We start from the raw sequence: 53,176 nt of genomic DNA, 5'->3' as shown, positions 1-53,176 counted from the left end.
TTCTGTCCTACTGAAACACAAACAGCTGGAGGTTTTTATCCATGCGTGTCGCTTGTTTCCACACAATTCTGTCCTACTGAAACATATGGCATCAACCCTCGCCGGGTGAAGAGAGAGTTCAAGGTTTCCACACAATTCTGTCCTACTGAAACCAGTGTACGACCGCAGGACCAGAATGAGAATGTTCAGGTTTCCACACAATTCTGTCCTACTGAAACCTTCTTCAGTCCAGTATCTATACCACTCACCACAGGCGGTTTCCACACAATTCTGTCCTACTGAAACTGGACCATTGCCATATGAAGCTCAGCCATCCCCTTAGTTTCCACACAATTCTGTCCTACTGAAACATCTCCTCACCATCAAGTATATCGCCAAGGAATACGGTTTCCACACAATTCTGTCCTACTGAAACATTTTCCAGCGGGTAGTTTTAGTGGTATTGTTACTGCGGTTTCCACACAATTCTGTCCTACTGAAACCAGAGACATCAACGAGCTCGAGGCACTACTAAGAAAGAGTTTCCACACAATTCTGTCCTACTGAAACCACTCCAAGAAGAACCTATTGTTGTGAACTTCGCTACGTTTCCACACAATTCTGTCCTACTGAAACAAAGCACAATTCTTAGAGCAACAGGACAACGAGTATCTACGTTTCCACACAATTCTGTCCTACTGAAACAGGACACTTTTTCACTCTGTTTTCCTAACAGAATGCTATGTAACCTCTGATATTTAAGTGTTTCTGGAAAGCTCTGCTGTGGAGCCCCTGGAAGCCCTTGAATCTGCCGCTTTTCCAGCCTTTTCTGGGGAGAGTGCCTTTTCTCTGGGGCCGAAATTCTCAATGTACTTTGCAGTGCATGAGGGTTCCAGAGCCCGAAGCGGCCCGTATTTTGGAGTGTCTGCCCGAATGCGGCAAGACTGTCAAAAACGTTCAATTATATCGGGGATCGGTACTTTTCGGCCGTCGAGCTGGCTTGATTGACATTCCGTCCGGAAATTGGTTACACTATGTGGCATATAATGTAACTTCTCGTTATGTTTTGTAAGTAATGCTTTCTGAATTCCACGGGGTTGTCTGCCCTTTTCCGGGGATGTAGTCTCTGTAAAACCCTCAAAGAGCCAAAAACGGGGCATAAAATATGATAGGGCATAATTTCGGGGCGATAGCCTCTTACTTCTTAAACACGTAGAAATACCTTTCTAAACTCTTATGCACGCGCTGGTAGTACTTGCCGACCAGCTTAAAGCCGACCTTCTCAGCCTCGGCTTCCCCATCGAAGCTCGTTGGAAAGGCTATCGCCAGCCTACCGCCGTCTTCAAGGACGTTGTAGATACTTCTCAGAGCCTTCCTGTAGAGCTCGTTGCGTTTTCTTCCGGCCAGAGTCGCCGAGGTTCCGTAGGGTGGGTCCGTGGCAACGGCTTCAAACTTCTTTCTTGGAAACATTTCCTCAAGCTTCGTGGCATCTCCGAGCCTGAGTTCGTAGTCCTTAACACCAAAGTGCTCGAGGTTGAGCCTTGTCCCTTCAACCATCTCGGGTTTTATGTCAATACCATAAACCTTCAGGCCGATTAAGCCGGCCTCCATCAGAATCCCGCCGGCACCCATGAAGGGGTCGAGGATTTCCTCCCTTGCCTTCGTCAGGTTTACCAGCGCCCTTGAAATCCTTGGGTGGAGTGAAACCGGCCGGAAGAACGGCCTGTGGTGGGCCTTTCTCCTTTCGAAGTCTTTGGGGTCAAAAAAGCGGTATCTTATCCCGGCATAGATTTTTTCGCCGCAGTAGACCTTCACAAGGGTGTCCGGTTTCGAAAGGTTCACACGGAAACCTTTGCCGTGTATCACAGCCCCCAGCTTCCTCGGGAGGTCTATGACATTGTATTTGCAGTTAGCCATGGTCTCTGTGTCCACCTTGAAGGTTCCGCTTATCGGCCACTCAATTTCTTTGGCTTTTTCCAGGAGTTTCTCTAGGGAGTTGGCCTCGATTAAGAGTTCTCCATACTCATGGGACAGGCCAAGGCGGTTTAGGTAAGGGAAAGCTTTCTTATCGGCGTCGAGCTTGAGGAACAGATAATCCTGACCCGCTATTTCACCGCCCGAGATCTCGAGCATAGCTTTAACTTCATCTCTGGCCATCTCTGGAAGGTTTCCGAGTATCTCCAGGTAGAGCATATTGGTCGCTTTATCCTTTCTTTTAAAAATTTGCCGCCGGACTTTACCAGGATATGGGCTTCATAATAGCGAGCAGAAGCAAGAGTACATCCCCAACGTGGAGGAAACTGTCGGTTATGTGGAGTGACAGTTCAGTCATACTAGGTACCGCGGGCACGTTATCTTCTATGTGTGTCTAAGAGCAAACCGAAAACTCAATGGAGATAAAAACTGCTGCCCTTGGCTGTAGAGCTACCAGTCCTTTCCATTTTATGGCATCCATGTGCTCCTCATCAACTTTAAGGCACTTTCCAAATGAGCTGAAGAGATTCTCGACGATTGTTATATCTTCTTCACTCAGCCCGTCCGATGTGTATGCCGTGAATGACTCTTTGATTAAAATGGCTATATTGGGCATTGCCCTCACGAACTTGGCTTTCGGTGCCAGTCGTTTGAGGCTTTTAAGGGGGATTCCTGCGGCCAGTGAAACCACGAGCTTGCCCATCATGACTTTCTCAATTTTCTCGAGGATCTCTGGCACTTTGTTTGGCTTGACCGCGATAAAAACTACCTCCTCCCCTTCCGCGGCCTCGACGTTATTCCTGATGACCCTGACGCCGTGTTCCTCTAACCACATGGCCTTTTCGATGCTCCTCCGTGTTGCGATTACCGAGTGGCCAGCTTCGGCCAGAGCCTTTGCTACCACCCCACCAATTGTTCCGGCACCTATAACCGTCACCTGCAAGCTGATTACCCCAATAAGCTCTCCAATAATTCATTAACGTTTTCAATATCTCTTCCAACCAAGACAAAGTCAAAATCCCTTTTGTATTCCTTTCTGTATTTTTCCACGAGCAGTTCGTCGTTCACGGTGTCCCCTATGTAAACTCCCCCTTCACCCCTGGTAAGGTGCCATATTGCCCTTGGATTGGGCTTCACGTAGAGCTCCCTCGTCACAGCCTTCTCGAAGTGGAAGCCTATGAGATTCTCCGCCAGCTCAAGCTCCAAGGCGCTTCTCCCAGTTATAACACCGAGCTTGAACCGCTTTTTGGCCATCTCGAGCAGTTCCGCCCTTACTATTGGCTTCTCTCTCTTCCAGAGGCCATCGAAGTCGAAGAGCCTTCCTGGGTAGTGCTCGCCGAGGTAGAAGGTGTTGAAGACTCTTTCTATGCTCCCGTTGAAGGGCCCCACTCCAAACCGTTCGAGGACCCAGTCTATGCCCTCCCCCTCGGGGAACTCTCCGAGGAGTTCCTCCACGTTCCCGGCCATGGCGAAGAGTATGAGGGCCTCGCTAACCTTGAAGTCGTCGCCAAACGCTCCCTTCCGTCTAAGCTTCCTTATCCACTCTAGCTTGATCCTCTTCTTAACCCCGAAGAGTCCGAGGAAGTACTCGACGGTGAGCTTGGTTGCCATGTCGTAGCTCTCTCTTACGTCGATTAAAACCCCATCAATGTCAAATATCAGCCACTTCATTTTATTCCCTCCACGAACTCCTTCAACGCTGCAATCAGCTCGTCGTTCTCCTCCCTTTTGCCGACGGTAACCCTTATGTGCCCCGTCAATCTTCCGCCGAGCTTTCTTACCACGATGCCCTTTTCGAGTAAAAATTCGTAAGCATTAAGCTTCATCAGGATGAAGTTGGCCTCGCTCGGATACGCGTAGTCCTTGAACTTCCGATAAATTCGCTCACGCTCCTTGATTATGTAATCGATGTTCCGTTTGACTAGATCGTAGTGGTCGAGCATGAACCCTGCTATCTTCATTGAGATGGAGTCTAGAGTAAAGGGCGGTTTGATTCGATGGAGGTGGTCTATTGTCTCTTCACTCCCGACTGCATAGCCAACTCTGACTCCTGCAAGCCCGAAGGCCTTTGAGAACGTCCTCAGGACTATTAAATTGTCGTACTCACTGATTAGATCCACGTTGCTGCCCTTTGCAAACTCTACGTACGCTTCATCCAAGACGACAGGAGCACCGGTTTCAAGAACGCTTATTATCTTTTCTCTATCTTGAGTGTTGCCCGTGGGGTTGTTTGGGGAGCAGATAAAGAGTGCCCTGGCGTTTTCCGCATACTCCTCGACGTTCTGAAGTCTGAAGTTCTCATCCATTGGGACATCGATTAAATTGATTCCTTCGAACTTTGCAAAGAAGCCGTACATCCCAAAGGTGGGGGAGCTTATGACTATGTGCTCCCCATCAAAGAGCTTCAAAATTAGGCTTATCAGTTCATCACTCCCGTTTCCAACGATTATGTTTTCTTTGTCAATCCCTAAAAACTCTGCTATCCTTTTCCTCAGCGGGTCAGCGGTGATGTGAGGGTATCTGTTGAAGGGAACCCGCTTTAGCTCTTCAAAAATCTCCTCCTTTATCTCCAGCGGTAAATCAAAGGGATTTTCGTTCTTATCGAGCCATATCCGGTAATTTCCCTCCAGGACCTTATACGGCCGGAAGGTCTTTACAAACTCCTTAATCCTCATTCCCTGCGCCTCCTCAGCTCGGTCATAATCTCGCCCAAACTTATGTCGTTGTATGCTAAGAGAACCAGGAGGTGGTAGAGCATATCAGCGGTCTCGTAGATTATCCTTTCCCTGTCCTCTGCGACGAGGACCTCGATGGCTTCCTCCCCGAATTTCTTGTAAATCTTCTCTTTCCCTTCAGCAAAGAGTTTTGAGGTGTAAGATCCATCGAGAAGCTTTTCCTTTCTCTGCTTTATCAGTTCTTCAAGCTCTCTTAGGATTGTGAGCGAGTAGTCTATCTCCTCTGCTATCCTCTCAGGTTCGCCAAGCTTCCGGTAAAAGCAGGAATAGTTCCCCGTGTGGCAGGCAGGTCCTTTGGGCTCGACGATTAAAAGCAACGCATCGTTGTCGCAGTCAACCCTTATCTCCTTCACGAGCTGGACGTTGCCACTGACTTCCCCCTTCATCCTAATTCTGTCCTGTGAGCGCGAGTAGTAGTAAGCATAACCCGTTTCAAGCGTTTTCTTCAATGCTTCCCTGTTCATGTAGGCCAGCGTTAGAACATCTCCTTCCGTGCTCTGAACAACAACGGGGACAATTCCGTTGCTCTTCTCCCAGTTGACCTTCCTAATCAGCTCCTCCATGCTACCACCTCAGTAGTCCAGCCTCACGGGTATGCCCCTCCCAGCCAAATACTCCTTCAGCTCCCTGACCCTGTATTTCCCGTAGTGGAAGATTGAAGCTGCTAAAGCAGCCTCTGTTCCAATCTTGAAAGCTTCGTAGAAATGCTCCGGACTTCCAGCACCGCCGGAGGCAATAACAGGAATATCAACGGCTTCAACAATCGCTTTAGTCAGCGGAATATCAAAGCCCTTCTGGGTCCCATCGGTGTCCATGCTCGTGAGCAGTATCTCACCGGCACCAAGCCTCTCAACTTCTTTGGCCCACTCTACCGCGTTAATCCCCCTCGCCTTCCTTCCCCCGTGGGTATAGACCTCCCAATATTTTCCATTCCACTTTGCATCAATTGCTATCACCAAATTCGCAGAGCCGACGACCTTTGCTGCTTCCCTCACGAGCTCAGGGTTGTTCACTGCGGCAGTATTGAGAAAAACCTTATCGGCCCCGCTCTTGATTATCTCTCTTATCTCTTCAACGCTCCTAATTCCTCCGCCAACTGTAAATGGGACATAAATTTCTTCAGCTATCCGTTTAACGAGGTCGAGCAGGATTTTCCTCTTCTCAAACGATGCCGTGATGTCGAGGAAGACGATCTCGTCTATTCCTTCTTCCTCATAGCGCTTCGCTAATTCTATTGGGTCGCCAGCATCTCTAATGTTCTGAAACTTTATTCCCTTGACGACTCTCCCTTCTTTTATGTCAAGAGCGGCTATAATCCTCTTTGCTAACATACCAGAACCTCCAGAAGCTCTTTCAGACTGATTTTACTCTCGTAAAGGGCTTTTCCCACTATTACCCCCGAGAATCCAATCTCCCTGAGCTTTAGCACATCATCCGCTCTCGAAACTCCCCCAGCGTAGATGAACTCCTCATCCTTCCAAAACCGCTCTATACTTTCTATTCCCATCAAAGTGCCATCCCTTTCGATTGCCGTGTAAATAAACCTTTTAACGTACTTTCTGAGCATTTCATAGGCTTCCCCAACACTTATTGAGCTCTCCTCAAGCCATCCCTTCACTGCTATTCTTCCACCTTTTGCATCCAAGCTGACAGTAATTCCTTCAAAATCTTCTGTTATCTTTTCTAAAAACTCCAAGTCAAAGGCCTTCGTGCCAATTACGACATTTTCGATGCCGATTTCATAAGCCTTTGCTATGCTCTCATAGGAGCGGAAGCCCCCTCCGACCTGGACTTTAAGCCCTGTTTCCTCTATTATTTGCTTAACAACATCGAGATTTTGAGGCTTTCCGATAAAAGCTCCATCTAAGTCCACTATGTGGATTTTGTCAACGTATTCGGCGAAACCCTTGGCTATCTCCACCGGGTCACCATAAACTTTCACTTTATCTTTCCTTCCTTTGTAGAGGCGAACCGCTTTTCCATCCATTAAGTCAATGGCTGGGTAAATTCTCATCTCACAACCTCCCGAAGTTTGCTAATAACCTCAATCCGGCTTTACCTGACTTCTCCGGGTGGAATTGAACGCCAAAGATATTGTCTTTGCACACTGCTGATGTGAAGATCACTTCGTTTCCCTTCGATTGATAATCCGTAACTCCTGCAATTATGCTCTCATCCGCTGGATTTACGTAATAGGAGTGGACAAAGTAGAAGTAAGCCCCGTCCCTTATTCCCTCAAAAAGTGGACAGTCTTTTTTCCGCCACACCTGGTTCCAGCCAATGTGCGGTGTTCTAACTCCCCTGAATCTCACAACGTTGCCCTTGAATACACCTAAGCCTTTGCCTTCGCTCTCCTCGCTCCACTCAAAGAGTAGTTGAAGCCCAAGGCATATGCCAAGGAACGGCTTCCCATCGTTTATGGCATCCAAGATGGCTCCCCTCAAAGGCTCAAGCTTCTCCATCACAGCTCCAAAGTTTCCAACCCCTGGCAAAACTATCTTCTCGGCTTTCTCTATTTCATGGGGGTCGCTTGTAATGACTCCATCCAAAGCTTTTCTCACGTTGGCCAGGTTACCAATCCCTAAATCGACTATGGCAATCATTAAAGCACCCCCTTTGTGCTCTCCAAACGCTCACCTTCGCTTAAAGCCTGCCTTAGAGCAACACCGAGTCCCTTAAATGTGGCTTCAACTATGTGGTGTGCATTCACTCCAGCTAATTGTTTCACGTGAATTGTTGCATTCAGCGTCCTCGCCAGCGCCCGGAGAAACTCTCTAACCAAAGTAACCTTAAAACCCTCTTCGCTCTCCTTGAAATCAATCTCAAGGTTGAGGTAGGGCCTCGATATGTCCACAGCGACCAGAACCAGTGCATCGTCCATCGGCATTATTGCACTTCCAAAGCGCGCTATCTTTTTGCCCCTAATTTTATCCCTGAGCTCTTCACCCAAAGTAATGCCCAAGTCCTCCCACAGGTGGTGCCTCAAATCATAGCTGGCTTTAACGTTGGCTTTCTCACGCATGTAAAAGAATAAAGCGGTGAGGAGGTGGTCGAACACTCTGTCCCCCGTCTCTATGCCTCCCTCAACGCCAATCTCTACAATTATGTCAGTTTCTTTCGTTTTGCGCCTCATTTTCTAACCTCCATGCTCCTTTTGTGCATTTCAAGTCCTTCAATTTCAGCCAATCTAATTCCGAGATAGCGCTCACTCAGGAATTCCTCCCTGCTCACGTAGGCCAAGCTAATCCTCTTCATGAAGTCCATTACGGTTAAAACTGAGCTAAACTTTGCCGCCCCTCCCGTGGGCAGAACGTGGTTAACGCCAAGAAAGTAGTCAGCTGCTGGCACCGGTGTGTATTCCCCGAGGTATATCGCTCCCGCGTTGTCTATGAGGCCAACCAGTCCCATTGGGTTCTCGGTGATTATCTCCAGGTGTTCTGGAGCTATCTCGTTGGCTTTTTCGGCACATTCTTCCAAGCTTTCACACAAGACAACCTCAATCCCATCCCTCCTGCAGTACTCCGCTAATTCATTGGAAGTCGTTAAAAGCCAAGCCTTGCTGTCTTTCCCGTGCTCTAATTGGGAAAGCAAATCGTACAGAACGTACTTTTTATCCGCTGTCTCATCCGCTATGACCGCTATCTCCGATGGCCCAGCTAAGCTGTCGATTCCCACAGCACCGAAAACCTGCCTCTTTGCTTCGTTCACGAACTTATTGCCCGGACCGAAGATTTTATCAACTTTCTTCATGCCAATGCCATATGCCATCGCTCCAATCGCTTGAATTCCACCGAGCTTGTAGACCTCTTTGATACCGAGGAGCCTTGCAACGTAGAGGACGTAGGGATTAACTTTGCCGTTTTTAGGCGGTGTTGTAACCGCTATCTCCTTAACGCCCGCTATCTTCGCTGGAACTCCAACCATCATGAGTGTCGAAGGCAGGGGTTTGCCTCCCGGAACGTAGATGCCGATTCTCCTAATCGGCTTGTAGATTATTCCATAAATTGATGCGTTTTTTATGTAGAGCTTGTCATTTTCGAGTTGCTTCTCGTGGTAAAAGCGGATTCTCTCTATTGTACGTTTGATAATCTCCTTATCCTTCTCTGGAATCTGCCCCTCTGCTTCTTCGAACTCCTCCTCACTTACCAGGAATTCGCCCTCGTAGCCGTCAAACTTCCTCGAGTATTCCTTTACAGCTTCAATGCCCCTTCTCCTTATATCCCTTAAAATTTCAGCCACATAGCTTTCCAGGTCCATCTTTGACAACCTCCTTAATTTTTAAAACAAGCTCGTTAATCTCCTTAAACTTCGTCTTCTGGGAGATTCTGTTCACCAAAAGTAAAGCCGAAACATCCATAATCTTCTCCACCTCAACTAAGCCGTTAGCCCTCAACGTGTTTCCAGTCTCGACTATGTCAACTATCGCGTCAGCAATCCCGATTTTTGGAGCGAGCTCGATGCTCCCGTGGAGCTTTATCACTTCAACGTCAACTTCATTCCTCTCGAAAAACTTCCTCGCAAGGTTTGGGTATTTGGTGGCTATCCTAAACCCGTCCATCTCTTCAACACTAACTGCATTTTCTTTAGGCATCGCTAAGCTTAAGCGACACTTCCCAAAGGGCAATTCAAGAGGAACAAGGACGTCACTTTCCCTTTCCTCAACGACATCACTTCCAGCTATGCCGACATCTATGCCATACTCTACGTAAACAGGCACATCAAAAGCCCTCGCAAGAAGAAGCTCATATTTACCATTTTGTACCATCAATTCCCTATTCTCCGGTGGCTTAAGCTCAATCCCAGCTTTTCTTAGAATTTCAAGCGAACCCTTGAATAATCGCCCTTTTGGTAGAACAAATCTCATTATTCCACCTCCACTGGAATGCCGAGCTTAACAAGTTCCTTTGCGAGCCTGTATGCTTCTTTCAGCTCTCCTCCGATTCTCTTTCTGCTCTTCTCTATCTTCCCGTCAAAGAGCTTTGAGAGTGCATCTAAGTCAAAGGCGAATCCAAAAGCACTGACTCCTTTAAATGTATACTCTCCGCCGCCTCCGAGCGGTTTTCCAATCTTTGGAGAATAGACCTCAAAGATTATGTCACTGTAGTAGGGCAGAGGCCGTATTGTTCCAAAGTCAATGAAGACTCTCTCATCGTCAACAGCCTCGATAATCTTGTTAAGCTTTTTGTATTTACAGCTCTTTCCTCTGAAATTAAAGAGTTGCCAGAGCTCTTCTTTCTTTTCCCCACTTATAGGTAATCTCTCGATGATTTCGAAGTTTCTTCTCGTCAAGGCTCTGAAGATCTCTGCCCTAAATTCTTCAATTCCTTCAATTGCTCCCTCCCAGACTTTTAAGCTGCCAACGTCAATGTAAAAGTCTTCAATGCCAAGCGCCTCAAGGGATGTTATAACAGCTAAAAGAACCTCGACCTGCATTTTGATGTCTTTTCCGCCAATAAACTCAACTCCAGCCTGCCATTTTCCTTTAATCCCCCCGTTTAGTACTTCGCTGATGTAATAGAGCTTAAGCTTCCTTGGCTCTTTGAGATTTGCCAGTATCTGGGATGTTAAATCTGGCTTTATTATATAAAATCCATTGTTGTAAGCGAACTTGGTTCCCTTCCTTAGCTGCTCGCTGAATTCTTCTATAGCTGGCAAAAGTATCTCTCTATAACCCCAGAGCTCAAATGTTCTCCTTAAATATTTTGTAACATAGGCTAACCTCTCTGATTCGGAAAGCAAATCCTTCTTCATAATAACCCCTCCGAGAACTTTTGAATGAGAACATCCCCTGCTAAATAGATCATAACCTGGTTAAATGTTCCAGAACAGTCAATGATGATGGCAGTAGCTCACCAGAAAAGCGGATATGTTACAGTAGCTCAACTTGGTGGATATAGTTTTTGAGTTTTTGAGCACTTTTCTGTCTTTCATGTTAATCCCCCCAGTCTGAGATTGGGGAGTGTTTGTTGCAGTATTTAAGCGTATCCAATGATTTTCTGTCAAGATGTCAGCAATGCGTGAGAATCTTGTCTTAATATATAAAACTGCGCGAAGAACTTGGCAGATATATATCCAAAAATGGCCGCCTATGAGTCTTCCGAAAATGTTAATAGACTTAAAAGCGAGATATATACGGTGATTTGCGTGGAGATAACAGATAAGGAAGTTTTTGAGATTTCCATAAACTCTGAGATTAGAGCCAAGGAGGCCTATGAGAAGCTTGCTTCTCTCGTCAAGAGCGACATAATAGGGGACGAACTCCTCTTCTTGGCCAAGGAAGAAGACAAACACAGGGAAATAATAGAGAAGATGGCCGAAAAGCTCACGGGCGAAAACGTTGAGCCCAAGAAGATAGAGATAGACATAATGGGGGAGTTCAAGGTCGTAGCCGAGAAGATGGCTGAAGCTATAAGCAAACCCGACGTAAACATCGACGAGATTTATGATATTTCCATGCAGGCTGAACTCGTCAGCGAGAAGCTCTACAAGGAACTGGCTGGCTATGCAGCCACCGAAAAGACCAAACTTCTCCTTGAGATGCTCGCCGACATGGAGAGAAACCACTACAATATGCTGAGGAAGCAGTACGACTACATAATGCGCTATCCTGAGATCTATAAGGGGGAGTTCTACGATCAGCTCATGAAGGACGTCAACTTCAACTTCTGAGCCCCGTTCACGTCACTCCATATAGCATAAGCCCAGGACACTGTAGATACTATACTTTACCTAAATTCCCAGCTTTTTGATCTTATTAAAAAATGCCCTATCTCAACAGGGACTGCAAAGCAAAAGTAGACAAGACTGGATTTTATTAAAAAGAATTATCCTTTTTATGTAACACTATGTACCAAATATGTGGGCGTATTTTTGGCAATGTCCTGTATTTGGGCACAAATTGTGTATAACTGTGATACCGGGAAAAAGTTTTATATATGTAGAAAGACTGATTATTTTAGGTGAACCTAATGAAGAGAACTTTGTTGGGTTTGATTTTTGTTTTTGTTGCTTTTCTGAGCGGATGCATATGCGGTAAGAGTACTTCAACAACATCTTCCTGAGTTTCTACGGCGACAACTCTAAGCGAGTGGAAAGCAGACGGCGTCATCGGGGAAAACGAATACTCCCATAAGCTCTCACTTGCTGATGGCAAGTTTGTTGTACACTGGAGGAACGATGGGGGTACCTCTACGTGGCCATCAAGGGGCATACGACGGGTTGGGTGGCAATAGGGTTTGAGCCCAGCGTTGCAATGAAAGATGCTGACATGATCTTCGGCTGGGTGCAGGATGGTCAGATCGTGGTCATGGACACGTACTCGACGGGAACCTATGGGCCTCACCCTTCTGATGAAGAGCCGGGCGGAACGAACGATATTCTGGCCTTCGCTGGAAAAGAGGAGAATGGCTACACCGTTATAGAGTTCAAGAGAAATCTTGATACGGGCGATCAGTATGACAAGGCCTTCAAGCCAGGCAGAAGATAAACTTTGTTTCTGCGATGGCGGACAGCGACAGCTTTGCCCAAAAGCACAACATAGCCAGGGGAAATGGTGAACTCACGCTGGATTAAAGCTGATAATGACTATACCCCCAAGATGGTGATTCCAATGGAGCCATTCCAGATACATGCCATAATCCAGATTTCAACACTGCTGAGCGCTCTCATTGGAATACTCTACGCAAAAAAACCTCAACCTAAAGATGCACCATACCTTCATCTACACTGCCGTTATCCTGCTAACCATCGGCATCGGCTACATGCTCTACACAACCAGAGTCCTCTCTTCACACGGAGCGCTCGGACTCTTCGTTTACATCTACCTCCTCCTTACGGCCTTAAGCGGCAGGGCTTTTTGGCAAGAAAAATTACAAGGAATCGGCACAAGCGTTTGGCCATGATTGCGGTGCTTTTATTAACCCTCCAAATCCTACTGGCAGTTTACAGCTTCCTTCTCTGACCTTTATATTTCAGCACCACGAACTCCTTGTAGTCCATCACCTTTTCGAAGCCCTTCCTGAGGTAGTAAGAGTAAGCTTCTAGGTTGGGGAGGGTTATCACATAGGCGTCTTTTCCAAGCTCTCCCAGGCGGTTTATTGCAAATTCCAGCAGCCTCGAACCGTAGCCTTTTCCTTTGTATACAGGGTCGACCATGAAGAACTCTATGAGGCCCGTTTTTTCATTTTTCAGCTCTTCTGGTACCCACCAGACGTCCTTGTCCTCCAGGTTGTAGACGAGGGCAACCGTTCCAATTACCTTCCCATCTTTCATTCCGACGTAGAGCTCGTCGAACTCTTCTCCCAGCCGAAACTCGAGGAATGGCTCGTAGACTTTTTTGAAGCCTTCGAAATCGTCAATACTCGGCTTGTTCTCAAGCCATTCAAGGGCTGGATAAGCCCCATTGGTGTCTCGGTACACTCTGAAAACAAAGCTAAGCAGTTCATTTTTAAGTGATAGTGGATTTCCCATCTTAACGATTTCCATTTTTTATCCCCAAAAAGAATTATATCTTTAAAGCCCCAAATAAAATTTTGGTGATAATATGAACGAGCTTGAAGCACTTGCTTTGGCACTAGAGGTTGAGAAGGCAGAGCTAAAATTTTATATAGAAATGGCAAAGAGAGCCAGAGATGAAAGGGCAAAGAAGATGTTTCTATTTTTAGCGGGTGAGGAAGCGGAGCATTGGGACGTCTTTGAGAGGAAGTTCGTTGAGAATGTTGTGGAGAAATGTGAACTTCCGACAATTGACAAGGGAATCCTAGAAAAGCTGAGCCCAAAACATGATGGTGATTTAAGTGAAGTTGATGCCGTAAAAATCGGCATGGAGCAGGAAAAGCTAACGTGGGAGTTCTACGAAAAAGCTGCCAAGGAGGCAAAAGATGAAGCTGTGAAGAAGATTTTTCTCGAGCTGGCTAAAGTGGAAAAGGCCCACTATGAACTTTTAAAGGCCCAGTATGACTCCATCATGAAGACCGGCATCTGGATGGACTATCAGGATTTCAGTCTTGAGGTTGATTAGTAAGCAGAGGTTTACAAGCTTGACTTTTTCCATTTGGGGTAAAGGATTATAAACCTCCGGACGTTAATATACCGTGGTGATACCATGCTGGCGAAATACCCGTTTGAGCTTCCAAAGGATAGGAAGCTCTCAACGAGGGAAATCGCTCAGGCTTTGCGCTGGGCGATCGAGGCTGAGCTCGACGCCATAAGCTTCTATGAACAGCTGGCCGAGCATATAGATGATGAGAGGATAAAGCACATCTTCTACGATGTTGCCAACGAGGAAAAGGAGCACTTCGGGGAATTCCTGGCGGCGCTTTTCGAGGTTGATGGTGAGCTTGCCAAGTACATGAAGGAAGGTTTTGAGGAGGTTGAGGAGGAAACTGGCATAAAAGTAGAGCTTTGAACCTTTTCTCTCTTTGAGGAACAGCACCATGAGAAAAAATGGTAGAGGGGCTTACGGTCCGATGTTCATCATCTGGCTGTACATTGCCCAGTCAAGCAAGAGCTCGTACTCTGCCTTGAGCGTGTAGTAGTGTCCCTTCTCCATGTCACTAAGATAGCGCATGAGCCTCCTCTTGTCTTCTGTTTCCATTATGTTCTCGAGTTCGGCGTAGAAGTTGGCTGCTATCTCCTCAGCCTTCATGGCCCAACGGATAAGGTCTATTATATCCTCAACGCTGTGAAGCTTTCTCGCGACTGGCTGGAGCTCTGGTCCTATGTGCTCCTCCGGGAAGATGACATCTTTTCCAGGGAACATGTTGGCGTAAATCCTTCTCAGGAGTTTCTCATGCTTCCCTTCCTCTTCCGCGAGCCATTCAATTTTCTCCTTCAAAGCCTGTATCTCCATCCTTTCGGCAAGACTTGTGTAGAATTCCCTTGCACCTATCTCGGCCTTTATGGCCATTCCAAGGAGTTCTTCAAGGGAGAAATCCCTAATCCTTTCAAGGGGGAGCCCTTCATCAAGTTCAGGTGGAATCATGAATCATCCCCTCCACAAGCAACAGTCCAAGTTCATTGTAGACTCTTATTTTATTAAAACCTTCCTCTTTCAAAACCGTAACGATGCCCCTGAGAACCTTCCTCTGCACGTTTATCGCCAGCATTCGGCAAAAACGGCATTCTGGGGTGGAGCGAGCCATGAGGAGGAAAACATCAATCCTGTCTCCTTCAACCGTCAGGCCATAAACCAGTCCCACTTCCACGATGTTAACTCCGGTTTCTGGGTCCTGAACTTTTTTCAGAATCTCAACCACTTTCTAAACCTCTTGGGGCAGGTCCTTACGCGGCCCTGATTTTGGTCTTTTCCCGGACTTTAGGAGATCAAAGAGCCACATAGCTCAGACCTTCTCCGAGCTCAAATCTTTGATCGTATAGCCTTTATTGTTCTCAAAAACACCGACGGGGTTGTTCCTGAGGTCGTAAACGTAGACGTTGTCAAACTTGACGAGGGCAAAGCGTTCGATGATGTCACCGATTATCTTGGAGTAGGCTATAGCACTTGCTCCCGTCATGTTGTACTCGGCGTGGCTCTCGAAGTTGAGCCAGATTTTAAGGGTATCATCCTCGACCTCTAGGCCAGTTATTACTCCCGAGTCAAGGATGTCCCCTCCAGTAACTGGGTCAGTTATCTTTCTGAGCTCATTGAGGACACCCTTATAGTGTTCTGGCCATTTGCGGTTGGACATGTAGACCTTCATTTTTCTCACCGATAGTCATTCCTCATGTCGTGTTAAAAGCCTTCCTGACCAGTTCTGCCCATAGTAGAATACTCTGCCGATATTGAGGGAGTGCTACCGTATCATCCAGCTGATACTTTGTCCACAAAAAGAGCACTATCAACAAGACACCAAGATGAGGGTTTTCTCTGAAGCCATCCCTACGATTAAAAAGAAGAGGGGGTTGGAGCCTGAGCTTTCACTCAAGCGCGACCTCGTTTTCCCAGAGGCCATGGATATTGCAGTAGCTTAAAGCGTAGAGCTTGCCCTTCTTCTGGGTCCTGAGGAAGAATATAGCCTTCGGCTCGGTGAGCGGGTCGCTGTGGTTGGTGAAGGCAACCCTGCCGACGAGAATCGGGAAGTTGCCATCCTCGGGGTGGAAGTAAAGCTCGATCCAGGCGATGTGGTGCTCGGGAGTGTTCGGGTGCGGAATTTCTTTGCCGACACTGACCTCAACCTTGACGAGGTCGCCGTCCTTCTCGTACTCTATAACGGGCACGTGCTTTTCTCCCTTCCAGTCTCCAGAAGCTATGGTTTTGCTCAACATATCCACCACCTCACTCTATCTTTTCAAACATGTCTTTTCCAGCTCCGCAGAGCGGGCAGACCCAGTCTTCGGGAAGGTCTTCAAACTTGGTTCCTGGAGCTATTCCATTGTCTGGGTCGCCTTCGTCCTCATCATAGATGTATCCACAAACTATACATTTCCACTTTGCCATTCCCATTACCTCACTCTAATGTTATTAGCCAAGCCTTATAAGGTTTGCGTTTCAAACTTGTCCATTAAGAAAAACAAAGAAATCACTCGAAGATCACAAACTTATCCCCAGGAACACCGCACACCGGGCACTTCTCGGGGATTTCATCGACGACGGTGTAGCCGCAAACGGGACAGATGTAGACTTTGTTTATCTCGAAGTCCTCTCCTTTCTCGGCCCTCTCTTTTGCCTTTGCGTAGAAATCAGCATGTATCTTTTCTGCCTCGAGGGCGTAGTGAGTTGTTCTGATGGCATCCCTTTCGCCCTGGAACTCGGCCGCGTTCTTAAAGACAGGGTACATCTCCTCAACCTCGTAGGTCTCCCCATTTATACCCTCCTGCAGGTTCTCGGAGGTCTTGCCCAGTTTTCCGAGGGCTATGAAGTGGTTCTTGGCATGGACAAACTCGGCATAGGCTATTGCCCTGAAGAGCTTGGCTATGTTAGGATAACCCTCCTTCTCCGCCTGCTCTGCGAAGATAAGGTACTTCATGTGGGCCATGCTTTCGCCGGCGAAGGCCTCCTCCAGGAACTTTCGAGTCATTTTCCTTTTCACAACCATGCTATCACCAGCAGAGGTTCTGCATTAATAGTTGTGTGATGGGATATATAACGATTTTCTAAACCTTGAGGTTGTATGCTTTATCACGTCAGTCAATAAGCAGTCCTTTTCTGATTGCTTTCTTGACCTCCATGGCTCTCCTCATGTCTTCGAGCACAACCGCCTCCGCGGGCTTTTCATCTTTGTAGAAAACTTTCGTTTTTTCATCAAGCCGTCTGCTTCTCCCCTGTTCTTCCAATCAATGCAACGTTTAAGTCGGCGAACTTAAAGAGCGCCGAGCAGAATGAGAGGTCGTAGTGGTCATCCTGCTCTCTGAGCAGGTTTGCGAGGATATTTGCATGCTTTACAGCGGTTTTGGCAGTCCTGCATATCGTCCCGCTGTACTCGGCGCAGTTACCTATTGCGTAGATGTCCTTCGCAGAAGTTCTTAACCCTGCATCTATAAATATTCCACGCCCGGCGTGGATTCCGCTCCTCAAAGCTAGTTCCTTGTTGGGAACTATCCCGAAGGCGCAGACCTTAAGCCTCCCGGAAGGTACCCCTTATCGGTCTCCACACCGTTCTTATCTGCCTTCAGGAGGTTGGCCTCGAGGTGAAACCCAACTCCAACCTTCTCCAGCTTTTCCTGGAGCTTTTCGCTCAGCTCTTCGTCCAGTCTGAGAAGATTCTTGCTCCTGTGGATGAGCTTGACAGAATAGCCTGCCTTATCACCTTCCCGGCTAGCTCAAGCCCTATGAAGCCGCCTCCAAGGACCGTGATCTCTCCCTCTTCTTCAAACCTTTCCTTTAGCATCTTGGCGTCGTCAAAGGTTCTTAGGGTCAGATGTGCTCCCTCCCGGGTATGAAGGCTTTCTTGCCCTTGCGCCAGTCGCAAGAACGAGGACATCATAGGAAATATTCCCCTTGCTCGTCACGAGAACATTCCTCGCTATGTCTATGATCTTGGCTTCAACGCCTAATCTGAGGTCTATCCCCTTCCGCTCGTACCATTCGGTTGAATACGGAAAATGGCATTTTCATCCACGAATCCTGCTATGTAGTGCTCAGCATTGGCTTTGAGTAGTAGGGGAGCTCTTCTTTGTCCACTATTGTTACTCCAAAGTCCCCAGAGAGTCTCTTGGCAAGCTCAACTTCTCAGGCCCATCGCCGACTATTACAACCCTCACGCTGCCACCTCACGACCGCGTGTGGGGCGCTAGGTAAAGTTCGAGCTGGGTGTTAAGGTGTTCGATGGGAACGTTGATGTATTCTGGCTTACTCTCCGTGACGTCCTCGAGATATTCGACGTGGGACTTTATGGACGCGTAGTGGGATCTCTCCTGCGCCGCTAAGAATCCGAATATGATCCTGTGCTCCGGAAGGCGTTTTTCCAGGTGGGTGTATATCCTTTCTGCGGTTTTTTCGCTGAGCAGGGCAACTCTCATCGCCTCTACGAGGTTGGCGACAGTGTCGACTCTGATCGAGGTTTCGGCAAAGGGTATCCCTTCGGGAACGGTGTAATCAGTATCCCCAAAGAGCGTTTCGTGCAGTCTTAGGAGGGTCTCCTTGTGGGAGTCTTCGGCTTTAGCAAGGGTCTGGAAGAATTCTCTGAGCAGCCCTCCTGTTCTGGAGGCGAGGTGTTCATAAAAAGCTTTGGCGTCATCTTCTGAGGCTATAGCGTAGCCAATTATCTCCCTCAGCGGGAACTTAACAAGTTTGTCAAGAATCTCATCCATTAACATCACCTGTGTGTAACATTTGTGTTTGAAGTATTTAAACCTACGCAATGGGACTAAATAATAAAAAGGTCAGGAAATCCACCTGACAAGCTTTCTGACGCCTTTTCTAAGCCTTTCCTCCTCCTCTGGAGTTGGCCATCCGCGCGATTCAACCGTGTCCACGTGGTCGAACTTGCTCCTCGTTATAAGGGTCTCTATCTTCTTTCCAGCAACGCCCGCCCAGCCGAAGGCGCCGACTATTAAAACGGGCTTCTCATAGTTGGCCTTGTCGAGTATCTCGTAGAGAGCGTAGCGTATGCGTGGGTGTATCTCGGCCTCATATGTGGATGCTCCTATTATGAGCGCCTCGCTGTCTGGGACATTGCCGAGTATATCGCTAACTGCCGGCGCCTCTTTGTCCGTAAACTTGTAGACTACCGGGTTGAGGCCGTGCTTCCTGAGCTCGTCCAAAACAATCTCCATCCTTCTCTCGACGAAGCCGTACATCGAGTCGTAGATGATGAGAACCTTGCCTTTCTTTACCTTCCCAGCACCGACAGCCTCGTAGTGCTCAAATATCCTCATGGGATTCTTGCGCCATATCAGTCCGTGTCCTGGGAGTATCATCCTGGCCTCCTGCACTATGCCGAGCTCCTTGAGCTTCTTTATGTTCTGGACTATGTACTTGTGGTAGTGGCCTATGACGGTGACTATGTACTTGGTGACATGGGGGAGATATTCCTCGATAACCTTTTCGTCGCTGTCGTCAATGACTGGGGGAATAGAGTAGCCTCCGCCGGCGTCGCAGCTGAAGATGAGCTTATCCTCAACGACATAGGTTATCATCGTGTCCGGCCAGTGGAGCCACGGGACGGTTATGAAGCGGAAGGTTTTTCCGCCGATGTTCATATCCTCGCCGTCCTTGATTGCGTAGAAGTTCTCGACGACCTTTTCTCCGTAGAACCCCTCAAGGAAGCGCTTCGCAAAGCTCGTGCCTATGAGCTGGGCCCTGTATCCATTGGCCTCAAGGACTGCCGGAAGGGCCCCGCTGTGGTCCGGCTCGGTGTGATGGATGATGATGTGCGTTATCTCTTTGGGGTCAACGATGCCCTTGAGGGCCTCCATGAATTCCTCTGTATACTCTTTCTTGGTTATGTCAAAGAGAACAACGGTATCTTTGAGCTTCATGAGGTAGGCGTTGTAGGTTATGCCCTCCGGGATGTCCCAAGTGGCCTCGAAGTACTTGATCCTGTCGTCATCAATCCTTATGAGATAAAGCTCGGGGTCATCCAGTATTCTTTCAGTCCAGACCTTTGGCATTGCTATCACCACCCCTTAAGTTCTCTTTCCAGGGTTATTAATTCATCCCTTCAGGACTGCCAGTACCTCGTTTAAGTCCGGAAGCTCTCCGAGAGGATAGACCTTCACAAAAGCGATCCTGCCGTTTTCGTCTATTATCACGTTCGCCCTTTCCGAGATTCCATCCTTCTCCCTGAAGAGGCCGTACTTCCGGGCAACTTCCCCATGGGGCCAGAAGTCCGCAAGGATTCTGAGCTTTTTAAGGCCCATGTGCTCTGCCCATGCCTTTTTTGTGGGGACTGAATCAACGCTTATTCCCACAGGAACAACGTTGAGCTCCTCAAGCTTATCGTAATGTTCCTCTAGAGCCTTCATTTGCCTTTCGCAGATGCTAGTCCATGCTAGAGGATGGAAAGACAGAAGAACCTTCCTCCCCCTGAAGTCACTAAGCCTGAACTCCTCCCCGTTCTGGTCTTTCAAAACAAAATCCGGTGCAACATCACCAACTTTTACCATTTCAGAGCCTCCTTTTAATATCTAGAATCTTTCTTATCTCCTCAACCTTCGGCTCCCTCTTCCACAGCGGCGTTTTGTCCCTCTTGTAGGCAGGGACGAACTCTTCAAACGTGGGCTTTTCGTTGATGTAAAACACGCCGAGCGGGAGTGGATCGGTTTCAATCGCGCGTTTAAAGGCCGCTTCCCTGTCGTATGGGTCATGGTCGTCCATCCAGTAGGTGTGCTCCCTGTACCAGGTGTAGGTGTTCACCTTGTTGAAGCTGATACAGGGATGGAAGATATCGACTATAGCCAAACCTTTATGTTCTATCGCCTTCTTTATTATCTCGACGCTCTCACTGAAATACCCCATGAAGGTTCTTGCAACAAAGGAAGCATCGAGGGCTATGGCAAGGGCAATGATGTTGAACGGCTCTTCAAAGACGCCCCACGGCTGAGTGGGCGTCTTCATTCCCTTCATCGTTGTGGGAGAAGCCTGGCCCTTCGTGAGGCCGTATATCTGGTTGTCGTGAATGAGAACAGTTATGTCTGGGTTCCTCCTTATCGCGTGAAGGAGATGGTTGCCGCCTTCGGCGTACATGTCGCCGTCTCCACCCTCTGCTATGACGGTCAGCTCTGGATTCGCCACCTTCACGCCAGTTGCTATTGGAATGGCCCTGCCGTGGAGCGTGTGGTAGCCGTTGACTTTTATGTAGTGGGGCATCTTTGCGGCCTGACCAATACCGCTGATTATTGCCACCTCGTTGGGGCTAAGGCCGAGCTCCGCCAGGGCCGTTGTGAGTATGTTCCTGATTCCGAAGTTGCCGCACCCGGGGCACCAGGCTATGTCCTGGCTCCCTGGCCTCTTCGGTTCGAAGCGGCTCTTGTCGACCTTTTCAACGTTGGGGTTCATTCTACCACCCCCCTGAGGCCATCGAGGACTTTTTCAACCGAGAAGGGCCTCCCATCGTACTTGAGAACCCTGTGATGAACCTCAACGCCAAGCTCCTTCTTTAGAAGCTCCGCGAACTGGCCCGTAACGTTGAGCTCGACGGCTATGATGGTCTTGCCTTCGAAAAACTTCTTTGTCTCCGGGTTGAGTGGGTAGAGCCAGCTGAAGTGGAGCAGCGCTACATCGTCCCTACCGGGCTTCTCTATGGCCTCCTCAACAATGTGGAGCGTTGAGCCCCAAGTGACGATGATGTACTTGGCATCCTCCCTTCCGATGAGTCTTGGCAGCGGTGCATTCTTCCTGATGGTTTCGAGTTTTCTGATTGCCCTCTTCTCCTGCATTCTGACTGTAAGTTCTGCATCCTCTGTTATGTCGCCCCATTCGTCGTGCTCGTTTCCGTTGGCTACAACCACATCCTCACCATAACCTGGGATCGCCCTCGGCGATATTCCGTCCTCGGTGAGCTCATACCTCCTATAGCCGGGCTTCGCTTCGACTATGTATTTTTCGACCTTGACCTTATCCAGCTCGAACTCAGGGAGGTTGTAGTAGGTATCCATGAGGTACTGGTCGGTGAGTATTATTACGGGTACCTGGTACCTGTCCGTCAGGTTGAATGCCTCGGCGCTTAGGTAGAAGGCCTCCTCTATGTTGCCCGGAGCGAGGATAATCCTCGGGAAGTCCCCGTGGCCGGCGTGGAGAACGAGATTTAGGTCGCCCTGTATGGTTCTCGTGGGCAAGCCGGTCGCAGGTCCAGGCCTCTGGGCGAGGTGTATGACTATTGGATTCTCAGCCATCCCGGCCAAGCTAAGAGCCTCCGTCATCATAGTAAAGCCGCCGCCGGAGGTAGTCACCATAGTCCTCGCTCCGGCGTACCAGGCTCCTAAGGCCATGTTGATTGCGGAAATCTCGTCCTCGGCCTGCTCCACCACTATCCCGAAGTCCTCCGCATGCTGTGCTGCGAAAACTGCCACCCCTGTTGAGGGGCTCATCGGATAGAAGCTGAGGAAGTTCATACCCCCGGCGAGGGCACCCAGAGCCACAGCCTCGGCCCCGCTGAGGAGTATCTCGTTCCTGGCATTTTCGTTCCTCTGGACCTCTACCTTTACGGCGCCCTCCTCGAGGAGCTTGAGGCCGAGCTCGTAGCCCTTCTTTACCGCCTCGATGTTCTTCTGAACAACGTTCTCGCCCTTGCTCCCGAAGCGTTCCTTCAGATATTCCTCAACCGCCGAGAATTCGCCGCGGAAGATGCCAACGACAATGCCCGCCGCTATGGTGTTGATGTAGAGCTGACTGCCAACATCGAGCGCCATCTTGGTGAGGGGAACCTCGATGAAGTGAATCTTCTCGAGAAACTCCTCCTCGACGTTTTCCTTCTCGCCGATGACGACTGTACTCTCCGATATCCTCTCCTTGACCCACGGGAGAACACCGCGCTTGAAGGGAATCAGAATGTTTATCTTCTTCACGAAAGCTCTTACTCTCTTGGATGAAACCCGTATCTCCGTGGTGTTTATGCCCCCACGAACGCGCGACATGTACTCCTTGTTTGCATAGACGTTGTAGCCTGAGAACTTCAGTGTTCTGGTCAGAATCTCCTCGACGGTCTGGATGCCCTGCCCTGCAGCTCCACCTAGAACCACAGAAAGGTCTTCTTGAAACTCCACCATAACACATCACTTCGGATTAAGTTCGACTTTCGACATCATAAGGTTTGTGGATTAGATTTATATAATTTTCTTTTGCAAGCCTAAACATCCTGCTCGCTGACGTTGATTTTCTGCAATAATGGAAAAGAAAAGGTGAGACAACTTCGTTAAAGATCCTCAATGACGCTTTTAACGACCTCAAGGGGCTCTTTGATTATGTCAAGCACGTCGTCGGCGGTGTTGATGGCCACGTAGGTTTCGCCGTCCTTCTCGTAGAAGAGCACTGGACACGGCGCGAAGGAGCCTATCTCGTATTCCTTCTTGGTCATCTCGTAGAAGACCTTTGGGTTGCAGACGTAGAGTATCCTGTATGGCTCCATCTCGACCCCGAGGTTGTTCTTGATAACATCGCTTGGCGTGAACTCAAGGATCACTTTGTAGCCCCTCTTTGCGAGTTCCTCCCTAAACTTCTTTTCGGCTTCCTCAACGCTCAGCCCAACCTTCCTTCTGTGTCTGAACATTTTTCCACCTCCTCAGAGTTTTGAGAGGCTCTCAAAGAGGACGCTCCAGAGCTTTAATGGTGTGAGTTCTGTGAGCATAATCATGCCGAGGAGCACGAGGATTATGCCCAAAGCCCGCTCCCACTTTGCTTTGCCAGACTTGCCGAGGCTTATCCTCCCCGAGAGAAACTTTCTGTTTAGCCAGTCCCCCATGTCCTTCGAGGAGGTAATCAGGTAAACCATCAGCCCCATGCCAAGGCCGTAGGTTCCCATCACGATTATCCCGCGTAGGGTGTCGCCGCTGAGGGCGGCTGTTATGACGGCGAAGCCGACGTAAGGGGCTATGCAGCCGAGCCACGTGGCCCCCAAGGCCGAGCCGAGGGCGAAGTCATACAGCTTTCCTCTCTTCGACGCCACCTTATCTGATGCCGAAAAGCTCAGGAACCTCTCAAGCTTGGCGCTTACACTCTCGCTCAGGAAGCCCAGGCCAATCACTATGAAGCCGAGGCTGCCTATGAGGTACAGGGCTCCCCTTATCTGGGCCGCGTAGGAACCAAAACTACCCGCCAGGGCGCCCAAAATGGCGAAAGATAATACCATGCCCGCTATTATCAGCTCCACTCTCCTCCTCGCGAAAGTGAGGGAGAAAGTGCCGACTATGATGGGCAGGACGCAGGGTGAGAAGACGCTCAGTATTCCGGCCGAAATATCGGCAGGAGAACCGCGAGGGTTAGGTTTGTGTTGTTTTCCTGGGCCTGGGGCGTTGCAGTTTCCGTGGTTTGAGTTTGTTCCCCTGCTTGGGGGTTTTCATCGTTCCCCACTGCAGTCTTTACGAAGAACTCCAAACCATCAGGATTGAGCGCACCGATCGCTACTCCCTTCAGAATTCTGATGCCGTTCTCGACCTTGAATATTACCATCGTTGGCGTCCCCGGAACGCCGACGCTTATCTCTTCCCCTGGAGTTTTTGGCCTGTAGTAGCCAGCGTTGTCTGGCTGGAGGATCACAACGTCATCGTAAACCCTATATCTGAGCGTTGTAAGGGAGCGCGCTTTGTAAACGTCGATGGAAACAAGGTTTAATCCCAAAAGGGTCTCCTTGGCTTTCTTAGTCGGGAAAACGCTCGTCTTCATATAGTTACATGCCGGGCAGCTCTCTGAGTGGTAGAAGATGAAAAGAAGGTTAGCTCGCCGTATCTGACTTCTCCGGCTCTTACACTTCCTGCAAAAAGAAGTATCAGGATGATTATTAGTGTCTTCTTCACACTATCATCTTAGGAAATAAAAATTTAAAATTAAAAGCCTTTTCTTGAAGCTTTTTTCATCAAAAAGTCATCGGGACGTAACTTTTTTTTGAGGTAGTCCGCTATTATCTTTCCCACGTATTCCACTCTAGTGTACTTTTCCAGCTTTACTGCAAAACCCCATCTTTGGCTATCCTTTTGCACGAAAGGGAAGCTTGCCCAGCTTCCTCAGCCTCTCAATCCACTGGAGAAATTTCCCATCTCCCTCTGCAATCTTCCTTTCGATGGGCCCGAAAAGTATCACCTCAACGTCTTCCACCCACTTGTATTTCAAAGCGTTGGTAGCCTACATGAAGTCTACCAAAGCTTTTTCGTCCTCACTGGGGATTATAACAAGTGCTTTTACTATCTCTACCCCTCCAGGGCCTTTATGAATTTTTCAAAACTCCTTGTTGAAATTTCCCTTTCCATAACTATGACGTTTATGTTGCCGCATTCATATTTGGCGCACAAACCGATGCATTCCTCAACGCTGACTTCGTAGCCCTTCTCTTGGAGGGGCTTGACAACTTCCTCCAAGTAATCACCAGCACAGAATTTGCAAACCTTGGCTTTCATCTTATCACTCAAAAGTGTTTCTGAGATACATCTTTTTGGTCTCACTATTTCTAATGTGAAAAGTCTCCAAGTTTTTCAGTTTTCAAAATGTAAATAAAATCGGGATGCCCTCATTTTTCGAATGGTATGTCAAATCTGTTATAGCCGACCTTCCCCCATTCAAAGACCTCTTCGCAGTGGGGTGGCTTGTTCTCCGCTGGATAGCCGACGCCAATGATGCAGAGAATGCGGTAGTTTTCTGGAATGTCCAAGAGCCCCCTCACGTATTCCTCGGCACTCTTCTCCTCGTTGTGCATCCTGTTCCTAATCTGCACCCAGAAGGATCTCAGACCCAGGGCAACGGCCGCGAGATGTATGTGCTCAGCCGCTATGGAAGCGTCCTCGATCCATACGTCGCTCCTTTCACCATCGGCCGTCACGACGATGGCTAAAGGTGCCATTGCCAACCCAGAGGCGCCTAACTTAGCCTTCGAGAGCTTTTGGAGCTTTTCCTTATCATCAACGACTATGAAGTGCCAGGGCCTTTTGTTGTATGAACTCGGCGAAAGGAAAGCAGCTTCAAGAAGCTTTTCTACCAGCTCCCTCGGGACTTTCTTGTCCTGAAAGCGCCTTATACTTCTCCTTTTTCTCAGCACCTCGAAGAACTCCATACCACCACCGACAAGAATTTCCTGGAATCCATTTAATATCCTTTTCCAAAGTTGGCATTTCCCAGAACTGTCCAGAACTTTTGGTTTTCAAAAGCCTTTTTTGAGCCTCTTAGAAGCTTCCAATGGTGGGGAGCATGGTGGATGTAAAGATGGACTTTTCGAGGCACTTCCCGATAATCGGTATGGATGGCCAAAGAAAGCTCGGCGAGAGCACGGTTGCAGTGGTGGGTGCCGGAGCATTGGGGAGCTGGGAGGTCTACTTCCTCCACAAACTGGGCGTTGGAAGAATAATAGTGGTAGACAGAGACTTTGTGGACGAGAGCGATCTTCCAAGGACGATATACACTAGTGATGATGTAGGAAAGCCGAAAGTGGAGGTCCTGAAGGAGCGCTTTGAGAACGTTATTAGCTACTTTGAGGACTTAAACCCGTCAACGGTGCACCTTCTGGACGAAGCTGACATCCTTATAGACGGAACGGACAACATTTACACGAGGCAGGTAATAAACGACTACGCGGTGAAGCGCAACAAACCGTGGATTTACGTTGGCATCTTGGCGACTTACGGCAACCTGATGCCCATAATTCCAGGAAAGACTGCCTGCTTCCGCTGTTTGATGCCGAAGCTGCCCTCAAGTCCCATGCCAACGTGCGCCGTCGCAGGGATTATGAGCTACGTTCCTCCCCTGGCTGCTTCGCTGGCCGTTACTCTAGCGGCTAAGATTCTCCTGGGTAAGGAAGTGAAGAGTGAGCTGATTTTCTTCGACACCAAGACACTTGACTTTGAGAAGGTGGAGATCCCGAGGAGGAAGGACTGTGAGGCCTGCGTTAGGCACAACTTCACGTTCCTGGAGAAGCAGATGAGGATAGAGCACATGTGTGACGGTTCGATTCAAATAACTCCCCCCGAGAGGATGAGCGTAGACCTTGATGAGCTCGCCAAGAGGCTCGATGCCCTCGGCATTGAGTACATCAAGACGTCGCAGTTCATCCAGTTCGAGGACGACTACGCCGAGATTCTGATATTCAAGGGCGGGCGGATGGTAGTTAGGGGAGCAGAGGATGAAAAAGAGGCTAAAAACTTCTTTGCGCGCTATTTGGGTGGTTGAGATGATACTAGTTCGTTATGGTGAGATAGCGATAAAGAGGGGCAAAAGGAGGGAGTTTGAGAGGAGGCTCGTAGAGAACATCCTCGCTACTTTAGAGAGGAAAGGGATTAAAGCAAAGGCAAGGCTGATTAGAGGACGAATCCTCATTGATGCCCCAGATGAAGCGGCTGAGATTATTGCAAAAGTCCCAGGCGTTGTTTCGGTTTCGCCTGCACGGGAGATGAACTACGAGGAAGTGCCAGACTATCTGAGAGAAGCCCTGAAAGGCCTGAATCCGAAAAGCTTTAAGGTGGAAACTCAGCGGCTGGATAAGGCGTTCCTTAAGACTTCTATTGAGGTTAACATGGAAATAGGGGCGTTTATTGTAAAAGAATTCGGCTGGAAAGTAAACCTGGAAAACCCCGAGCTCACGATAGGACTTGAAATTATAAAGGGGAAGGCCTACGTTTTCTTTGAGAAGATTAAAGGCGTCGGCGGGCTTCCAGTTGGCACGCAGGGGAAGGTTGTTGTTCTGCTCAGCGGTGGCATAGATTCACCCGTTGCCGCATTCCTTATGATGAAGAGGGGCGCAGAAATAATAGCTGTTCACTTCGACCAGGGGCAGAACGCGAGGAAAGTTGTGGAGAAGACCGTTGAAATACTCAATGATTATTCCCCAAGAGACATCGAGCTCATCATAGAGAATCACTTTGAAGTTCTGAAACCCTATGTTGTAACATTAAACAGAATTAACATGAGAGAATGGACATGCGTCCTGTGCAAGGTCGCCATGCTGAGGAGAGCCGCGGAGATAGCGAGGGAAGAAGGTGCACTGGGCATTGTTACGGGGGATTCCCTTGGCCAAGTGGCTTCGCAGACATTAGCTAATCTCTACTTTGAGACCATGAGCGTCCGCTTTCCCGTACACAGACCCCTGCTGGGCATGGATAAGGAAGAGATAGTTAAGATTGCGAGGGAAATTGGCACATACCAAGCCTTTCTAGAGTACCCATACTGTGATTGCCCGTTCAGACCCGAGAGAGTTGTGACTCAGGGGACGTATGAGGAATTCTTGAAAATCTTAGATATTTTAGAAAAAGAGGGAATAATTTAAAGTTTTTCAAAAATCTAAGGCGAAAACTTTTAGAGTAACAACGCGTAGCTATAGTAAGGTGATGCCCATGCTGAGCGAAAGAATGCTTAAAGCTCTAAATGAGCAGCTTAACAGGGAGCTTTATTCTGCATACCTGTACTTTGCAATGGGGGCCTATTTTGATGACCTCAACTTGGAGGGTTTTGCCAGCTGGATGAAAGCGCAAGCTGAGGAAGAGCTTGGACACGCACTCAGATTTTACAACTACATCTACGACAGGAACGGAAGGGTCGAGCTGAAAGCAATAGAGCAGCCACCAAAGGAGTGGGAATCCCCGCTGGCAGCATTTGAGGCAGCATACAAGCATGAGCAGTTCATAAGTAAGTGCATAAACGAGTTAGCAACTTTGGCTGAGGAGGAAAAGGACTACTCAACGAGGGCATTTTTGGAGTGGTTCATAAACGAGCAGGTTGAAGAAGAGGCAAGTGTCAAAAAGATCGTTGATAAGCTCAAGTTTACAAAGGACAATCCGCAGGTTCTTTTCATGCTCGACCAGGAGCTCGGTCAAAGAGCTCCGCAGCTTCCAAACCTCCTTCTTCAGGGGGGCTAAATTTTCTCTTTTTTGTCAATATTTAGATTGCATGGGTTGTGCGTGAACTAAATCACAGTATCAAATTTTGATGGATTGAAAAGTCGACCCAAATAAATGCTACCAGGATGTGGGGCCCAAGTTGATTACACAAATTTGTGAAGAAAGGTTTTAAAAGTGAACTTTTTTACCCAATACTGGGTATATAAAGGACGGTGATGGACATGCTGAAGGTGGAAGATTTACACGTCAAAGTTATGGATAAGGAGATACTTAAAGGGATTACGCTCAGCATTGGTGAAGGTGAACTTCACGTTATCATGGGGCCTAATGGAAGCGGAAAATCAACATTAGCTTTAACTATAGCCGGCCATCCGAGATACAAGGTTGTGAAAGGCAGAATACTCTTTGAAGGCGAGGATATAACTGGGATGAAGCCAGAAGAGAGAGCAAAGAGGGGAATATTCCTCAGCTTCCAGCATCCGATAGAGATCGAAGGAGTTAAAGTTATTCAGTTCCTCCAGAGAATGTTGAAGAACCTGAGAGGCATAGATGAAGTTGATGCATATGAGATGATTTTCAATGCTGTTGAGGAGCTTGGTCTCGACAGCTCAATACTCTCAAGAGAGCTTAACGTTGGTTTCTCCGGCGGAGAGAGGAAAAAGCTTGAGATGCTTCAGGCTTACCTTGTAAAGCCAAGACTTTTAATCCTCGACGAGCCTGACAGCGGCGTTGACGTTGACTCACTCAAGGTTATAGCAAGGATAATTGACAGACTCCATAGGGAGAGCACTTCAATACTTCTAATCACTCATTATGGCAGAATCTTGGAGTACCTTAACGCCCAGAGAGTTCATGTTCTCAAGGAGGGCAAGCTCGTGGCTTCTGGTGGCATTGAGCTCGTAAAAGTGATTGAGGAGAAGGGTTTTACGGCGGTGGAGGATAATGACGCAACAGTCAAGACTTGAGGAAATCCTCAAGGCAGGTTCGCTGGAGGAGATACTCGGCACAGCAGTGCCTTATCCAAAGGAGATAGAGCTTAAGGGAAAGCTTACAAAGGACATGGTAGAGGAACTCTCAAGGATAAAAGGCGAGCCAGAGTGGATGCTCAGACACAGGCTCAAGGCTTTAGAGCTCTTCCACAAGCTACCTATGCCCAAGTGGGTTGTTGGAGTAGAAGAGCTTGATCTTGAGAGTTTAGTCCTTTATTCCAAGCCAGAGATAGAGAGTGAGGTAAAGGACTGGGATGATTTGCCAGAGAACATAAGACGAACTTTCGAGCGTTTGAATATTCCAGAGATAGAGAAGAAGTTTCTCTCCGGTCTAACGGCAGTATTCGACAGCGAGAGTGTCTATTCGAAGCTCAAGGAGGAGTTCGAGAAGATGGGCATAATCATGATTCCAATGGAGGAGGCAGTCAAGAAGTATCCACACCTCGTGAAGAGGTACTTTGGCAAGATCTTCCCAGCTGGAGAGCACAAGTTTTCTGCTTTACATCACGCGTTATGGAGCGGGGGAGTTTTTGTTTACGTGCCTAAAGGAGTCAGGATTCCCTTCCCTGTTGAGGCTTTCTTCGTCATAGGCTCGGCTTTGGAAGGACAGTTCGAGCACACTCTCCTGGTTGCGGACGAGGGGAGCTACATACACTTCATCGAAGGCTGCTCGGCTCCGATGTACAAGGGTTTCTCCTTCCACGATGGCATGGTTGAAATTTATGCTCACAAAAATGCCACCGTCAAGTTCACCACAATACAGAACTGGAGCCGTAATGTGATAAACTTCAACAACAAGCGCGCCATCATAGAGGAGAACGCCTACGTCGAGTGGATAGAGGGAAGTATAGGGAGCAGAATCACATACACATACCCATCAAGCATTCTTAAGGGTAAAGGAGCGAGGACTGCCCAGTATGTTGTCTCCCTCAGCAACGGGCCCTTCATGAAGGATACCGGAGCAAAGACAATACATTTAGCTCCGAACACCAGCTCCAAAATAGTCTCAAAAAGCATAAGTGCTAACGGCGGAATAAACATCTATCGCGGTCTTGTGAGGATAATTAAAGGTGCTAAAAACTCAACAGCAACAGTTTCATGTGACTCTCTAATCCTTGATGAGAAGAGTAAGGCCTACACCTATCCACACAACCAGAATGACGAGCCAAGCGCGAGCATAATCCACGAGGCAACGACTGGAAAGCTCGGCGAGGACAAGCTCTTCTATATGAATGCAAGAGGAATCAAGGAAGAAGAAGCCAAGAGTCTCATAGTGCTTGGCTTCATAAGTGAAATCCTTGAAGGCCTGCCCTTCGAGTACGTTGAGGTACTCAAGAAGGTCATAGAGCTTGAATTTAGCGAGGTTGGAGGTGTTGGCTGATGCATTTTCCAAAAATAACTCTTGAGAAGCTTAAGGAACTGGAGTATCAGAAGTACGGAGACAGTCCAACGATAAAGAGCTACACCAAGTGGAAGCTCTTCGAGGAGAACTCACCACTTAAGCTTCCGACGGAGGCAAAGGCCGGAGAAGTGAAAATCAAGGCGCACGTCTTCCTCTCTGGGAGTGAGGCGAGCTTCAACCTTCCAGCCGGCGTTGAGCTAACCGAGGGAACCCTCGGCCTCTCAAGTCCAGAGGAGTCGAGAATCCTCGGCTTCCACTTCTACACTCTCAAAAAAGCTTACAAGCTCAAGATAGTGGAGGACTTAAAGGAGCCTCTTGTCATAATCTCGCATCTCTCGGAGAAGGCTTTCATTAGCCATCACGTCTCAATCGAGGCAGAGAACGTTAAGGCGCCGATAGTCATCTATGATTTGAGTGAAAAAGGGACTAAATCCCTAGTGGTCGAGCTCAAAGCTAGGAATGCTGACATTGAAATCCTAACGGTTGGAAAGCACACCTCTCTATCGCACTATCTCCTGAGGGCATCACTTGGTGAAAGGGCTAAGGTTAGAGCGTTTACCCTCATTAAGGGTGGAGTTATGAGTCACCACCGTGAAGACTACTCACTTGAGGGTAAAGAAAGCCAGCTCATCCTAAGGGGAATACCCATAGGGGTAGGCTCAGCCATTGACTACCTCACCAACGTCCTCCAGTACGGTGAAAAGAGCAAAAGCGAGACAAAAGTTCACGGGTTCTCTTACCAGAACGGCTGGGCCGTCCACAGGGGCGTTGCGAAGGTCTTCGAGAGTGCGAAGAACTCGGTGAGCGAGGTAATTTCACAAATAACCATCATGGACGAGGGCTCCCTCGGTGTGAGCGTGCCGATGCTTGAGGTCGACACCGGAGAAATCGAAGCCGCCGCTCATTCATCCGCGGTGAGGCAGTTTGATGAGGATGCCCTCTTTTACCTTCGCTCGCGCGGATTTGGGAGTGAGGAGGCATTGAACCTATTCATTCACGGCATCGGCGAGGCCCTGAGCGACCACCTGGAGCGCCTCAGGGGCAAGGCCAGGGGCAATATAGCGGAGCTCATCGAGGGGCTGCTTTGACTTTTTCTTCTCTTGTTCCGTATTCACACGGAACACGCTTATACCAGGTGACGGCTTGGGGTTTTGAGAGTGAAGACGCTTAAGTACTCCGGAATCGCCGGTCTGGTAACCTACTGGCTCTTCGTAACCTAGAGAATAAGCAGGAATCAGTGGTTTTCCTTCTTCCATAACCCACTCATCGACCTCGAAGCTCTAGTCAGGATGTATCGCCGAAGATGTACAATTGCGGACTCATCGTTATGGCTGTTTTTGTCTTCGTCTTCTCACTTTACTTAATCTTCTCGGCTGAGGACAAACTCCAGATGTTTGGGGAGCTTACATCACCATCTTGGCTCTCTTCGTTGCGCTTATTAGAATTTTCTACGGCGATACAAGGCTGCACTCCTTCATTTTAACATATTTCTTCGTGCAGTTCTTCTTGAGACGCTGATATATGGAGTTGGAACGAAGAAGCCACGATCCTCATAGCATTTGGGAATGAAACAATTTTCGTTTAATTTTTTCCACTTTGAAAAAGAAAATGTTAATAACCCCTAACATCTAACCTTAACTATAAGTCACTTGACGGATTCTTTTGAATTTTAGCGTTTCGTGGCTGGAAAAAGGTGTGAAAAATGAAAATTAGAAAGCTTGCAGGCTTTGCCCTGCTTTTAAGCATCATTATGCTCGGTGCGTTTATATCGGGCTGTATAGACCAGGGAGACGTTACCCGGACTGTAACTAACGGCAGCACTACTGTGACCCCAACAGCTTCCACAAACGAGTGGAAGGCTAAGGAGGAAAAGCTCACATCTCTGATTGCGACGTACGATGGAGAAATAGCCAATGAAAAGGAAAATCTCGCGAAGATCGGCTTCGAGCTCGAAAGCTCCGAGATTGGGAACTGGGAAGCTGGCTCGAGAGAACTTCTCGAAATGGCGGAAAGCGAAAGCGATCCTCGGACAAGGGTTTTAATTCTTCAGGACGTCGCAAAGCTCAAGTACTATGAGCTCCTCAACCTGAGGACTCTCGCTGGAATTGGAGCCCTTGAAAAAACCTACTGGGAAAATGCCACCACCGGCGAGCCTATAGAGGCATTCTATAGTCCCCGCGGTGAGTTCTTCTATATCGATGAGAAAGGAATAACCCCCATGAATACTGGGGAAATGGTGGAAACCATGTACAGCCTTCTCAGGGGCTACAAGCTTGAGAGCCTTGAGATATATCACCTCGGGACAGGAAGCACACTCCGAACCATTAGAGAGGGCGGAAGAACCGTCGGTGCTGGACAGGTGGCGGTTAGAATCGGGGCGAAAAATGGTAAGTGGCTTAAGGCGGTTGGAGAGTCCACACCCCCTGTGCTGAAGCTCGTCGATCCCGAAACTGGAGAAACCGTTGCGAGAGTCAGACCAGACGAAAACGGCTTCTATCTAATACCACCCGTTAACACGACCCTTCTCGGCATTCCTGACGATGACGGCTTTTGCTACAGACCCCTGCCCTTGGACACCAACACCATGAACACGATTCCCGAGGAGCCAGAAGATCCGCTGATATGTCCCTCTCCGGAAATATCCCCCTTCATCTTTGAGCCGACAGACACTGGTTCTGCTGACCCCGTTCCTCTGGAAGAGGCATACATAATGCCTGGGGAATACACCGTGACCATTCTGGTCACGAAGGCTGACCTCAAGCAGCTGACCGAACAGCTAGTCAACATCAATGTGAAAATAGGCGGAGAAAAACCTACATCAAGACTCCTCAGAGAACCTCTGATGCATTCCAGAAGGCTGTGACTGGGACATTGGTATTAAACATGAGTACCCAGTCGGAAACGACCTGCTCATGCACGTTCAGCCCGCTCCTCAGGAGCGTCTTCGGGAGAGCTTTCGGCGGAGAACCTTTCGGTGAGGTTCCTGAACCGGGCGTCATTAACATCACTGACTATGGAAACGGCCCCTATATCCCGGTTGAATGGGAAATGCTGGAGAACTACAGCTCGGTCGTTACCGTTTATGTCATAACGAACTCCAACGGAGAAACCCTGATAGCGATAGGTGACCCCGGAGTAAATCAGGGTATGAAAAAACCTTCAGCAAAGAGGCTCGCGCCGAGCTACCTTGACCGCGTTTTCGTCGAAATATTCACCGGCAGAAACCCCCAGACAGGGAAGGAGATAAAGATACCAGTCTTCAAAGTCCTCAACACAGATGGAACGGTGGGAATTAGGGCGACAGGCCTTCTAAGGAGTGTGAACGTTAGAGTCGCGGTCTTTCCAACCGATGGGATTGACAATGACTGCAATGGCTCGTGTGGAAAGGAGTGAAACCCTTAGATATCCTCTCTTTTTTCCTTTAGTTTCTCCCTTACTTCGTCCCTTATCGGCTTCAGGACCTTCGCGTACTTTTCGAGAATCCTGAAGAGCCTTCCAACCCTCTCCTCATACTTCTCGTCCTTTAGCTCTTCGCCCTCGAATATGTCGTCCACGTTGTAGAACAGAACCTGCGCAACTGGGAGCATGCGGTAGTTAAGCGACGCGGTTCTCAGCTCCATCAGCAGCCTAACGCCGCCGGTAACGCTTGAGACGGTACATATTGCAACTGGTAAAGCCTCGTACTCGTCGTAAATTGTGTCCAGGAGTATCTTGAGCTCGCCGGGATAGCTCCCGTTGTACTCGGGTGCGACTATGATGAGCGCATCCGCTTCGAGAATCTTCTCCCTGTATTTTTCCATCTCCAGTGTGATTTTCCAGCGGTGGGTATAGGCGAGGAGGTAATCGCGGACGTCTATCAGCTCGGCGTCCCAGCTGAATTCTTGAGCCTTCTTCATGAGGTATCTCGCAACTTTCTCGCTTTTCCTGCCTTCCCTTGCCGTTCCGAGAACTACCTTAACCTTCATCTTATCACCAAAGGAAGTTCGCTTTTGAGATATTTAAATTTGTCCTTCAAAATGTAATACTTTTGATTTTGGAACTTTTCACTTTGTTAGGCAAACCTATATAAGTTAGGTTTCCCAACATAGTTCTGAGGTGTTTGAAAGATGGTGAAAGTTGGAGAAATCGTCCCAGACTTTGAAGCAGATGCCTACCTTCCGGAGAAGGATGCAATAGAGAAGGTTAAGCTTTCGGACTATGGGGGCAAGTGGGTTGTCTTGGCCTTCTATCCAGCGGACTTTACCTTCGTCTGCCCGACGGAGCTCGAGGAGCTTGCCGGGTACTACGAGGAGTTCAAGAAGGAGGGCGCTGAGATTTTGAGCGTTTCAACAGATACAGCCTACGTTCACAAAGCATGGCACGACACTTCCCCCGCGATCAGGAAGATAAAGTACCCGATGCCCGCCGACCCGGCAGGAAAGATATGCCGCCTCTTCGGCACTTACATCGAGGACGAGGGCGTCTCCTGGAGGGCGACCTTCATCATAGACCCTGACGGAAAAGTAGTGCATATGGAGATGCACGATTTGAGCATAGGCAGGAGTGCGAAGGAGATACTTAGGAGGCTCAAAGCCTCTAAGTATGTGAGGGAGCACCCCGGACAGGTGTGTCCGGCGAGCTGGGAGCCCGGTAAAGGAACACTCGAAGTCAGCTTGGATTTGGTTGGAAAGATATGACCTCTTTTTTATCCATTTTTGCTCAGCAACGTATAAAAAGGATGAATCTGAGTTCAAGATTATGTGAAGAAAATGGATGCACGGAACTTCAAACGGATTGCTCTGGTAGGGGCGAGTCCGAATCCGGCCAAGTACGGCAATATAATTCTAAGGGATTTAAAGAGAAAGGGCTTTGAAGTTTTACCTATCAACCCAAATTATGATGAGATTGAAGGGTTAAAGTGCTACAGGAACGTTAAAGGGCTCCCGAAAGATGTTGATGTCATAGTCTTTGTGGTTCCCCCCAAGGTTGGTATTCAAGTGGCAAAAGAAGCTGTTGAAACTGGCTTCAAAAAGCTGTGGTTCCAGCCAGGTGCTGAGAGCGAGGAAATTAGGGAATTCTTGGAGAGTCAAGGTGCTGAATATAGCTTTCACAGATGCATAATGATGGAAACGTAGGTGGTGCTGATGGAGTTTTATTACGTCCGAAGATTTGAGAGAGATCTAGATGGGCTCTGGGAAGAGCTTAAAAGGAAAATCGAGGAGGAGGGCTTTCTCATAGTGGGAGAGAGGATTCCGGTAAGCATAGTGGAGAGGGAAGATGGCATCATTGCGGACTACCACGTGCTCTTCATATGCGATAGAGAAGTTGTGGCGGAGCTCGTTAAGCTCGACCCTAATATTGGAGCACTGATGCCGTGTACAGCGTTTGGCTACGTCAGAGAGGATGGGGTTTATATCGGCATTGGACTTCCGAGTGTCGCTTGGAGGATAGCGGGCGAGGAAGTGGTAGAGCTCATGAAGCCCATGGAAGAGAAGCTCAAGGGGATAATTGATTCCCTCTGATTTTTCAATTTTTGAAATTTTTGCTGTACTCTCTTTTCACTTTGGAAAACCAGCAGAATAGTGCTATGCACTCCTCTCTTTTTGTGCACTCTCAGACACCTTTTCTCAGTAACATTTATAAGAACATTTGTACAATTGCTCAAATGTAGAGGTGATGAAAAATGACGGAAGTGTGTAAGGTTTACGAAGAGCATTTGGATAAAATCCTCGAAGCTAAGAAAAAGCTGCCTGGTAATGAAACAATACTTGAGGTTTCCGATTTCTTTGACGCTTTAGGAAACCCTACAAGGCTTAAGATACTTTTCGCACTGCTGGAGGACGAGCTCTGCACGTGTGATTTATCGAACATTACCGGCCTGTCAGTTTCTGCAATCTCTCACCAGCTTAGGATTTTGAAGGATAGAAAAATTGTCGCATACAGGAAGGATGGAAAGAACGTCTTCTACAGCTTAGATGACGAGCATATAAGGGAGATTTTGAAGATTGCGCTTGAGCACATGGAGGAGTGAGCATGCCAAAGAAGCTCAAATTAGAGGGTCTCAACTGTGCTAGATGTGCGTATGAGATAGAGGAAGCACTGAAGAAGGAAGGCTTCGAGTTCGCTTTGGTTAATTTCACAACGAACGAGTTAGTTATTGAGGGAGACGTGGAGAGGGCCAAAGAGATAGTGAAAAGGGTCGAGCCGGGGATTAGGATAGTTGAGAAGAAAGAACACCACGACCATGACCATGGACACCACCATGATCACGACGAAGATTCAGGGAAGATGCCCTACTTCATAATACCCTCGCTCGTGCTCTTCATAGCAGGAATCCTCTTGAGATACTACTACAACTATGACAATGCCTTTGTGTTCGGAATATTCGTCGCGAGCTACCTTCTTGTGGGCTGGAAAGTGCTAAGGAATGCTTTTGTCAACTCCTTCCACGGCAACGTCTTCGACGAGAACTTTCTAATAGCAATAGCCACGCTGGGAGCGTTTGCAATTAAGGAATATCCCGAGGCTGTGGGAGTAATGCTGTTCTACATCGTTGGCGAGTTCTTCCAGGATTTAGCTGTTAACAGATCAAGGCGCTCAATTAAGGCTTTGCTAGCTTTAAAAGCCGAATATGCGAACTTGAAAGTTGGTGATAAGCTAATTAAAGTCAAGCCAGAGGAGCTCAAAGTTGGAGATGTGATAGTTATTAAACCTGGAGAAAGAGTTCCTGTGGATGGCTTTGTAATTGAGGGAACCTCAACGGTAGACACGTCCGCCCTGACAGGCGAGAGCGTTCCAAGAACTATAAGAGAAGGGGATGAGATTCTCTCTGGAATGGTCAACTTAAGCGGTCTTTTGACGGTCAAAGTTACAAAAGAGCTTAAGGAGTCAACCATTTCAAGGATTTTAGAGCTTGTGGAAAATGCAAGTGCAAGGAAAGCCAAAACAGAAAAGTTCATCACGAAGTTCGCTCACCACTACACTCCAGCGGTTGTGGGATTAGCTGCACTTGTTGCTTTAATTCCTCCATTAGCTTTTGGAGAGCCCTTTTCTAAATGGGTTTATAGGGCTTTAGTGCTCTTGGTAATCTCATGCCCTTGCGCTTTAGTGCTTTCAATACCTCTCGGCTACTTTGGCGGGATTGGAAAGGCAGCGCGGGAGGGCATACTCGTCAAGGGCTCGAACTTCCTCGATGCCCTCAGCAAAGCTACAATTGTAGCTTTTGACAAAACAGGGACGCTAACAAAGGGTGTCTTTAAGGTTACGAAAATAGAAACGAGAAACGGCTTTAACGAGGAAGAAATTTTGAGGTTCGCGGCTTTGGCAGAGGCACACTCAAACCACCCAATTGCAAGGGCAATAAAGGAAGCTTATGGAGAGAAAATTAACGAGGCTCAAATAAAGGAGCATGAGGAGATAGCTGGGCATGGCGTTCGGGCTAGAATAGATGGAACTGAAATCTTGGTTGGAAATGATAGATTACTGCACCGCTTTGATGTTGAGCACGATACATGCCACGTAAAAGGAACCGTTGCTCATGTGGTCGTTAATGGGAAATACGCTGGCTACATAGTTATATCCGATGAGATAAAGGAAGATGCCCCAAAAGCTGTGAGAGAGCTAAAGCGTTTGGGCGTTAAAAAAGTTATAATGGTGACCGGTGATGGAAGAGATGTTGCGGAGGAAATAGCAAAGCAGATTGGCCTGGATGACTTCCACGCCGAGCTCTTACCCGAGGATAAGGTGAAAATCATTGAAAAACTTGAAGGAGAGAAGAAAGACGAGGAGAAGATAGTTTTCGTAGGCGACGGAATAAATGATGCTCCAGTTATTGCGAGGGCAGATGTGGGCGTTGCGATGGGAGCTTTGGGGAGCGATGCCGCCATAGAGACCGCTGATATCATCATAATGGATGATAAACCATCAAAGCTTCCGAGGGGCATCAGGATAGCCAGAAAGACCCGGAGGATAGTGTGGCAGAACATAATCTTTGCCCTCGGCGTTAAGTTCGCCTTCATAAGCCTCGGAGTTCTTGGAGAGGCTACAATGTGGGAAGCAGTGTTTGCCGACGTTGGAGTTGCACTGATAGCGGTGTTTAATGCGATGAGGATTTTGAGGTGAGTATTTTTCGGTTCTTTTTCCATTTTAAGCGCGAGTAACCGGTTTTACCTCTTGATTCCGAATCATTTTGTTAAAATTTTAACCATCTTCGTTCAAAATGTTTTTATGCTATTGTGAGTACTAAATGCCGGTGATACTCCATGGTGAACTTTGGACTGTGGTGGATCAGATTTCCGTGATACTTGGTAACAGAGAATTTATCCATGTATTAAATAGCACAAACGTTTCCAGCAAGGGTGTCAGGGGAGTGTCCTATTTGAAAGGGAGATTAATGGAGTTTTAAACTCGACTGGAGGAAATTGGGGGATGAGTATGTATAAGTCGTTTAAAATCTCATTTTTAGTTTTGCTACTTATTTTTCCATTAGTTTCCGGTGAGACCTGTGAGCCCTATGAAACCTATTCAATAACCTCGATCCTACCCAGCAATGGGTATGTATTTATTATTGTGCACCATTCCGAATGGATATGCGAGAGGGTTGCGGGAGAGCAAACGCTCAGGCGCAATGTGCCTGATGGAGAATATAACCTCTACTATCTCTTTAATGGAAGTAACCTGCTCTTTTTGGGAAAAAGCAATCCTCTACTCGGTGAGCCATCAATAGTGACTGAGATCAACGGGACTTTTTACATTCTCCAGCGCAAGCAGGTGGTAGTTCCCTACAAAAACATCACCGTGACTATCAACGGGGAGACAAGGAACATTACACTCACTGCCAAAAAAACCGAAATGAGAGTTTATCGCTTCGATGGTTGTGCATTCCTCATATGGAACTGCACAATACTTGAGTTTCAGAATGGAAAAGAGCATGCAGAATGTAATGGAACCGAGATTCTGAGCTACTTCACCAACACCCCCCAGAAAAGACCCTCAGTTGTCAGGGGAGTCATTGAGAACGGTTTCATGGTCTTTAGACTTTCAAATTCAACTTATAAAATTCCAGTGACTGAATTTGACAGATATGTGTCAGGCTTCTTTGGGAGCAAAACGCTCAACGTACTCTCAACCTTTCATGCACTACCTGTTGGTGAGGGAATTCTCATCTATTATCCAGGAGATGTTAAAGTTAATGGGAGCGTCTTCATTTCAGAGTTACCGCTTATGTTCTTTTATGACGGGAAGAACCTAACTCACATAAAAATGTATGTAGGTAGCGTACAGGAACCCCCTCGATGTGGAAACTTTTCCCCGAGATTAACCATTCCTAAGTCTTTAATTGTCCTTATTGGAGTCTTCCTGATGGTTATACTAGTTTACCTGGGGATTAAAAGGCATGTTTAAACCAAATTAAGCGGAATTGAGAACCTATATGAGAAAAGAGCGTGGGATGAGGGGGTTGTTCTTTTTCTATTATTACCCCTCTGCCTTGGCGGTGGAGTCCCTCTGTGGTCCAGATCCAGTTTTTGCTTCAGTGTACCTTCCACCCATCCATCAAAATTATGATTATGCAATAATAATGCCCTCGTGGAGTGCTATGCAACAGGTTGCACGTCAAACTCGAGAACCCCTTCGTTCCCCAGGCTTCCAGCTCGATGTTTTTAAATTAGAAACAACCAGCAGGAAAGGGAAAAATACCTTCGCACATGATTTATAAAAATTTAAGCTCAAGTTTATCTTGACTCACAATTGTTATGATTAAGTTTTTAATCACTTCTTGCCCTTTGGTGAAATCTTAGTTTTGACCACGCAGTTGTGCTTGACAATTGGATCATATCCAACACACTGGAAACGTAAAAAAGTGACCTTATAAAATTTCCACCATTTGTACTATCTGTCAAGAAACCTCAACCTTTCGCGGCAACATGACCGGAAACTTTAAGGTATCCTAAAGGGAAGAGATCCTTATCGGGTGATTCTCCCATGCCGCCCATTCCTCCACCAATAAGAAGAATGCCCGTTCCAAGAGAACTCACCCCCGAAGTAGCTGAAACAGCCATAGAGACCGTAAAAAACGCCCTGCCATTTTTTACCGCCGGAATGCCGATAATTCATCACACACCTCATGGCGTTAACATTGATATTCCCGTGATGTATCTGAATGTCGCCATTGACAGGCTTCACTATGACCCAAAAACCGAGAGCCCGCTGCCCAAGGGGTTGCCGGGAGTGGAGTGTGGTGAAATTGACCCGGTAAGGGTGAAGGATAGGGCCAGGGAAATTCTTAAGGGACTCCGTGTTCTTGAGGCTGCAGAGTTCAGGAAACCTGAAAACTGCTGGGTTGTTTCAGTAGCGTGGAGAAGCTTTATAGTCCTTCACGTTCGCATTTCCGCCGATGGAAAGGAGCTCATTCCGGATTACAGGCTCATGGAGGAGGTTATGAGATACGGCGTTTGAAAGACTGAAAAGCTTTGCAATGAAGGAGTGGTTCCTCACGGTTCTAATAGTTCTCTACCTGGTTCTGGTTATCCATGACCGCCCTCTCCTTCTAAGGACACCCGAGCTCATCGACTGGAACAGCCTGGCATTGATAACATCTTTAACCCTCGTTTCAAAGGGTCTTGAGCTGTCTGGCATGTTTACCCGCTTCTCACTAAAACTCATAGACCTCTCACATGGCTCTGAAAAAAGATTTCTGTTCATTCTTCTCCCGGTCATTGCTCTCTCTTCCGCGGTTATAATGAACGATACGGTGATGCTCATCTTCATACCCCTTGTCGTCACCACAGCAAGACTAGTCGGAATAGATGCAACCCGTCCGATTGTCCTCTCGGCCATAGCGGCAAACGTGGGTTCCGCACTAACGCCGATAGGCAATCCCCAGAACGTCATAATCTGGAGCACATACGGGCTATCATTTTTAGAATTCACATTCGGAATGTTACCCTTCGTTCTGCTCTGGATTCTCCTGCTTTTAATGTTCACCACGACCCTCGATGACAGTAGTATATCCCTTGAAACGCCCCCTCCCGTTGTCATCAACGGAAGACTGCTCCTTGTTTCCCTCCTGCTTCTGATTGCTGACGTTTGTTTAGCTGAAATCGGGGAGCCTCTGCTGGCACTTTCTCTAACTTTGTCCCTTCTGCTTTTCTTTGGAAGGGAGGCTTTGCTATGCTTTGACTGGGTACTGGTTATGACCTTTGCCCTTATCTTCGTTGACTTTGGAGAGGTTGCACGTTTGCTTTCTGGTCATACCCTTCCGTCTGAAGGGGTGTCGTTGTTTCTCGCCTCAGCCGGTTTGAGCCAGCTCATCAGCAACGTTCCGGCAACAGTGATCTTCCTTGGCCAAAAACCCGAGTGGCTGCCCCTAGCTCTCGGCGTGAACCTCGGGGGAAACGGCCTTGTGATGGGCTCCCTTGCAAATCTTATAGCAATCAGGATCTCTGGAATCCGCATAAGTGACTTTCACAGGTTTTCGATGCCCTACTTTCTGATGGCCTTGATGGTTTCGATTCTGTTACTCCTGCTGTGATCTCTGGCCTGTTTCCTCATCGGGCAGACATGTGGCTATGCGGGAATTGTTCTGGCGGTGCTCGTGCTTAGGAAGAGAAAGAAAGAAGGAAAGTTAAAGCATCACCCCGTTCCAGCCCGATGCTTCTTCCGAAATTAGGAACAACCAGCAAGAGAAGGAAAGCACAAATATATGGAGGAAGAAAAGTATGAACATATAAATCATGAGCACGGAGAACACAGAGCATTCGAATGCAGAGCACCATAAAATGATGATGGAGGACTTTAAGAAGAGATTTATAGTCTATACCACACTTACGATTCCAATACTGCTCTTGTCTCCGCTGATTCAAAAGTTCCTTGGTTTTACATTCACGTTCACAGGCGATAGATACGTTCTCTTTGCGCTATCGCCAGTGGTTTACTTCTACGGTGGAAAGCCATTCCTAACGGGAATGAGAGATGAATTTAAGAAGAAAACCCAGGAATGATGACGCTAATTGCTCTGGCAATCACAGTTACCTTTTTCTATAGCGCTGCAGTAACCTTTGGGCTGCCCGGAAAGACCTTCTACTGGGAGCTTGCGACGCTTATTGAATTGTTTTGCCCCCTTTTAGCATTTCAAAGATTTTATCCCTTAAACTTAAAACGGTGGGGATGTCTAAATTGCTGAAGGGCTCGTCCAAAACTAAAATGTCTGGATTGTGAAGTAGTGCTCTCGTCAAAGCGAGTCTCTATCTAAGGCCCCTACTTGGATATCCAGCTTTTGTATCTCGATATTTTTCAAGTCCAAATTCTTTTAGAAGTTTATTAATCCGCTCTTCTTCAACATCATAAATTCTGGCGAAAAATAGCAGATTCTTGTAGACAGTTAAATCTGGATAAACTCGCTTTCCCTCCGGCAGATATCCGATATTTCTCTTAGCTTTTTCGGGGTCTACCCAAAGATCAATTCCGTCAATTACCACTCTACTCTTGTTACATTTGGCGAACAACCAACGTAGCAGTGGGGACAATTATAATTGCATCTGTACGTGACATCGATTGAAACAGAAACAGGACCTTTTAAGTCCTCTGCCCACATATGGTATTTGCGATATAATTCTCGGAGTTCGCTGAATAACTCCAAGAATTCTTTTAATTGTGTTGCTCTCATAGGCACCTTGCATGAGGGCTTTGAACGAATTTATCAAGGATTGAATAAAATGAAACATAGATGTCAATATTATCTCTTAGAATCCATTTTGCGACTCCAACAATAGTCACGATCCAAAGCCCGGCATAAACTACCACAACCAATGCAGCTGCAACATATTGGTCTGCTGCTAGTGCCAACTATGCACCTACATTCATTAGAGCACCAACCTTCAAAACATATGCTTGATTTATTGCCACAGTATCCCAAGTGATGCCCACATCACCACCAACGGGAAGCACGTAGTTCATGCACTTTCACCTCCTAATGTTTTCTCTTTTAACTGCAGAGACCAAATAACTACGAAAAGAACTGGCATAATCTGAGTGAATGTTAGCCCTGCTCCAACTATAACACTGCTAAGCTCGTGTCCGAGACCCTCTCCGATGGGAGGGATATACCCTTTCATTGATACTCCCTCCAGTTTAATACCACACATATTAAGTTGCTGTATAGTTATAATTCTTCCTAACTTGTAATCAATAATCTAAAGTTAACAAATTTCTAAAAAAGTAAGTCCTCAAAAAACTTCTTTTCACAAATTCTAGGCAGATAATAAAATAAAACTTTAGGTAGTATTCAAAACTTTAAAAATTTGGTTACTCCTAAAAGTACTATTTTAAAATCATAGCAACGAGCATTAACTCTATCTATGATAGTCCCCTTAAATTCACAACATCTCCAAGCATCTTTTTATGTTTTTCACACAACCCTTTCACCTTCTTTATTTCCTCTGTTGTATGGCAATTGTGGAGCATGCATTCCTCGTTCCCGCAAAAGATTTCTTCATGCTTAAAATAAGTATAGAACTGAAGGAGGAGCATTTTTAACACTTTGCCAACATCTACATCGATTTTGTCATCAAATCCAAATGGATGCATCATATAATATTGGAGAGGCTTTGCTGGGGCATAGAGTATCCCCTTGAGTTAAATTATTGCTGTGGGCCCCATTACAATCATTCTAAGGTAATATCGTCCATCCTCTCCAAATGTGGCTACAAGCCTGTTCGTTATCAAAACTGTCGGCTCAGAGGTATCAACGTCTCATGAGAAATATTGTAGCAGTTCTACACCGTCATAGATAACCTCTTTTATGAGACCCTTCTTTTCATTCTCGACTTCAATCGGAAATGGCTCGCAAAATTCTTTCTTATTTGGACTTCTCACTCTTATGTATGCCAGAATAGGGTTTTTAAATACATAGGGGCTAAACTCCACAGGGAATTTGAAGACCTTCCTGATCTCCTCAAAAAATGAAAAGAACTCTCAAGGGGCATCTTCAATGTGAATCTTCATTTGTATCACTCCAGTTCTTTGAGCTTTTCTAAAGCCACTTCAGCAGCTCTCTTTTCGATTAAGAGCATTGCTCCAAAGGTTGGTCCCATTCTTGGAAGTCCAAAGACTGTAGAAACTGCCTTATGCCTTTTTCTTCAAGCTTCTTAGCAACAAAGGCATCGTGTCTAGTAGCATCTATTACAAGCGTTGATTCAATGGCTATTGGATCAACACAGGTTATTTACCTTGGTAAAGCCTGAACTGGAGTCCAGTTAACCACAACACCTGCAACTTTAACACCTCCTGTGCTGGTGCTCTCACTGTTATCTTGTTCATTAAGAACCCTCCGATCCAAAAGCCTCCTCCAAGATAGCTGTTCCTTTCTATAACCAAAACTTTCCTGCCCGCTTTTGCAAGTTCTTTTGCTGCCATCAATCCACTTGGTCCCGCTTCCACCACTATTACGTCCGATTCTGTGTGGTTCCTAAGCATCTCATAGAACGTTTCAACTATAGCTGAGGTTACATCTTTTTCACTAACCCTAGCAAGTATCTTTGCCATACTATCATCAAGTTATGAATTTTAATAACTTAATTTTAAAGATTGTCCATGCAGATTGTATGGTTTAATGGGTGTTTTATTTCACACTTTGAAAAAATTTCTTGAAAAATTCTTCAATTTCGATAACAATAATCTCTATAATCTTTTACACATAATAGAACATGAGGCGAGTAAAATGACATTTGAAAGTTTTGGAAATTATCTCCTTCATGTGGGAGAAGGTGAATGGGGGTGGCATCATATGATGGGATTTGGATACTTTGGAATCTTTGGAGCAATATTCATGCTCCTGTTTTGGGTTGCAATAATAGTTGGAGTAGTATGGTTCATTAAGTGGATAATCGAGCAGAGTTCAAGTGGCACATCAAAAAAGAGCGCACTTGAGATACTTGACGAGAAGTATGCAAGGGGAGAAATAGATGACGAAGAGTACGAAAGAAGGAAGAGAAGGCTGTTGGAAAGCTGATATCTTTTTTATTTTTTATAGAGCACGGCATTATAGAGCCCTACGATGACGCCATCAACTTCACAGTAGGCATCTATGTACTGTGCCATCACTTTTGGAAATATCCTCGAGGCGAGCCCTTCTATTTCTTCCAGCGTGAACCCGAGGTGAGTATCTTTCAAAGTTTCTTTGAACTCCTCGTGTTCGTGTTTGAGGATGTCAACTATTATCACTTTACTGCTTTCTTTTAAAACACTCTTCATGCTCTTTAGTACTATTTCAGGCTTCAGGGAGCGGTGGAATGCCAGAGTGGAGAGCACGACGTCGAATTCTTTTGGAGCATTTATGCCGTAGTGCTCGTTGGCAATCTCAATGAATTCCCTAATTTTCTCGGCAACTCCCCAAATGGGTGCTATCCCTTTTTCATTAAGCCTCCTCAGCATGCTTGGCGTTATATCTAAAGCATACACGTCTACTTTAGCTTCTCTCTCCTCAAGCTTCTTCTTGATTCTCTATGTAAAAAACCCTGAGCCAGCTGCAACGTCTAAGAGCTTAATGCTTTTCCTTGTTTAGCTTTAGGATTTCTTCAACTATGTCGTCAACTATTGTCTCTATGCACTCCTCCTTAAAGTAGCTCCTCACGATATCGTCCCTTTGGGGTGCTTCTCCTTCAAAGTACTCTATCTGTTCCACGAGCTCATTAATAGCACTCTCATCGAAGCCGAGCTTTTTCAAGAATTCTTTAACTCGCTGATGCTTGGTATCATTGCCTTATCACCCTGAAGCCTTTTTCCAAGTTCTCAATTAAGTCCCCAACGTCTTCTATTCCAACTGAGGCCCTGATGAGGGAGTCTTTTATGCCAACTTTCTCCCTTTCCTCTTTTGAAAGAGAAGCATGAGTCATCAAAGCTGGGAGCTCGATTAGTGATTCCACTCATCCCAAGCTTTCAGCCAGTGCAAGAATGCTTGAAGAAGCAATAAAACGAGCTCAAAAAGAAGGTGTTGAAGTGGAGTTCATAAAAGCAGACGCCACGAAGTTTAAGCGTGAGGAGGAATTTGACGCTGCCATATGCCTCTGCGAAGGTGCTTTTTCGTTAATCGGTTCAAGTGACGACCCAATAGAGCACGACTTGGCGATACTCAAGAACATTTAGGAATCCCTAAAGCCCGGCGGGAAATTTATTTTGGCTGCCCTAATTGCCCTTTCAAGAGTTAAAGGAGCATCAAACGAGGACATAGCCAAAGAAACCTTCGACCCAAACGCCATGACGTTCTTTGAGGAAATTGAGGCACCCAATGGTACAAAAATCCCGATTAGAGAACGCGTTTATGTCCCTACGGAGCTTTACTTAATGTTCAAAATGGTGGGGTTTGAAGTAAAAGCCAGTTGGGGAGGCACTGCTGGAAGATGGGGAAAGAGAAAGGTGGATTTCGACGACATTGAGATAATGGTTATAGGTGAAAAGCCCAGAAGGGAGGGGTAAAATTCGAAGCTCACATTTTCTTTTTAATGAAAGAGCGCATCACGCCCGCGTATAGGGCGGGAGTCAAGGTTAAGTGGTTTTCCACCGTAATCACTCCGGTGGGAGCATGCCTGTTATCGAGGTCGAAAACGTTAGGAAATCCTACGGCGAAGTAAGAGGCGTTGAAAACCTGAGCTTCTCCGTTGAGGAAGGGGAAATCTACGGCTTTTTGGGTCCCAACGGGGCAGGAAAAACGACAACAGTTAAAATCTTGGTCAAGATAATCAAGGACTACGACGGCAAGGTTAGAGTCTTTGGAAAAGACTTAAGAGAGTGGAGCAAGGACTACTACCAGAAAATAGGCGTCTCCTTTGAGTTTCCAGCAATTTACTCGAAGCTCACGGCCCGTGAAAACCTTGAGTTCTTTGCCTCCTTCTACAAGAAGCACCTCGACCCCATGGATGTGCTCAAGATAGTGGGCCTTGACAAGGAAGCAGACCAGTTGGTTGGGAAGCTTTCCAAGGGCATGAAGAAGAAGCTCGACCTCGCGAGGCCTTCCTCCCTGATCCGGAGATACTCTTTCTCGATGAGCCTTTAGAGGGTCTCGACCCTGGAAGCGCAAGGAAGATTAAGGACATGCTCCTTGAGATGCGGGAGAACGGAAAGACGATTTTTCTAACGACACACAACATGTACGTGGCGGACGAGCTCTGCGACAGGGTAGCCTTCATAGTGGACGGTGCTGTGAGGCTCGTGGACAGCCCGAAGGAGCTCAAGGTCAAGATGGGTAAGAGGGTTGTTAAGGTTGAATATGCCGCCAGTGGCAACGTTGAGGTTAGAGAATTCCCGCTAGAAGGTTTGGGTCAGAACGAGGAGTTCCTCGAAATCCTCCGGAACCACGAGGTAAGAAGGATAAACACGGAGGAGCCTACGCTCGAGGAGATATTCCTAAAGGTGACGGGGAGGAGGCTCGTATGAGCTTTGCCCAGCTTATGAAGGTCGAGTTCAAGGTGGTCATGAGGAACTACACCTGCCCCATATACTTCCTCGCGGCCCTGGCTTACGGCGTTATGCTGAGGCCCTTCCCGGAGGGGTACGTCCCGACGATGGCACCGCTTTTCATATTTATCGAGCCAGGTCTGCTCGGCTTTATGTTCATTGGAACCTCGATATTCTCCGACAAGAAGGACGGCACTATTGGAGCGCTCTCCGTGACGCCGATGGAGTGGCGCGACTATTACCTCTCCAAAACGGTTATCATGGCTTTACTAGCTCTTATCGGGGCGCTGGTGATAGTGGTCGTCGGCGCTGGCTTCAACGTCCAAATCGCCTACGTGCTCATCGGAACTCTGCTGGTCTCGGTGGTCTACACCCTCCTCGGCATAGCGATAGCTGCAAAATACAGGGATCTGGACGACTACTTCGTGCCCCTGCTGGCCGTCATGGTGCTTTCCTTCCTGCCCTTTGCGGCATACCACGGGCTCATAAGCGGCCCATGGGGAAAGGTGCTCTACGTTATACCGAGCTATCCGGGGCTCTACTTCTTCCACGCGGGCTTCGAGGAGATAGCGAGGGAAACGCTGATGTGGTCGGGCATTGCCCTTGTAATCTGGGGCATCGTAGCATACTACCTCGCTAAAATCCGCTTTTACAAATACGCCGTGGAGGGATTGGGATGAGTTTTGTGAGGAAGTTCCTCGCCATTTACAGGATTGACTGGAAGATGCTGAAAAGGGACCCGATGCTCGTTTACAGCATCGCCATTACCCTAATCCTCCTTTTCGTCGTCCGCTACTTCAAGGACCGGCTGAGGGCTCTCTATCCGCCTGCGGCAATCTTTTCCATCATCTTCATTCCCCTCATCTTCGGCATGATTCCTGGCTTCATGATGGCCAACGAAAAGGAAGAGAAAACTATAGAGGCCCTTCAGGTGATTCCGATATCGAGCGAGGCCTTCTTAACGTACAGACTCCTCTGGGCATCTGCTGTAACGGGTATCCTCACGGGCCTGGCGCCGAAAATTCTTGACATAACGGTTCCGTGGAAAGGCCTCCTGGCGCTCATGGCACTTTTCATCATTGAAGTGTGGACCTATGCGCTGTTGATAACTGACTTCTCGGAGACTAGGATGCAGGCTTTGACAGTTTCAAAAGTCGCCGGCTGGCTGCTAATCCTTCCGCCGGCCATAAAGTTCATCGTGATCGCCAGGAACATATCAACTGATTGGAGCAAGTTCACGGCCTTTCTTCCGACCTACTGGATCCACAGGCTCTTCGAGGGAATTCCTTTCAACGACTACGGCGATTTCTGGCCGGGGCTGGCGGTTCACCTAGCGTGGCTTGTCCCACTTGTAGTGCTGTTCAAGAAGAGGGTGCTTTGAAAATCCTTGCTTTAGCTTTTATTTTGGGCTTTACAGCCCAACAGAAGAGAAATCAGAAAAGAAGGCCAAAAGTCCATTTTCACTCAAGCTTCTTGTAACAGAACCACCAGTCGTAGCACTCGATCTCGCCCTTGGCCTTGGCATCCTCGCGGGCCTTCTTCTCTTCGATGGTGGCAGCCGGCGGGATGATGACCTTGTCACCGATGAGCTCGTTGTTCGGCCACTTGTGTGGAAGTGCGACGCCTTTCTCGGTGCTTATCTTGAGGGCCTTTACGAGCCTGAGTATCTCATCCCAGTCCCTGCCGACCTCAGCCGGGTAGTAAACTATCGCCCTGATAACGCCCTTGTCGTCAACGATGAAAACTGCCCTTGCCGTTATCGAAGCACCGCTTGGGATCATGCCGAGCTTGTCGGCGAGCTCACCGCGGTCATCGGCTATGATGGGGAAGTCGATCTCGACGCCGAGGTTATCCTTAATCCACTCCATCCACTTGATGTGGCTGAAGACCTGGTCAACGCTCAGTCCGATGGGCTCGACGCCAAGCTTCCTGAACTCCTCAGCCCTCTTCTGCATTGCATAGAACTCGGTGGTACAGACCGGGGTGAAGTCAGCCGGATGACTGAAGAGTATGAACCACTTGCCCTTCTCGGCGAAGTAGTCCGGGAGCTTTATCACTCCGTGGGTAGTCTTAACCTCAACCTCTGGGAACTTTTCTCCTATGACGACCATCTTTCATCACCTCTTACTTTTTGTGTGTTTTTTTCACTATAAACCTGCTTGGTTCGATTATATAAATCTTTCGGTTCGGCTAACGACATCTGCATTGACGAACATCCAATCTACTTAATAAGCTCTGAGTTGTTCGTGCAAAGAATGTTCTCTATTTACTGTCATTTTGTTATTAAAATATCGGTGTAGGTTGTCAGAAAGAGAACATCTTGGCCGAGATTTCGCCTCAAACTTTTCTCACATCAACCCAAGTTGAATGATATGCAGAGCCATTACCGTATTTTTCGACGGTTTTATCACTCGTCAGGAAATTTACGTTCCAGCCGAGCAACGATGGCCAGAAGGCCTTGTAGAGCAGGACGACGCCTTTAGGAACGTCATCGCTAAGTTTCACGGTCGTTTTAATCCTCCCCCTGTCATTGAAAACCTCCACGGTGTCTCCGTCGCAGATTTCCCTCTCCGCGGCATCCTCGGGATTCATATAAAGGTTTGGATCTATCATCCCGTAGGTGTTGTGGTACTGGCTCGTTATCGTCATTCTGTGCGTTGGGCTGAGCAGGCGGAGCGGGTAGTTGCCCTGTGGTGGTTTGTATTCCGGAAACGGTGATAGACCGCGCCCAACGGCCCTCTGGGAGTAGAACTCTATCTTTCCGCTTGGCGTTTCCCACTTCCTCGGCTTTTCTGGAACCTTTACGAAACCCTTAGCCTTCAGCTCCTCCCAGATTAAGCCGTTGGCTTCGAGGATCTTCCTTATTACTTCCTCGTTGCTCTCGTAGAGGTATGGATTTTCTATGCCAAGGGCCTTGGCCAAAAGCCTCGTTACCTCGCTGTTGCTCTTTCCGTAAAGCTTTGCTACTGGCTCGTTCAAAGCTACGTGGCGGTGGTAGTATGAATCGGCTACGTCAAGGCGCTCGAAGAACGTGTTCGCCGGCAAAACGACATCGGAAAAGAGTGCCGTGTCGGTCAGGAATATGTCGTGGGTAACCATGAAAACGTCGTTCTCAATCAGAGCCTTTCTAAGTCTGTTCTGATTGGGCAAACTCGCCAGGGGGTTGGAGTTGTAGACGTAGAGGAACTTTATTTCACCGCGCTCTATGTACTCGGCCAGCTTCATCTGGGGAATCCTCTTAATGGGTTTGGTTCTAAGAAACCCTCCTTCGGCGTAGCTCTTGTCTATCGTCTTCATGTCGTAGATGAAGCCAAGGCGGTGGCCAACTAAGGCAGGGAGAATCGCTATCGCCCGTACCGCTTCGCCTCCGCTTAAGGAGCGCTGGAAGCCGTAGCCGATGTGTATAACACCCCTCTTCTCGGCGAAGCCGAAGGCGAACTCCTCGATTTCTTCGCGGCTCAAACCCGTCTCGTGCTCGACGGGGTCAAGGTTCAATTTAGTTACATAATTCTTGAATTCTTCAAAACCATAGACATTCTCCCTCACGAAGTCTTCATCGTGGAGCTCGTTCTCGATTATGAGCCTCGCTACGGCCAGGGCAAAGAGAACGTCCGTGTCTGGCCATATCTGGAAGAACTTCTCGCTCCTCTTGGCAGTTTCTGTCCTTATTACATCGACAGTCCAAATTTCAAGGTCGTAACGCTTCGCCAGCAGGAATCCGTGGAGGTTCGTCCAGAAGGCGTTGATGCCCCAGTATACGATGAGCTTCTGCCTTTTTAGCTCCTCGGGATCCATTCCAACTGCAGTTCCATAGATGTCCCTCAAAGCTTCCTGGCCGGCCCTGTCGCAGATTCCATAATCAAGCATCGCAATGTTGAGATAGTGGAAGAGCCTGAGCGGGAAGGCGTAGTTCACGACCCCTCTATCACCGGCGTACTGATAAACCAGAACGCTCTCGCTTCCGTGCTTCTCGATAGTTTCCCTGAGCTTCTCGGCAACGAGGTTTATCGCTTCCTCCCAGCTGGTCCTCCTGAAGTTTCCACTTCCCCTTTCCCCAGTCCGGACGAGAGGCTCTCTAAGTCTCTCCTTAGAATGGAACCACCTCGGCAGAAGTGCACCCTTGGGGCAGAGAAAGCCAGCCGTTAAAGGATGCTCGGGGTTTCCTTTAACAATTAGGCGACCGCTTTTGAACTCGCTCACTATTGAGCAAGTATCGTAGCAATCCCGCATGCACACTGAGAACGTCATGTCCCATCACGGAGCTATCTTGATTTTCTTAGCCGCGTCACGTTCGAGGAGTACTTTGGCTATGGCCCTTGGCAGTGTCACCAGGTCCCCGGCTTTAAAAGGTCCATACTCTCTAAGCTCCGGATCCAGAACCTTGGGAATATCAATCTTGATGAGATATGCTTCTCTGATCTCCCGCCTTGGTAGGGGTTCCTCATCGGGGACCTCTTCCACCTTTTCAACGCCTTCGGTCGGCACCTCGACGGGTATCTCCTCGCGCTCGATGAACGCCCGCAGGATGGTGAAAATCCTCTTCTCCTCGGCGGTCATGCCGTAGGGTAAGCCTTCGACCGCGAGGTCAACTATTTTGTGGAGCCTGATTTTGATTATCTCGCGCATGAGCCTTTCGGCTATGTTGAGCTGGGCCAGATAAAGCCGTTCCTCTATGTCCTCGCCCCTCTCGTGGGAGCTCTCAGCGCTGAGCTTGAGGGCCTTTATAAGGCTGTCGAATTCGCGGTAGAAGTCCTCATCCA

Annotated in this window: 74 protein-coding genes and 1 CRISPR repeat array (2 of these 75 cut by a window edge); of the genes, 29 read left to right on the top strand and 45 right to left on the bottom strand. The window is 47.7% G+C overall.

All coding sequences use genetic code 11. The annotated features are described in order from the left end of the window. Positions 1-684: a CRISPR direct-repeat array (repeat unit 29 nt; unit sequence GTTTCCACACAATTCTGTCCTACTGAAAC); it reaches 1,570 nt to the left of the window's first position. A gap of 492 nt (positions 685-1,176) precedes the next feature. From A7C91_RS10630 to A7C91_RS10575, 12 genes are all read right to left on the bottom strand, one after another. Continuing rightward, positions 1,177-2,172 carry a TIGR01177 family methyltransferase gene (locus tag A7C91_RS10630; protein ID WP_068667339.1) on the bottom strand — a complete coding sequence of 332 codons (996 nt, stop codon included), beginning with the start codon at positions 2,170-2,172 and terminating at the stop codon, positions 1,177-1,179. 175 nt (positions 2,173-2,347) lie between these two features. Beyond that, positions 2,348-2,890: a pyrroline-5-carboxylate reductase family protein gene (locus A7C91_RS10625; RefSeq protein ID WP_324609542.1), complete on the bottom strand. Its 543-nt coding sequence runs from the start codon at positions 2,888-2,890 to the stop codon at positions 2,348-2,350. Between the two features lie 11 nt (positions 2,891-2,901). Then, on the bottom strand, positions 2,902-3,624 hold the full coding sequence (locus A7C91_RS10620; protein ID WP_068667338.1) for an HAD family hydrolase: 723 nt from the start codon (positions 3,622-3,624) through the stop codon (positions 2,902-2,904). Then, complete coding sequence (gene hisC, locus A7C91_RS10615) at positions 3,621-4,628, bottom strand: histidinol-phosphate transaminase (protein ID WP_068667336.1); 1,008 nt, start codon at positions 4,626-4,628, stop codon at positions 3,621-3,623. Before hisC ends, A7C91_RS10620 begins: the two co-directional genes overlap by 4 nt. Beyond that, positions 4,625-5,251: a bifunctional phosphoribosyl-AMP cyclohydrolase/phosphoribosyl-ATP diphosphatase HisIE gene (hisIE, locus tag A7C91_RS10610; RefSeq protein WP_068667334.1), complete on the bottom strand. Its 627-nt coding sequence runs from the start codon at positions 5,249-5,251 to the stop codon at positions 4,625-4,627. The genes hisC and hisIE overlap by 4 nt, the downstream gene beginning before the upstream one ends. Positions 5,252-5,260: 9 nt before the next feature. Continuing rightward, positions 5,261-6,019 (bottom strand): imidazole glycerol phosphate synthase subunit HisF, encoded by a 759-nt coding sequence (hisF, locus tag A7C91_RS10605; protein WP_068667332.1) that lies wholly within the window; start codon positions 6,017-6,019, stop codon positions 5,261-5,263. Then, positions 6,013-6,702 carry a 1-(5-phosphoribosyl)-5-((5-phosphoribosylamino)methylideneamino)imidazole-4-carboxamide isomerase gene (gene hisA / locus A7C91_RS10600; RefSeq protein WP_068667330.1) on the bottom strand — a complete coding sequence of 230 codons (690 nt, stop codon included), beginning with the start codon at positions 6,700-6,702 and terminating at the stop codon, positions 6,013-6,015. Before hisA ends, hisF begins: the two co-directional genes overlap by 7 nt. A 1-nt stretch (position 6,703) precedes the next feature. Further along, positions 6,704-7,291, bottom strand: coding sequence for an imidazole glycerol phosphate synthase subunit HisH (gene hisH / locus A7C91_RS10595; protein WP_068667328.1), 588 nt, complete (start codon positions 7,289-7,291; stop codon positions 6,704-6,706). Then, complete coding sequence (gene hisB / locus A7C91_RS10590) at positions 7,291-7,821, bottom strand: imidazoleglycerol-phosphate dehydratase HisB (RefSeq protein ID WP_068667326.1); 531 nt, start codon at positions 7,819-7,821, stop codon at positions 7,291-7,293. The genes hisH and hisB overlap by 1 nt, the downstream gene beginning before the upstream one ends. Next, positions 7,818-8,945, bottom strand: a complete 1,128-nt coding sequence (hisD, locus tag A7C91_RS10585; RefSeq protein ID WP_068667324.1) for a histidinol dehydrogenase — start codon at positions 8,943-8,945, stop codon at positions 7,818-7,820. Before hisD ends, hisB begins: the two co-directional genes overlap by 4 nt. Beyond that, a complete protein-coding gene (gene hisG, locus A7C91_RS10580; RefSeq protein ID WP_068667322.1) occupies positions 8,920-9,552 on the bottom strand; it encodes an ATP phosphoribosyltransferase in 633 nt (210 codons plus the stop codon). Before hisG ends, hisD begins: the two co-directional genes overlap by 26 nt. Beyond that, positions 9,552-10,439, bottom strand: coding sequence for an ATP phosphoribosyltransferase regulatory subunit (locus A7C91_RS10575; protein WP_068667319.1), 888 nt, complete (start codon positions 10,437-10,439; stop codon positions 9,552-9,554). The genes hisG and A7C91_RS10575 overlap by 1 nt, the downstream gene beginning before the upstream one ends. A gap of 393 nt (positions 10,440-10,832) precedes the next feature. Between A7C91_RS10575 and A7C91_RS10570 the strand changes: the two genes are divergently transcribed. From A7C91_RS10570 to A7C91_RS12050, 3 genes are all read left to right on the top strand, one after another. Next, entirely contained in the window at positions 10,833-11,357 is a 525-nt protein-coding gene (locus A7C91_RS10570) for a ferritin-like domain-containing protein (protein ID WP_068667317.1), read from the top strand. Positions 11,358-11,910: 553 nt separating this feature from the next. Next, positions 11,911-12,174 (top strand): DOMON domain-containing protein, encoded by a 264-nt coding sequence (locus A7C91_RS12055; RefSeq protein ID WP_234394394.1) that lies wholly within the window; start codon positions 11,911-11,913, stop codon positions 12,172-12,174. A 217-nt stretch (positions 12,175-12,391) separates the two neighbouring features. Continuing rightward, positions 12,392-12,589, top strand: coding sequence for a hypothetical protein (locus A7C91_RS12050; protein WP_234394393.1), 198 nt, complete (start codon positions 12,392-12,394; stop codon positions 12,587-12,589). Between the two features lie 40 nt (positions 12,590-12,629). Here the strand turns inward: A7C91_RS12050 and A7C91_RS10555 are convergent, their stop codons facing one another. Then, complete coding sequence (locus A7C91_RS10555; RefSeq protein ID WP_068667313.1) at positions 12,630-13,172, bottom strand: GNAT family N-acetyltransferase; 543 nt, start codon at positions 13,170-13,172, stop codon at positions 12,630-12,632. Positions 13,173-13,230: 58 nt separating this feature from the next. On the opposite strand from A7C91_RS10555, the gene A7C91_RS10550 reads away from it, so the two are divergent. Continuing rightward, the gene (locus A7C91_RS10550; RefSeq protein ID WP_068667311.1) at positions 13,231-13,707 is read left to right on the top strand and encodes a ferritin family protein; all 477 of its coding nucleotides are present in this window, start codon (positions 13,231-13,233) and stop codon (positions 13,705-13,707) included. 84 nt (positions 13,708-13,791) lie between these two features. Beyond that, on the top strand, positions 13,792-14,094 hold the full coding sequence (locus A7C91_RS10545) for a ferritin family protein (RefSeq protein WP_068667309.1): 303 nt from the start codon (positions 13,792-13,794) through the stop codon (positions 14,092-14,094). A 51-nt stretch (positions 14,095-14,145) separates the two neighbouring features. On the opposite strand, the gene A7C91_RS10540 is transcribed toward A7C91_RS10545, so the two are convergent. The 21 genes from A7C91_RS10540 to A7C91_RS10460 form a co-directional block, all read right to left on the bottom strand. Beyond that, complete coding sequence (locus A7C91_RS10540) at positions 14,146-14,670, bottom strand: ferritin family protein (RefSeq protein WP_068667307.1); 525 nt, start codon at positions 14,668-14,670, stop codon at positions 14,146-14,148. Beyond that, positions 14,657-14,944, bottom strand: coding sequence for an iron-sulfur cluster assembly protein (locus tag A7C91_RS10885; protein ID WP_324609488.1), 288 nt, complete (start codon positions 14,942-14,944; stop codon positions 14,657-14,659). Before A7C91_RS10885 ends, A7C91_RS10540 begins: the two co-directional genes overlap by 14 nt. A gap of 84 nt (positions 14,945-15,028) precedes the next feature. After that, positions 15,029-15,388: an iron-sulfur cluster assembly protein gene (locus A7C91_RS10530; protein WP_068667303.1), complete on the bottom strand. Its 360-nt coding sequence runs from the start codon at positions 15,386-15,388 to the stop codon at positions 15,029-15,031. Between the two features lie 217 nt (positions 15,389-15,605). Then, the gene (locus A7C91_RS10525; RefSeq protein WP_068667301.1) at positions 15,606-15,953 is read right to left on the bottom strand and encodes a class II SORL domain-containing protein; all 348 of its coding nucleotides are present in this window, start codon (positions 15,951-15,953) and stop codon (positions 15,606-15,608) included. A 10-nt stretch (positions 15,954-15,963) separates the two neighbouring features. Beyond that, positions 15,964-16,125, bottom strand: a complete 162-nt coding sequence (gene rd / locus A7C91_RS10520) for a rubredoxin (RefSeq protein ID WP_068667475.1) — start codon at positions 16,123-16,125, stop codon at positions 15,964-15,966. 82 nt (positions 16,126-16,207) lie between these two features. Continuing rightward, the gene (locus A7C91_RS10515) at positions 16,208-16,723 is read right to left on the bottom strand and encodes a rubrerythrin family protein (protein ID WP_068667299.1); all 516 of its coding nucleotides are present in this window, start codon (positions 16,721-16,723) and stop codon (positions 16,208-16,210) included. 88 nt (positions 16,724-16,811) lie between these two features. Then, the gene (locus tag A7C91_RS12560) at positions 16,812-16,961 is read right to left on the bottom strand and encodes a hypothetical protein (protein WP_394326654.1); all 150 of its coding nucleotides are present in this window, start codon (positions 16,959-16,961) and stop codon (positions 16,812-16,814) included. Further along, positions 16,930-17,202, bottom strand: a complete 273-nt coding sequence (locus tag A7C91_RS12435; protein ID WP_324609487.1) for an NAD(P)/FAD-dependent oxidoreductase — start codon at positions 17,200-17,202, stop codon at positions 16,930-16,932. The genes A7C91_RS12560 and A7C91_RS12435 overlap by 32 nt, the downstream gene beginning before the upstream one ends. Before the next feature lie 20 nt (positions 17,203-17,222). Then, positions 17,223-17,378 carry a Rossmann-fold NAD(P)-binding domain-containing protein gene (locus tag A7C91_RS12430; protein WP_324609541.1) on the bottom strand — a complete coding sequence of 52 codons (156 nt, stop codon included), beginning with the start codon at positions 17,376-17,378 and terminating at the stop codon, positions 17,223-17,225. Continuing rightward, entirely contained in the window at positions 17,363-17,515 is a 153-nt protein-coding gene (locus A7C91_RS12425) for a hypothetical protein (protein WP_324609486.1), read from the bottom strand. The genes A7C91_RS12430 and A7C91_RS12425 overlap by 16 nt, the downstream gene beginning before the upstream one ends. 382 nt (positions 17,516-17,897) lie before the next feature. Next, positions 17,898-18,443, bottom strand: a complete 546-nt coding sequence (locus tag A7C91_RS10505; protein WP_234394508.1) for a ferritin-like domain-containing protein — start codon at positions 18,441-18,443, stop codon at positions 17,898-17,900. A gap of 66 nt (positions 18,444-18,509) precedes the next feature. Further along, the gene (locus A7C91_RS10500) at positions 18,510-19,739 is read right to left on the bottom strand and encodes an FprA family A-type flavoprotein (RefSeq protein WP_068667295.1); all 1,230 of its coding nucleotides are present in this window, start codon (positions 19,737-19,739) and stop codon (positions 18,510-18,512) included. 42 nt (positions 19,740-19,781) lie between these two features. Continuing rightward, a complete protein-coding gene (locus A7C91_RS10495; RefSeq protein WP_068667292.1) occupies positions 19,782-20,234 on the bottom strand; it encodes a peroxiredoxin in 453 nt (150 codons plus the stop codon). A gap of 1 nt (position 20,235) precedes the next feature. After that, entirely contained in the window at positions 20,236-21,126 is an 891-nt protein-coding gene (locus tag A7C91_RS10490) for a thiamine pyrophosphate-dependent enzyme (protein ID WP_068667289.1), read from the bottom strand. Beyond that, positions 21,123-22,835, bottom strand: coding sequence for a 2-oxoacid:acceptor oxidoreductase subunit alpha (locus A7C91_RS10485; protein ID WP_068667287.1), 1,713 nt, complete (start codon positions 22,833-22,835; stop codon positions 21,123-21,125). Before A7C91_RS10485 ends, A7C91_RS10490 begins: the two co-directional genes overlap by 4 nt. A gap of 146 nt (positions 22,836-22,981) precedes the next feature. Further along, positions 22,982-23,335, bottom strand: coding sequence for a DUF302 domain-containing protein (locus A7C91_RS10480; RefSeq protein WP_068667285.1), 354 nt, complete (start codon positions 23,333-23,335; stop codon positions 22,982-22,984). A gap of 12 nt (positions 23,336-23,347) precedes the next feature. Continuing rightward, positions 23,348-23,974, bottom strand: coding sequence for a cytochrome c biogenesis CcdA family protein (locus A7C91_RS12045; protein ID WP_234394507.1), 627 nt, complete (start codon positions 23,972-23,974; stop codon positions 23,348-23,350). A 29-nt stretch (positions 23,975-24,003) separates the two neighbouring features. Beyond that, positions 24,004-24,447, bottom strand: coding sequence for a hypothetical protein (locus A7C91_RS12040; protein ID WP_234394392.1), 444 nt, complete (start codon positions 24,445-24,447; stop codon positions 24,004-24,006). A 300-nt stretch (positions 24,448-24,747) separates the two neighbouring features. Beyond that, positions 24,748-24,876, bottom strand: coding sequence for a hypothetical protein (locus tag A7C91_RS12235; RefSeq protein ID WP_267886232.1), 129 nt, complete (start codon positions 24,874-24,876; stop codon positions 24,748-24,750). Positions 24,877-24,968: 92 nt separating this feature from the next. Beyond that, a complete protein-coding gene (locus A7C91_RS10465; RefSeq protein ID WP_068667283.1) occupies positions 24,969-25,175 on the bottom strand; it encodes a hypothetical protein in 207 nt (68 codons plus the stop codon). A gap of 110 nt (positions 25,176-25,285) precedes the next feature. Further along, the gene (locus tag A7C91_RS10460) at positions 25,286-25,825 is read right to left on the bottom strand and encodes a nitroreductase family protein (RefSeq protein ID WP_068667281.1); all 540 of its coding nucleotides are present in this window, start codon (positions 25,823-25,825) and stop codon (positions 25,286-25,288) included. Between the two features lie 134 nt (positions 25,826-25,959). Between A7C91_RS10460 and A7C91_RS10455 the strand changes: the two genes are divergently transcribed. The 8 genes from A7C91_RS10455 to A7C91_RS10420 all read left to right on the top strand — a co-directional run bounded on the left by A7C91_RS10455 (position 25,960) and on the right by A7C91_RS10420 (position 34,382). Continuing rightward, positions 25,960-26,934: a HesA/MoeB/ThiF family protein gene (locus A7C91_RS10455; RefSeq protein ID WP_068667278.1), complete on the top strand. Its 975-nt coding sequence runs from the start codon at positions 25,960-25,962 to the stop codon at positions 26,932-26,934. Between the two features lies 1 nt (position 26,935). Then, positions 26,936-28,027, top strand: coding sequence for a tRNA uracil 4-sulfurtransferase ThiI (gene thiI, locus A7C91_RS10450; protein WP_068667276.1), 1,092 nt, complete (start codon positions 26,936-26,938; stop codon positions 28,025-28,027). 67 nt (positions 28,028-28,094) lie between these two features. Then, positions 28,095-28,616: a ferritin gene (locus A7C91_RS10445; RefSeq protein ID WP_068667274.1), complete on the top strand. Its 522-nt coding sequence runs from the start codon at positions 28,095-28,097 to the stop codon at positions 28,614-28,616. Between the two features lie 203 nt (positions 28,617-28,819). Then, positions 28,820-29,563 carry a Fe-S cluster assembly ATPase SufC gene (gene sufC / locus A7C91_RS10440; RefSeq protein ID WP_068667273.1) on the top strand — a complete coding sequence of 248 codons (744 nt, stop codon included), beginning with the start codon at positions 28,820-28,822 and terminating at the stop codon, positions 29,561-29,563. Further along, entirely contained in the window at positions 29,541-30,968 is a 1,428-nt protein-coding gene (gene sufB, locus A7C91_RS10435) for a Fe-S cluster assembly protein SufB (protein WP_068667271.1), read from the top strand. Before sufC ends, sufB begins: the two co-directional genes overlap by 23 nt. Then, complete coding sequence (locus tag A7C91_RS10430; RefSeq protein ID WP_068667269.1) at positions 30,968-32,077, top strand: SufD family Fe-S cluster assembly protein; 1,110 nt, start codon at positions 30,968-30,970, stop codon at positions 32,075-32,077. Before sufB ends, A7C91_RS10430 begins: the two co-directional genes overlap by 1 nt. 614 nt (positions 32,078-32,691) lie before the next feature. After that, positions 32,692-33,852, top strand: coding sequence for a hypothetical protein (locus A7C91_RS10425; protein ID WP_068667267.1), 1,161 nt, complete (start codon positions 32,692-32,694; stop codon positions 33,850-33,852). 20 nt (positions 33,853-33,872) lie between these two features. Then, the gene (locus A7C91_RS10420; RefSeq protein WP_068667265.1) at positions 33,873-34,382 is read left to right on the top strand and encodes a hypothetical protein; all 510 of its coding nucleotides are present in this window, start codon (positions 33,873-33,875) and stop codon (positions 34,380-34,382) included. A 5-nt stretch (positions 34,383-34,387) separates the two neighbouring features. Here the strand turns inward: A7C91_RS10420 and A7C91_RS10415 are convergent, their stop codons facing one another. Continuing rightward, positions 34,388-34,954, bottom strand: coding sequence for an NADPH-dependent FMN reductase (locus A7C91_RS10415; RefSeq protein WP_068667263.1), 567 nt, complete (start codon positions 34,952-34,954; stop codon positions 34,388-34,390). 141 nt (positions 34,955-35,095) lie between these two features. Here A7C91_RS10415 and A7C91_RS10410 point away from each other — a divergent pair, with 141 nt between their 5' ends. The 9 genes from A7C91_RS10410 (at position 35,096) to A7C91_RS10370 (ending at position 42,967) form a co-directional block, all read left to right on the top strand. After that, a complete protein-coding gene (locus tag A7C91_RS10410; RefSeq protein ID WP_068667261.1) occupies positions 35,096-35,665 on the top strand; it encodes a peroxiredoxin in 570 nt (189 codons plus the stop codon). Between the two features lie 72 nt (positions 35,666-35,737). Then, entirely contained in the window at positions 35,738-36,103 is a 366-nt protein-coding gene (locus A7C91_RS10405; RefSeq protein WP_068667259.1) for a CoA-binding protein, read from the top strand. A gap of 9 nt (positions 36,104-36,112) precedes the next feature. Then, positions 36,113-36,490 carry a DUF302 domain-containing protein gene (locus A7C91_RS10400; RefSeq protein ID WP_068667257.1) on the top strand — a complete coding sequence of 126 codons (378 nt, stop codon included), beginning with the start codon at positions 36,113-36,115 and terminating at the stop codon, positions 36,488-36,490. Positions 36,491-36,651: 161 nt separating this feature from the next. Next, the gene (locus A7C91_RS10395; RefSeq protein WP_068667255.1) at positions 36,652-36,999 is read left to right on the top strand and encodes an ArsR/SmtB family transcription factor; all 348 of its coding nucleotides are present in this window, start codon (positions 36,652-36,654) and stop codon (positions 36,997-36,999) included. Positions 37,000-37,001: 2 nt separating this feature from the next. Next, positions 37,002-39,089, top strand: coding sequence for a heavy metal translocating P-type ATPase (locus tag A7C91_RS10390; RefSeq protein WP_068667253.1), 2,088 nt, complete (start codon positions 37,002-37,004; stop codon positions 39,087-39,089). Positions 39,090-39,395: 306 nt separating this feature from the next. Beyond that, entirely contained in the window at positions 39,396-40,370 is a 975-nt protein-coding gene (locus A7C91_RS10385) for a hypothetical protein (protein ID WP_234394391.1), read from the top strand. 579 nt (positions 40,371-40,949) lie between these two features. Further along, complete coding sequence (locus A7C91_RS10380) at positions 40,950-41,423, top strand: hypothetical protein (RefSeq protein WP_068667249.1); 474 nt, start codon at positions 40,950-40,952, stop codon at positions 41,421-41,423. A 19-nt stretch (positions 41,424-41,442) separates the two neighbouring features. Then, positions 41,443-42,498, top strand: coding sequence for an SLC13 family permease (locus A7C91_RS10375; protein ID WP_068667247.1), 1,056 nt, complete (start codon positions 41,443-41,445; stop codon positions 42,496-42,498). 202 nt (positions 42,499-42,700) lie between these two features. Then, complete coding sequence (locus tag A7C91_RS10370; RefSeq protein WP_068667245.1) at positions 42,701-42,967, top strand: hypothetical protein; 267 nt, start codon at positions 42,701-42,703, stop codon at positions 42,965-42,967. Between the two features lie 243 nt (positions 42,968-43,210). Here A7C91_RS10370 and A7C91_RS10365 read toward each other — a convergent pair whose 3' ends face one another. The 4 genes from A7C91_RS10365 to A7C91_RS12030 all read right to left on the bottom strand — a co-directional run bounded on the left by A7C91_RS10365 (position 43,211) and on the right by A7C91_RS12030 (position 45,509). Beyond that, positions 43,211-43,444: a P-loop NTPase family protein gene (locus A7C91_RS10365; RefSeq protein ID WP_068667243.1), complete on the bottom strand. Its 234-nt coding sequence runs from the start codon at positions 43,442-43,444 to the stop codon at positions 43,211-43,213. A 184-nt stretch (positions 43,445-43,628) separates the two neighbouring features. Beyond that, on the bottom strand, positions 43,629-43,811 hold the full coding sequence (locus A7C91_RS11325; RefSeq protein ID WP_199920045.1) for a hypothetical protein: 183 nt from the start codon (positions 43,809-43,811) through the stop codon (positions 43,629-43,631). Between the two features lie 510 nt (positions 43,812-44,321). Further along, entirely contained in the window at positions 44,322-44,555 is a 234-nt protein-coding gene (locus tag A7C91_RS12035) for a DUF6775 family putative metallopeptidase (RefSeq protein WP_234394390.1), read from the bottom strand. Positions 44,556-45,185: 630 nt separating this feature from the next. Continuing rightward, positions 45,186-45,509: an FAD-dependent oxidoreductase gene (locus tag A7C91_RS12030; protein WP_234394389.1), complete on the bottom strand. Its 324-nt coding sequence runs from the start codon at positions 45,507-45,509 to the stop codon at positions 45,186-45,188. 55 nt (positions 45,510-45,564) lie between these two features. Between A7C91_RS12030 and A7C91_RS12025 the strand changes: the two genes are divergently transcribed. Continuing rightward, complete coding sequence (locus A7C91_RS12025; protein WP_234394388.1) at positions 45,565-45,975, top strand: SHOCT domain-containing protein; 411 nt, start codon at positions 45,565-45,567, stop codon at positions 45,973-45,975. Between the two features lie 8 nt (positions 45,976-45,983). Here A7C91_RS12025 and A7C91_RS12020 read toward each other — a convergent pair whose 3' ends face one another. The 3 genes from A7C91_RS12020 to A7C91_RS10880 form a co-directional block, all read right to left on the bottom strand. Next, positions 45,984-46,397, bottom strand: a complete 414-nt coding sequence (locus A7C91_RS12020; RefSeq protein ID WP_234394387.1) for a class I SAM-dependent methyltransferase — start codon at positions 46,395-46,397, stop codon at positions 45,984-45,986. Between the two features lie 109 nt (positions 46,398-46,506). Continuing rightward, complete coding sequence (locus A7C91_RS12015) at positions 46,507-46,689, bottom strand: hypothetical protein (protein ID WP_234394386.1); 183 nt, start codon at positions 46,687-46,689, stop codon at positions 46,507-46,509. Positions 46,690-46,717: 28 nt separating this feature from the next. Further along, complete coding sequence (locus tag A7C91_RS10880; protein WP_234394385.1) at positions 46,718-46,888, bottom strand: PLP-dependent transferase; 171 nt, start codon at positions 46,886-46,888, stop codon at positions 46,718-46,720. Positions 46,889-46,961: 73 nt separating this feature from the next. On the opposite strand from A7C91_RS10880, the gene A7C91_RS12010 reads away from it, so the two are divergent. From A7C91_RS12010 to A7C91_RS10325, 6 genes are all read left to right on the top strand, one after another. After that, entirely contained in the window at positions 46,962-47,108 is a 147-nt protein-coding gene (locus tag A7C91_RS12010) for a hypothetical protein (protein ID WP_234394384.1), read from the top strand. Positions 47,109-47,219: 111 nt separating this feature from the next. Further along, positions 47,220-47,438, top strand: a complete 219-nt coding sequence (locus A7C91_RS12005; RefSeq protein ID WP_234394383.1) for a hypothetical protein — start codon at positions 47,220-47,222, stop codon at positions 47,436-47,438. Between the two features lie 106 nt (positions 47,439-47,544). Further along, on the top strand, positions 47,545-48,015 hold the full coding sequence (locus A7C91_RS12000; RefSeq protein ID WP_234394382.1) for an ABC transporter ATP-binding protein: 471 nt from the start codon (positions 47,545-47,547) through the stop codon (positions 48,013-48,015). After that, the gene (locus A7C91_RS11995; protein ID WP_324609540.1) at positions 47,991-48,395 is read left to right on the top strand and encodes a DrrA family ABC transporter ATP-binding protein; all 405 of its coding nucleotides are present in this window, start codon (positions 47,991-47,993) and stop codon (positions 48,393-48,395) included. The genes A7C91_RS12000 and A7C91_RS11995 overlap by 25 nt, the downstream gene beginning before the upstream one ends. After that, the gene (locus A7C91_RS10330) at positions 48,392-49,096 is read left to right on the top strand and encodes a fluoroquinolone export ABC transporter permease subunit (RefSeq protein ID WP_068667239.1); all 705 of its coding nucleotides are present in this window, start codon (positions 48,392-48,394) and stop codon (positions 49,094-49,096) included. The genes A7C91_RS11995 and A7C91_RS10330 overlap by 4 nt, the downstream gene beginning before the upstream one ends. Next, positions 49,093-49,797, top strand: a complete 705-nt coding sequence (locus A7C91_RS10325; RefSeq protein ID WP_068667237.1) for an ABC transporter permease — start codon at positions 49,093-49,095, stop codon at positions 49,795-49,797. The genes A7C91_RS10330 and A7C91_RS10325 overlap by 4 nt, the downstream gene beginning before the upstream one ends. A 79-nt stretch (positions 49,798-49,876) precedes the next feature. Here the strand turns inward: A7C91_RS10325 and A7C91_RS10320 are convergent, their stop codons facing one another. The 3 genes from A7C91_RS10320 to A7C91_RS10310 form a co-directional block, all read right to left on the bottom strand. Continuing rightward, entirely contained in the window at positions 49,877-50,527 is a 651-nt protein-coding gene (locus A7C91_RS10320; protein ID WP_068667235.1) for a peroxiredoxin, read from the bottom strand. A 226-nt stretch (positions 50,528-50,753) separates the two neighbouring features. Continuing rightward, the gene (locus A7C91_RS10315) at positions 50,754-52,664 is read right to left on the bottom strand and encodes a molybdopterin-dependent oxidoreductase (RefSeq protein WP_068667233.1); all 1,911 of its coding nucleotides are present in this window, start codon (positions 52,662-52,664) and stop codon (positions 50,754-50,756) included. A 6-nt stretch (positions 52,665-52,670) separates the two neighbouring features. Further along, on the bottom strand, positions 52,671-53,176 hold the 3' portion of the coding sequence (locus A7C91_RS10310) for a DNA replication complex subunit Gins51 (RefSeq protein ID WP_068667231.1). It continues 64 nt past the right edge of the window; only the last 506 of its 570 coding nucleotides appear in the window; its start codon lies beyond the right edge, outside the window; the stop codon is at positions 52,671-52,673.

It is taken from the genome of Thermococcus piezophilus (genome assembly GCF_001647085.1).
Taxonomy (GTDB): domain Archaea; phylum Methanobacteriota_B; class Thermococci; order Thermococcales; family Thermococcaceae; genus Thermococcus; species Thermococcus piezophilus.
The sequence above is the reverse complement of the archived record's forward strand: the minus strand, read 5'-3'. Positions and strand labels throughout refer to the sequence as shown.

Bases quoted from the DNA above. Each gene is read 5' to 3' on its own strand.
- hisD (WP_068667324.1), bottom strand. From the start codon at position 8,945: ATGGACCTGGAAAGCTATGTGGCTGAAATTTTAAGGGATATAAGGAGA.
- A7C91_RS10400 (WP_068667257.1), top strand. From the start codon at position 36,113: ATGGAGTTTTATTACGTCCGAAGATTTGAGAGAGATCTAGATGGGCTC.
- A7C91_RS10430 (WP_068667269.1), top strand. From the start codon at position 30,968: ATGCATTTTCCAAAAATAACTCTTGAGAAGCTTAAGGAACTGGAGTAT.
- A7C91_RS10555 (WP_068667313.1), bottom strand. From the start codon at position 13,172: ATGGAAATCGTTAAGATGGGAAATCCACTATCACTTAAAAATGAACTG.
- A7C91_RS10380 (WP_068667249.1), top strand. From the start codon at position 40,950: ATGCCGCCCATTCCTCCACCAATAAGAAGAATGCCCGTTCCAAGAGAA.
- A7C91_RS12035 (WP_234394390.1), bottom strand. From the start codon at position 44,555: ATGATGCATCCATTTGGATTTGATGACAAAATCGATGTAGATGTTGGC.
- A7C91_RS10485 (WP_068667287.1), bottom strand. From the start codon at position 22,835: ATGGTGGAGTTTCAAGAAGACCTTTCTGTGGTTCTAGGTGGAGCTGCA.
- A7C91_RS10550 (WP_068667311.1), top strand. From the start codon at position 13,231: ATGAACGAGCTTGAAGCACTTGCTTTGGCACTAGAGGTTGAGAAGGCA.
- A7C91_RS10490 (WP_068667289.1), bottom strand. From the start codon at position 21,126: ATGAACCCCAACGTTGAAAAGGTCGACAAGAGCCGCTTCGAACCGAAG.
- A7C91_RS10620 (WP_068667338.1), bottom strand. From the start codon at position 3,624: ATGAAGTGGCTGATATTTGACATTGATGGGGTTTTAATCGACGTAAGA.
- A7C91_RS10515 (WP_068667299.1), bottom strand. From the start codon at position 16,723: ATGGTTGTGAAAAGGAAAATGACTCGAAAGTTCCTGGAGGAGGCCTTC.
- A7C91_RS10465 (WP_068667283.1), bottom strand. From the start codon at position 25,175: ATGAAAGCCAAGGTTTGCAAATTCTGTGCTGGTGATTACTTGGAGGAA.
- A7C91_RS12425 (WP_324609486.1), bottom strand. From the start codon at position 17,515: ATGCTAAAGGAAAGGTTTGAAGAAGAGGGAGAGATCACGGTCCTTGGA.
- hisG (WP_068667322.1), bottom strand. From the start codon at position 9,552: ATGAGATTTGTTCTACCAAAAGGGCGATTATTCAAGGGTTCGCTTGAA.
- A7C91_RS10370 (WP_068667245.1), top strand. From the start codon at position 42,701: ATGAGCACGGAGAACACAGAGCATTCGAATGCAGAGCACCATAAAATG.
- A7C91_RS10330 (WP_068667239.1), top strand. From the start codon at position 48,392: ATGAGCTTTGCCCAGCTTATGAAGGTCGAGTTCAAGGTGGTCATGAGG.
- A7C91_RS10575 (WP_068667319.1), bottom strand. From the start codon at position 10,439: ATGAAGAAGGATTTGCTTTCCGAATCAGAGAGGTTAGCCTATGTTACA.
- A7C91_RS10445 (WP_068667274.1), top strand. From the start codon at position 28,095: ATGCTGAGCGAAAGAATGCTTAAAGCTCTAAATGAGCAGCTTAACAGG.
- A7C91_RS10405 (WP_068667259.1), top strand. From the start codon at position 35,738: ATGGATGCACGGAACTTCAAACGGATTGCTCTGGTAGGGGCGAGTCCG.
- A7C91_RS10495 (WP_068667292.1), bottom strand. From the start codon at position 20,234: ATGGTAAAAGTTGGTGATGTTGCACCGGATTTTGTTTTGAAAGACCAG.
- A7C91_RS10320 (WP_068667235.1), bottom strand. From the start codon at position 50,527: ATGGTCGTCATAGGAGAAAAGTTCCCAGAGGTTGAGGTTAAGACTACC.
- A7C91_RS12050 (WP_234394393.1), top strand. From the start codon at position 12,392: ATGCACCATACCTTCATCTACACTGCCGTTATCCTGCTAACCATCGGC.
- hisF (WP_068667332.1), bottom strand. From the start codon at position 6,019: ATGTTAGCAAAGAGGATTATAGCCGCTCTTGACATAAAAGAAGGGAGA.
- A7C91_RS12000 (WP_234394382.1), top strand. From the start codon at position 47,545: ATGCCTGTTATCGAGGTCGAAAACGTTAGGAAATCCTACGGCGAAGTA.
- A7C91_RS10500 (WP_068667295.1), bottom strand. From the start codon at position 19,739: ATGCCAAAGGTCTGGACTGAAAGAATACTGGATGACCCCGAGCTTTAT.
- sufC (WP_068667273.1), top strand. From the start codon at position 28,820: ATGCTGAAGGTGGAAGATTTACACGTCAAAGTTATGGATAAGGAGATA.
- A7C91_RS10385 (WP_234394391.1), top strand. From the start codon at position 39,396: ATGAGTATGTATAAGTCGTTTAAAATCTCATTTTTAGTTTTGCTACTT.
- A7C91_RS10410 (WP_068667261.1), top strand. From the start codon at position 35,096: ATGGTGAAAGTTGGAGAAATCGTCCCAGACTTTGAAGCAGATGCCTAC.
- A7C91_RS10525 (WP_068667301.1), bottom strand. From the start codon at position 15,953: ATGTTGAGCAAAACCATAGCTTCTGGAGACTGGAAGGGAGAAAAGCAC.
- hisB (WP_068667326.1), bottom strand. From the start codon at position 7,821: ATGAGGCGCAAAACGAAAGAAACTGACATAATTGTAGAGATTGGCGTT.
- A7C91_RS10420 (WP_068667265.1), top strand. From the start codon at position 33,873: ATGAGTACCCAGTCGGAAACGACCTGCTCATGCACGTTCAGCCCGCTC.
- A7C91_RS10545 (WP_068667309.1), top strand. From the start codon at position 13,792: ATGCTGGCGAAATACCCGTTTGAGCTTCCAAAGGATAGGAAGCTCTCA.
- A7C91_RS12030 (WP_234394389.1), bottom strand. From the start codon at position 45,509: ATGGCAAAGATACTTGCTAGGGTTAGTGAAAAAGATGTAACCTCAGCT.
- A7C91_RS10455 (WP_068667278.1), top strand. From the start codon at position 25,960: ATGGTGGATGTAAAGATGGACTTTTCGAGGCACTTCCCGATAATCGGT.
- A7C91_RS10630 (WP_068667339.1), bottom strand. From the start codon at position 2,172: ATGCTCTACCTGGAGATACTCGGAAACCTTCCAGAGATGGCCAGAGAT.
- sufB (WP_068667271.1), top strand. From the start codon at position 29,541: ATGACGCAACAGTCAAGACTTGAGGAAATCCTCAAGGCAGGTTCGCTG.
- A7C91_RS10390 (WP_068667253.1), top strand. From the start codon at position 37,002: ATGCCAAAGAAGCTCAAATTAGAGGGTCTCAACTGTGCTAGATGTGCG.
- A7C91_RS10325 (WP_068667237.1), top strand. From the start codon at position 49,093: ATGAGTTTTGTGAGGAAGTTCCTCGCCATTTACAGGATTGACTGGAAG.
- A7C91_RS10395 (WP_068667255.1), top strand. From the start codon at position 36,652: ATGACGGAAGTGTGTAAGGTTTACGAAGAGCATTTGGATAAAATCCTC.
- A7C91_RS10315 (WP_068667233.1), bottom strand. From the start codon at position 52,664: ATGACGTTCTCAGTGTGCATGCGGGATTGCTACGATACTTGCTCAATA.
- A7C91_RS12040 (WP_234394392.1), bottom strand. From the start codon at position 24,447: ATGAAGACGAGCGTTTTCCCGACTAAGAAAGCCAAGGAGACCCTTTTG.
- A7C91_RS10460 (WP_068667281.1), bottom strand. From the start codon at position 25,825: ATGGAGTTCTTCGAGGTGCTGAGAAAAAGGAGAAGTATAAGGCGCTTT.
- A7C91_RS10415 (WP_068667263.1), bottom strand. From the start codon at position 34,954: ATGAAGGTTAAGGTAGTTCTCGGAACGGCAAGGGAAGGCAGGAAAAGC.
- A7C91_RS12005 (WP_234394383.1), top strand. From the start codon at position 47,220: ATGACGTTCTTTGAGGAAATTGAGGCACCCAATGGTACAAAAATCCCG.
- A7C91_RS10505 (WP_234394508.1), bottom strand. From the start codon at position 18,443: ATGTTAATGGATGAGATTCTTGACAAACTTGTTAAGTTCCCGCTGAGG.
- A7C91_RS10480 (WP_068667285.1), bottom strand. From the start codon at position 23,335: ATGTTCAGACACAGAAGGAAGGTTGGGCTGAGCGTTGAGGAAGCCGAA.
- A7C91_RS12020 (WP_234394387.1), bottom strand. From the start codon at position 46,397: ATGCTGAGGAGGCTTAATGAAAAAGGGATAGCACCCATTTGGGGAGTT.
- A7C91_RS10540 (WP_068667307.1), bottom strand. From the start codon at position 14,670: ATGATTCCACCTGAACTTGATGAAGGGCTCCCCCTTGAAAGGATTAGG.
- A7C91_RS10530 (WP_068667303.1), bottom strand. From the start codon at position 15,388: ATGAAGGTCTACATGTCCAACCGCAAATGGCCAGAACACTATAAGGGT.
- hisA (WP_068667330.1), bottom strand. From the start codon at position 6,702: ATGAGAATTTACCCAGCCATTGACTTAATGGATGGAAAAGCGGTTCGC.
- thiI (WP_068667276.1), top strand. From the start codon at position 26,936: ATGATACTAGTTCGTTATGGTGAGATAGCGATAAAGAGGGGCAAAAGG.
- hisIE (WP_068667334.1), bottom strand. From the start codon at position 5,251: ATGGAGGAGCTGATTAGGAAGGTCAACTGGGAGAAGAGCAACGGAATT.
- hisH (WP_068667328.1), bottom strand. From the start codon at position 7,291: ATGATTGCCATAGTCGATTTAGGGATTGGTAACCTGGCCAACGTGAGA.
- rd (WP_068667475.1), bottom strand. From the start codon at position 16,125: ATGGCAAAGTGGAAATGTATAGTTTGTGGATACATCTATGATGAGGAC.
- A7C91_RS10375 (WP_068667247.1), top strand. From the start codon at position 41,443: ATGAAGGAGTGGTTCCTCACGGTTCTAATAGTTCTCTACCTGGTTCTG.
- hisC (WP_068667336.1), bottom strand. From the start codon at position 4,628: ATGAGGATTAAGGAGTTTGTAAAGACCTTCCGGCCGTATAAGGTCCTG.
- A7C91_RS10425 (WP_068667267.1), top strand. From the start codon at position 32,692: ATGAAAATTAGAAAGCTTGCAGGCTTTGCCCTGCTTTTAAGCATCATT.